Origin of the sequence: Paraburkholderia sp. GAS33 (genome assembly GCF_050436645.1) — a bacterium.
GTDB lineage: Bacteria > Pseudomonadota > Gammaproteobacteria > Burkholderiales > Burkholderiaceae > Paraburkholderia > Paraburkholderia phenazinium_B.
In genome coordinates this window covers 854101-911601 of sequence record NZ_JBNDMP010000001.1, presented here as the reverse complement: position 1 = coordinate 911601, position 57501 = coordinate 854101, and the positions used below count along the sequence as shown (strand labels likewise).

The following is a 57501-nucleotide window of genomic DNA, read 5'->3' as shown; positions in this document are numbered from 1 at the left end:
TTGTTCTGGAAGGAGGCAATATGGAGTTCGATACTGACTGGGTGACGCTTGGCAAACACCGTGTCCGACTGCATGCGACCCGCGGCTTTCCGGCCGAACGGCTGCGCATCGTGGCCGAGGTCGCGCGGTTGGCCGTTGAAAGCAACATGAGCGCGCGGGCGCGCCTCGTGGAAGTGGTGTTTCGCGATCAGGACGGCGTGTATGACATCTCCATTGGCACGACCATCGCCGAAGACCGTACGTGCGCGGCGTCGATCGAAGCGGCCCTTGCCACGATCTTCGGTCTCACCCCCGAACAGGTCGTGTTGACGGTAAAGGCCGTCTCTCAGGATGAGGTGGACTTGAGCTTCGGCACTTATGAGCGGTTGCTGGCGCAAAAGATCGGCGCCACCGCCCCGATCCAGTAGCACACGGCTAGCACCGCTAGCGATCCATCTAACCGGCGGGGCTACCCCGGTGAACATTCTTCGGGAGGCGAGGAACCGCCGACCACGTCTCCCGGCCACACGCGGGCATTAAGCACTGGCGGTTGCACGATGGCGAGTCAAGGCGGTGGCAATTTCGGATCGAGTTTGCATCGTCTGAGTGGTAGCGGCTGAGCGGATACCAGTCGTGTCACAAGGCGTGACTTTTCATCGACCTGTACATCGAGGCAGGCGCAGCCGTACCCGTGCTCTCCAGCGTTGGTCACGACCCATCCTTTCGTCGTCATGTCCGGCATGTTGTCGATCCCAGGGGCCTGATAGCCACCTTGTTCCGAAATTGTCCATTCGCCACTTCGGTCCACTAACGAAAAGTTGGCGGGAGTTGGATTTTCGAGCCAGCCACAGCGCTTCTCCACGGCACCTTGCGCGTCGGCGACGGAGGTTGCCAACGCCATTCCTAATCCGAGCAACACCACAAACGGATTTGTCATCAGGGTTTTCTCCTCACTCATTGGCAACTGTCGACAATCTGAACGTCACCGTCGAACGTCGGTTCATGGCCGCGCTCTGCACGACCCGGTCGGCTCAGTGCGACGCGTAGGACGATGTTCAGAAATTCCGGCATTGATGCTCGACAAAACAGACAGTCAGCAATTATGACTCAAGCCGTCATGGAAATTACATCGAACAGCCTGAAAGCGCGTAGCTGTGTTCCAGCGTGATGTAGAGTCAATCCCCAAACTCCGTCTCTGTCGGTGTACTCGAAAGTAACCTTGGCTTGTGTGTCATCGAGGACAAAACAGCGACCACTCTCAAAGACAGCGTTCGACTTCTGCTGCCCGGTCGCTTGCACCGATAACTGCTCGCCGCAAAGCGTCACTTCAAAATGCATCAGCGGGTGTCGATAGCGTCCAACATACTGCGAGAGTTCCGTTGAATCTGCCGAGATGTCCTTGCCATTTTCCGGCTGCCTTTCGTCTACCTTGCGGTAGACCGCGTCGTCTATCCTTCGTCCTGCGAACGATACGCCATGCTCGCGAAGAGTCACTACAGAAGCCTTTCCTTCTGCCTCGCGGCTGAACGCAATCTCAATGTCACGAGTTCGCGAAAAAAATGCATCGGATTCCGAACAAGCCAGTGTTAGCCGCTGAAGACCAGTCAGGTTTGCACAGAGCATCCCGCTTTTATCCAGGGAGATTTCCATAAAGCACCGCTGGCCAAGTCGAAAAACACCCACATATTCGTCAAGTTTCGACGCATCCAGCGTGATGTCGTGAGGCGTCTGATACAGACCGAGACTTGCGTGCGCAAGACGTTCGGTGATCTTCAAAACTCCCGAGGCCTGCAGATTGGCGAGAGCGATGACGGTAAGGTCGTCGTCGGGATGCAGGTCCAATGCGCTCAAGAACCCATTTATGGCGCCCCCATGCCTGACGAAGCGGCGCCCATCGGCGGACCCAACAAACCAGCCATAGCCGTACCCCTGTCCATGATCTCGCAGCATGTGCTGTAGAGCAGCCGGTCCGATCACATCGCCTCTCATGAGGGCCTGCGACCAGCGATACAAGTCGTCCGCAGTAGAATAAAGGCCGCCGGCAGCATAGGGTAAAGACATGGCAATGAACCGCGCATGTCTCCACTTGCCGCCGATGCAGGTATAGCCGTCCGCTCGCCGCTCGACAATCTTCCAAGTATGGTCATAGCCGCTATCGGCCATGCCAAGGGGCTGGAAGAACTCGTTTTCCAGGAAGTCGGAGTAACGTTGGCCGCTGATGGCTTCCACCACGCTGCCAAGTAATATGTACCCGGTATTGCTGTAGCGAAACCGGTCGCCGGGCGGAAACTCCAGTGCCTGGCCGCTGGTCAGCTCCATGATCGCCTTCGGGGTTCGCTCCTCGAGCGAAATTCGAGTTAAAAACTCCGGCAGGTCGGTATAGGAAGGGACACCCGATGTATGAGTCAGCAATTGATGAATCGTGACGTTATGCCAACTATCTGGCGCGTCGGGTAGGTGTTGACCTAACCGGTCATGAACGCCCAGCTTGCCGCGCTCCGTGAGGCGGAGAATCGCAGCCGCCGTGAACTGTTTCGTAATTGAGCCGATGCGAAATCTTGTTTCTGGTGTGTTCGGGATAGCCCACTGCCGATTGGCGAAACCGAAACCCTGACGAAAGATTATTTCTCCCGCTTTGGCGACCAGAACTACACCGGAAAAAAGATCGTCGTGAACGAACGCCGATACGATTTCCTGTGCTGCTACAGCGCAGTTTTCCGCGCGAGGCGTGGCGCACATGATTCGGGTCCTTCAAGGGAATTGGGCGAAGTCCTGGGCCACAGTCTACAACTGGTGGTGACGTCTCACTTCGATAGCGAGGCCTCGTAGATCGTCAACGATCTGGCGGGATGCGGCGAACGTCTCAATTCGGCCCGGAAACAGGAGTCTGAAGGCAAGAGCCCCGCTGCCTTGATCCAAACGTCCACGCTTTCGCGGGTCTGCTCGGTGATCTCGAACTGCACCGGCCGCTCAGCCGCCGAAAACGCCTGCCTCGTCTAGCATCTCGACTAGCCCTTCCGGATAGATAGTCTCGCCGGCGGTAGACAATTCCTCCCGGCTCCACCATCGGTGATCCGCCATCACCTCCCTCTCTTCCGCGGTCCAGCCGTCACGTGAAATGGCTTCCGTGTCTGTGTTAACGACGAAATATTGTTCGACCGCGAGCACGCGCTCGCCATCTGGCAACTGCAAGGCCACTTCGCGCCGCCCGACCGGCACGGATACGTGCGCCTCTCGAATGCCTGTTTCTTCACGGAGCTCTCGCATCGCAGCGTCCGCGAACGTCTCGCCATGCTCGACGCCACCGCCCGGCGTTGCCCAGTAGACCTTGCCTGCTAGCACACCCGTTTTGTGAACGAACCGGAACAGCAGCACTCGCCGCTTTGGAGTGGTAATCAGTAGTCTGGCGGAAGGACGTTCGCGCATGAGATTCAATCGGAAGTAAATGTCAGTGAAAGAAAAATATGCAGCGGGAATGCGACCCGCTTCGGTCCGCAATCTTTCTCAGAGCCGGACGCTCCGACCACATCAACCAAGGGCCGGAGAGCGATACGTTACAAAGTGCTCGTCCTTCGTCACGACAGAGAAGCCGAGCTTTTGATAGAAGCTCATCGCTGCTTCATTGCAGAGAAAGCATGACAAGGTCAATGGCTGGTCCGACTCGGCCACGCGCGACATCAGCGTTTGCATCACCTCCCGACCGATCCCCCGGTTTCGGAATTCCGGCCGCAGAAGCAACAGCGATAAATGGACTGCCTCGACCTCATTCCTAAGTGCAAAATATCCGGCCGTCGCCGATCCTATGGTGATCAAAGTGCATTCAGAATCGGGGTAAGATTTTTCGAAGCGCTCCCGTTGAAAATTCTCATCCCAGCCGAATGTCTGATCGATGAATCCGTGCAGCGAGAGTTTGTAGATCTCGAAGAGAGCTTGTCGATCAACCGTTCCTTCAAGCCTCGGAATCAACCGGATTGCATTGGCTTCGTAAGGCTTCCCTCCCCTCGGCGCTACTGCATAGGACATGAAATGCCGTTCCTTGGTCGAGTGCTCGACCTTGAATCCGTTTCTTTCGTAAAGTTGCCTGGCCCGGTTGACGCGAAGAACTCGCAACCGGATGGATTTTCCAACAGCGTTAGCACGCTCAATAAGACGTCCAAGCAGCAACGTGCCGATACCACGCCCTTGATAACCGGGAAGAATATAGAGCTTTTCCAGCATCAAAGCCTCTGGTTCATCGACCACTGCGATGCAACCGATCTCGTCTCCATCGCATTGAATAATCTGGTGGGTCTCCGGCCGGAAATTATCAAGCGGTTCCGGTATCCAACTACCCCACGTACGTTCGGCATACTCCCTCATGCACGATTCCTGAACGGTACACAAGAAGCTCCAGTCGGACGCAGTGGCCGGGCGTAGCGTGATATTCGGCATCTGGCTTTGTGGTTCGATGGATTGTCTGGACTGCAATTGTCGACTAACTGGAGCAAGCGGTCCACCGGCCGAAATTGGCCACACCGCGTCCCACAACCAGGCGCGACGATCGTCTCGGACGGGTGTTCAATGCAAAAGCATAACCTGTCCTGCAAGAAACAATCAGCTTTCCGCACGCCTACCGAGGACTGTCACCGGTCTGTCTTCCGCCATTAAGCAATCGCGCATGGTTCTTTTATCGGGAGTTATGCGCCTCAGATAAAAACTTAAAGTTCACGCAAATAGGGCCGATAAATAGCTTGCCAGTGTTTGAATTTGCTGTGATGGTGACCTCCATCCGAAGACACTGGCCAATAGCGTCCGCGCTCTTAATCCTCAAATAAAAGGCCATGAATATCAAAACGCGTTCAACTTCTGCACTTGCGGGTTTTATCGTTGCAACAACACTGCTCACGGGCTGTACTTCGCTTCCGAAAACAGATCTCGCCAGTAGCAATCGTGAAAAGCTCCATTCGATCGCCATGCTGGATGTCACCGAACCGCGCGGCGAGAGCGTGGTCAACTTCGGTGGTGCGGCCGGAGCATTTGGATTGATTGGTGGACTGGTGCAAGGTGGAGTCAACGCCAATCATACGAGTACGTACACGCAGCATGTGGCGAGCGAAAAGATCGCCTTCGCCCCCGTCGTCAACGATGGCCTGACTACGCGACTGTCCAGTAATGGCTATGAAATCGTTGCGTTGCACGACCAGCACGCCAAGCTCTCGAGCGACGGTAAGTCCGACGATTTCTCCGATGTCAAGACCAACGCCGACGCCATCCTGAGCGTGTGGATCACTTCGTTTGGTTACGTGTCCCCGCCGGAATCGAGCGATTTCATTCCGTGGGTCGTCGTCCGCGCTCGCCTGCTCGACTCGAAGTCCAAGCAAGACATGTACTTCAAGACATTCGCCTGCGGCTGGGACATCAAGGCCAACTCTGTTCATGTCGAAGCGGACGCCAAATATCACTATGGTAGTTTCGGCACCTTGATCGAACAGTTCGATCAGTCGGTCGCAGGCCTTAAGGACTGTGAGCAGGCAGTTGTCGCCGCAATTGGGCAGGATCTGACGAAGCAGCAGTAAGGGTGGTGGTGAGTGCAGCCGTCCCCGGCACCATTCAATGGACGCTCGAGGAAATGATCGCGGAAACGACACGGTTGCCGCACGTTTCATCATGCGCGGTACTCACCAAGCCACCTCCTTTTGCGCGCCTGCGAGCGGAAAGAATATCCAGGTTCAGGCCGTGAACTTCTATCGCGTTTCCAGCGGGAAAATTGTCGAAGAACGCGGGCAACCTGAACGGCCGTTCATGACCGACTACTGCGCGACACCGTGCAGACGGCGCCCCGAACTGACGACGTCGTTTAGCGACAGGCACGCCGCGCTCAGAGGAAGTTCCTGATCAGTATCGTCACCCACTGCCAGGCACCGCCGCAGCCGGCGGCCCGGCAGCGCGCATCGGGATCCGCCAGAAGGCGGCCATTGGCGTCGCTCACCGAACTTGAGTTGCGCAGGAAGTACGCCACGCTGTCTTGCAAGGGATCGAGCCCGTCCTCCGGGATATCTATCCACAGGCCGTTTTCGGTATTCAGGTGGGCCGACAACGAATCGAAATTGAAACTGCCGAGATAATATCGATGGCCGTCGATGAGGACCAGCTTGGCGTGCATCATGCGGTTCTCGTCGTCGGAATATTCGCGCACCTCGATCCCGGCATTCACCAGGTCGGGCAGATCGTCGGCGTAGGCGCGCGCGACGGCGGGGAATTCCTGCGTCAGGCTCGCCAGCGAGGCGCTTACCAGGACCACATGGACACCTTCGCGCCGCTTGCGCTCAAGCGCCTCGCGCAGTTCCGGCACCAGGATCAGGTAGGGGTTGATGATCAGGATTTCGTGCTGCGCCGTATCGAACGCTTCTAGCATGTCCTGCAACGTGCCTGGCGAGCGCTTGTCGGGCCAGTCGTGGACATAGCGCAGGCGATCGCAGGCGATCGGCGTCCAGGCGGGATCGAAATGCGCACCGGGCGCGGGCGGAGCGGCGGGGTCATTCGCCGTATCGGAGACAGGTGGTGTATCGCTCGCGGCCAGGTCCGTCGCCGGGGCTGCAGCGTCGAGCGGAGCCAGCAGCCATTCGCGCCAATAATGGATGCGCGCCGGGTCCAGCGTCGCATAACCCTGAGAGACGCGATAAGGACTTGCGACCTTTAGGAATTTTTCCGGCTCGGGGCGAACCACTTCCGGGCTGTTCCAAAACAAGGCGAAATGCTGGGACATGGCGTGCAGGGAGGAAGCATCCTGGCCGGCGTCGCCCGACACCATCAGATCGCGCTCGCTGAGCCAGTTGCGGAAGCTCGCATCCCAGATCGAGGTACTGCCGATCACGGCCGTGTCGCCAACCAGGAACAGCTTGTCGTGCATGCGATGCGAAATCTCGACGAGATCTGATCGTGGATGGAAGATTCGGAGTTCGATGCCGGGAGCCACCTCGTGCAGGGCGACGATGAACTCGTCCTCGAGCGGGAAGTGCGGCTCGGGGCCGATGCCGTCGATCAGCAGCTTGACCGGCACGCCTCTGCGCGCAGCCTCGACCAGATGACGCAACAGCAGGCCGCCGGTCTGATCGATTTCGAAGATGTAGGCGAGGATGCGGATCTGCTCGGTAGGCGTGGCATGGTCGACCAGCGCAATCCGCGACTGCATCAACTGACCGTCGTCAAGACTGGCGACCAGGTCGACACATTGCGCGTGGGCGTGCCGGGAAAAGGCAAACACGCATGCCAGAATGAGCGCCAGGCTTCTCGTTGTGGTCATGATGTGGCGAACTGGTTCGATGTGTCTCGGGCTCTGCGTAAATCTCCGATTGTCGCCGATTTATGAACACTGTTTCAACGACCGTTCATGGCCGGTGAGGTCCTGCAGGCATGCGCGACAACTGCTTCGAGGGGCAACAGGCGCTCCGGACCTGATGGTTGGTATCCGAGGCAGGAGTCGTCCACATCGCGTGTTTAAGCGAAAGTGTATAGGACCTCAAATCTCTCACAAACGAGAGGCATCGATTTATCAACCTTACGGCCAATTCGCTTGCACTCGTCGGTGAAGAATCGCCAGTGTTCTTTTTGCCAATGCGACAGCGAGCGGTCACCTTCGCCTTCGCTGGCTGCGAAATCGGCGGTCACAGCGTCAAACGGTACGATTTCCACCGCCGTGGCTCGTCGAACAAACGACGGCCGACCATACCAATCAAGCACGATCTCCATGTCCCCGACGTCAGGGCGGGTCCCACCGTCGAAATCCCAAGACCAAACCAAGCTGCAAGTAGCGCGCTTTACGCCAGTCAGGATGAGAGTGATTAGCGATTCTGAAAGCGCCTCTGAATCTCCGAAGCCGCCGATTCGGACGATACCTTTCGGCAGATTTACGCCTCTCTCGGCCAACTCAGCGATCAAGTCATCCACATTCTTGTCCATGCGGCGGAGTCCTATGTTTTGTGCACGCCTTATCGGGTTATCTCCGCGCCGAATGGCAACGAGCAACAGGTCGTGGTCGAGCGTCTCAAAGTGGGCGATCCCCCTCGACTATCTTGGGCAACGCAACATCGTCAGTGGACGCAGTCCGCGAATGCCACAACCTGCCCTCGCGTCGTCAGACATTTCTTTTCTCGCGCGAACGAGTTGAAGATCGACTCGTGTGCAGCATACGAACTCGAACCGTTACGCGACCGGTACGTCTGCGCCCACTGCAATAGTTCCGCGAAGGACTGAGCAGTCGCGCCACGCCGCATACCTCGTTGGCGAATGTTAGCGACGCATTCAGACTCGTCAAGGTTTATCCAAACCAACGCCGTCGCGCCCGAAAGAATTTCGGAGACGATCCATCCGTAAATACCTTCGATCACCCAACGTTCTGCGCGAGCCGCTGCCCGCGCCATGGCGATCACGTCTGCTTGCTTCCGGGCCACGTTGTAACCGCCAGGCTCCCAGTTGAACAGGTCAAGATCGATCCAGGCGCAACACAGCGAGGTGGCAAGCTGCTCTGAGAGCCAGCTTTTCCCCGAGCCTGAGTTTCCGATCACCAGGGTTTTTGCCAGATTCATTCGAGATGAGTCATCATTCGTGTGTTTGAGCGAGCATTGTCGCGAATTCGCGCCAGCTCGTCGACCACCCGAAAGTGGCCCGAACCTTGTCTTATGCGATAGGCATAAACGACTGCGTTTGTGAACGACGCGTGCCGATTATCTCGTGGGAAAATCTCAGTCTCCGAACCAAAAAAAGTCGTGCCAAAACTATGAACACCCAAGTCAACGTACCGGACCAAGAAGCATGGAATGCGTGGCAACCGGCCGAACTGGCTCAACGGTTGAGTGGCATAAGTTTGCCTTGGTGTGTCGCTGGTGGATGGGCTCTCGATCTTTGGCACGGCACGCGGACACGTGAACATGGCGATCTGGAATTCACAATCTTGCGAGAAAATTTCAACGAGTTCCGTCAGGCGCTCAGTGGTTTGGAGTTCTACACTGCTCACGCTGGCGTGCTCAAAGAGATGCCCGTAGATCCGAATCCTCCAAGTGGCGTTATGCAGTTCTGGGGATTTGATCGCGTTGCCGGATGTTGGCGAATCGACATGATGATCGAACCCGGGACCGCCGAATCCTGGGCTTACAAGCGAGACCCATCGTACAAAAGACCGCGCGTTGAGATGGTGATGCGAACGGCTGACGGCATTCCATATCTGAACCCGTCGGCGGTATTGCTTTTCAAGGCTCGGGATCGCCGCCCGAAAGATCAACACGACTTCGAGAGGGCGTTACCGAAGCTGCCGGCCGTCGAACGCGAGTGGCTCAAAGACTGCCTCAACGTTCTTCATCCTGGAAACGAATGGGCGCTGCAGTTGTAACGACGACTCATGAGCCTTTCGCGTGAATTGCCAGCAATTTGGGGGCGTGCGTCGACCGTCTCTTGTTGGCCGACCATCGCCTCATGCGATCCGCATGTGCAGCACGAGCCCTACGGTCGGCACCGCACGACCGCAAAGGGAACAAGCTGGCGAGACCCGCTACAAACTCTCCAGAAGCTTGTCGATTTTCGATCATCAGATTCGTCGTCAGGGTATTCCCACCCAAAGGATCTCCCATGAAATACCTCGGCTTGGCTTACTTCACCCCCGAAAAACTCGCCGCGATGGCGCCAGACGACGTCAAGAAACTGGTTGGCCAATGCCCCGCATTGGACGACAAGATGCGGGCGACCGGCAAGGTACTGATTTCCGCGTCGCTTGGCGATCTGGACACTTGGAGGACGCTCCGCCCGCGCAGTGGCAAGACGCACGTCATCGATGGGCCCTACACGGAGTCGAAGGAAGTCGTGGGCGGCCTGTTCGTCATCGAGGCGGATACCCACGACGAAGCGTTGCGCATCGCCTCCATGCACCCGGCGGCCACGCTGGGCGAAGAAGGCGGATGGGCCGTCGAGCTTATCCCCCTGGATTTCTACCTGACCAGATGATGGCTTGGACGCGTGTCTCAAACATGCATTGGCGCTCCTTCGTCCACAAACACATGCACGGCTTCGTGCGTCACCGTGGCTGTGCTACTTCTGCGCGAGCGGGGGCGCCTGTGATCGCCCCTGAAGAGACCGTCGATTTTCTCAATAGCGGACGGTCGCGGACAACCGCCCGGATCGTTGATCAAGCACCAGAACCTACGCTGTGGGATAGATGGATCGTTCAGCCTTGATCAAGGAAAACAGACGAACGTCGTGAAATGCGTCTTTCCAGTACCCCACTGTCGCATGATGCCTTCCTCTATAAATCCCAAGCTCCAATAGGAAGTCTGCTTGACTGATCCGAAGGCCCCCCTCCGCCATCACTGACCATTTTTTCTAAGTTCGGATGACTAAATATGCCACGGTATAGCCTCTGCGAAAAAATCGGAGACTTGTCGCACACGCGCGGGTACAAACCGGCGTCTTGGCCAGATGAGGCTTATGTCTCTGGCGTCGCCTATAAATTCGTCGAGAACGGTGATGACGTCCGGATGGCGGAGATCGTCGGCAAGAGAGATCTTGGCAAACAGGCCGATTCCCACACCGGCTAAAACACCAGCCCGGAACGTTTCGATACTGTTGGACGTGAAATTTCCGTGCACGGACAGGCTAAATCGACCTTCTGGTCCTACAAAAGGCCAATGCCTTGACTCCGTCAAGCCGCGATATAAAAAAGGCAATTGTGATCAACGAGCTCGACAGGAGTTTTTGGCATTCCGCGTTGCTCGAAGTAGCGACAGGATCCGACGCAGACGAGAGGAGTGCTGGCCACGCGCCTGACGATCGCGTCAGGATCGTTCACGAGCCCCACTCGGAGCGCCAGATCAATCCCATCTCACCATATCTCGCACGAAGTCCGAGAGAATGAGATCCACCTGAAGGCCAGGATTGAGTGATAGCAGGTCGGGAATAAGCGGCAAAACATGAAGACGGCCAAACGTACCTGATGCAGCAATCCTGAAGGCGTTTAATTCGTGGAATCGATCCACTTCCATTCCCCTTGAGAATTAATATTATGGAAAATTGAGCAATTATCATTGGTTCCGACATCACTCACAATGCAGCTCTATCCACAGCTGAAGGAATGGTGTCATGAATATTGATCTCACTGGCCGCAAGGCCGTCGTTACTGGGTCTACAGCAGGTATCGGCCGAGCCATCGCAGAAGGGCTGGGGCGCGCAGGCGCCGCGGTCGTGATCAACGGCCGCACAGAGAAGCGCGTCTCCACGGCGCTTCGGGAGCTTCGCGAACTCTTGCCCAAGGCGGAGTTTACCGGCGTCATCGCAGATCTTGCGACGCCGAAAGGCGCGGCGGACTTGTTCGCGCAGGCGCCGGATGCGGACATTCTCGTCAATAATGTGGGTACTGGGCGTCCGAAGTCCTTCTTTGAAATTGAGGACAGCGAGTGGATCGATCTCTTCGAGCTCAACGTCATGAGCGGTATTCGCGCCTCCCGCCACTATGTGCCAAACATGACGAAGCGCGGCTGGGGGCGAGTCGTCTTCATCAGTAGCGAGTCCGCGCTTGCCATCCCCAAGGACATGATCGACTACGCCACGACCAAGACCGCTCAACTCGCCATTGCGAGGGGCTTGGCTGAGGTGGTCGGCGGAACGGGCGTGACCGTTAATTCGGTTCTCCCTGGTCCGACGAATTCGGAGATCATGGGTGGTTGGGCGCAGGCGAACGCAGATGCGCAAGGCATTACGCGTGAGGAAGCCGAGCAGCAGTTCCTGAAAACGAATCGCCCGACCACGCTCCTCAATCGCTTCGCGACAACCGAAGAAGTCGCAAACCTAGTCGTCTATGTCTGCTCGGAGCAGGCGTCGGCGACAACAGGCACTTCCTTGCGTGTCGACGGCGGCGTCGTTCGGACAATTGCATAGGGCGCCCGCTTTTTCACTCGCTCAGCGCGGCCTCGGGAGGGGCCAACCATCGGTTGCTTCCCGGAGTAGACAACAGACCAAGTTGAATGGGCCAGCTTTCGTACGAGTATTTCCAACCAAAAATAGCCGCCCAGAGTTGCCTTAATCACGCCGACCGGTTGTCCATGGTGACACGCCGACGATCCTCGCCTTTGGGTCGATGGTCCGCTCCTGGCCTGGTCCCGCCTGGAATCGCCTAAGCCGAATGTAACGCCGCCGATCTGAAGTCGACGGTCGTTCGCCCCGGGCATGACAGCCGAAAAGCGCTTGCTCTACGCTGACGCCAGGCAGCAGACGGACGTTCGCCCGCGGACGTTGGCTCGACCGCCCGGCTGAATGACAGCTCGACGGCCCTATACGGCCATTACTTCCACGCTTGCCTGGGTTGTGATGATGAATCGCATCGTCGTACTCCTGAGTTGAAAGGTGCTTCAGGACCGCGACGAGCGAAGGGCTGTCGAATCGACATGTTGCGGCCTGCCTGTCATCGATCCCATCCGGCGCCGGTCGACCCGGCGGTAACATTCCCCGCAATCTTCAGTCCGCGGGTTCCTGGATAATTTCCGGGTATTCCGACCATGGCCTACCAACTGATTCCTGTACCCGTCCCCGCCTCGCGTTATGGGCGGTGGACGCCGCCAAGCGCAAGCGGCTCTTCCCTTGTGCAACCAGAAAAAAACAGTCCTGTAACCCCGGTCGGCTATCATGCCTATCCTCTCCGAAGTAGCTCCTTATGATTTCCGTCCGTAATGTCACGCTGCGCCGCGGCGTCAATGTCGTACTCGACAACGCATCCGTCACCTTCACCCCCGGCGAAAAGATTGGCCTTGTCGGCCGCAATGGCGCCGGCAAGTCGTCCTTCTTCGGCCTTCTCAACGGCACGCTGCACGAAGACGGCGGCGAGTTCTCGATTCCCGCTGCATGGAAGATGGGCCAGGTCGCGCAGGAGATGCCTGAGACCGAGCAGAGTGCGACCGACTTCGTAATCGAGGGTGACACCGTCATGCTGGCCGCACAGGCTGAAGTCGCCGCCGCCGAGGCCAGCGACGATGGCATGCGCATGGCGCACGCCTACATGGCCCTGCACGACGCAGGTGCACACGATGCCCCCGCACGTGCCCAGGCGCTGATCCTGGGCCTTGGCTTCAGTGCTGCGCAGCTCAGCCAGCCGGTCAACAGTTTCTCCGGCGGCTGGCGCATGCGACTGCAGCTGGCGCGCGCGCTCATGTGCCCGTCCGACCTGCTGTTGCTCGACGAGCCGACCAATCACCTCGACCTCGACGCGCTGGTCTGGCTGGAAGCGTGGCTCAAGCGCTATCAGGGAACCATGGTAGTGATCAGCCACGATCGCGAATTCCTCGACGCGGTGACGCAGGTGACGGTGCACGTCGACAACGCCAAGCTGGTGCGTTACGGCGGCAACTACAGCAAGTTCGAAGAGATGCGCGCTGAGCAACTGCTGTTGCAGCAGGCCGCGATGGCCAGACAGGCGGACAAGATCGCCCACCTGCAGAAATTCATCGACCGTTTCAAGGCCAAGGCCTCGAAGGCGAAGCAGGCGCAGAGCCGGGTCAAGGCGCTCGAACGCATGGAGAAGATCGCGCCAGTGCTTGCCGACGCAGAGTTCACCTTCGAGTTCAAGGAGCCGTTCAACGTCCCTAACCCGCTGTTGTCGATGCTGGACGCGAGCTTCGGTTACCCGGCGTCGGCCGGCGCACCGCCGGGCACGCCGCCGACGGTCATCGTGCGGGGCATCAACCGATCTGTGCTGGCCGGGCAGCGCATCGGCATTCTCGGCGCCAATGGCCAGGGCAAGTCCACTCTGGTGAAGACGGTGGCGCACGAGCTGGCGCCGATTGCCGGCGAAATCAGCGAAGGCAAAGGCCTGAACATCGGCTACTTCGCCCAGCAGGAACTCGACGTGCTGCGCCCTCTCGACACGCCGATGGAACACATGATCCGCCTTGCCAAGGATACGCCGGCGCACATGCGTGCCCCCGGCCAGAGTGGCACCGAACAATCGCTTCGCACCTTCCTCGGCACCTTCAGCTTCAGTGGCGACATGGTCCATCAGGCGGTCGGCACGATGAGCGGCGGCGAGAAAGCGCGGCTCGTGTTGTGCATGATCGTGTGGCAACGCCCCAACCTGCTGCTGCTCGACGAGCCTACCAACCACCTGGACCTGGCCACACGCGAAGCGCTGGGCATGGCACTCAACGAATTCGAAGGCACAGTGTTGCTGGTTAGTCACGACCGTTCCCTGCTGCGCGCGGTATGTGACGAGTTCTGGCTCGTCACCAAGGGTGGCGTCGAGCCCTTCGACGGCGATCTGGACGATTACCAGCAGTTCTTGCGCGACGAAGCCCGTCGCATGCGCGAGCAGGCTGCCGGGGAGCAGAAAGTCGTCGCCTGAGTAAGCCCCTGGCAGCTCCAGTCTGGAAGCTGCCATAGCGCTCGCATCGAGTCGAAGGGCCGCTTAAGGCGGCTTCGGCCGATGAACGAGCGTTCGTGTTTGACAATCGGATGACCGTTTACGGGGCAACGCCGACGCCTGGACGGATGAATTCTTCAGTGTTCTGTTCCCGTATTACCCGGCTTCAGTTTGCGATATCAAGTAGAGACGTTCCCGTGCGCAACGCCGGTAGTCTGCCCACCATTATCGACACCAATCAGGCAACGATTTCGTATCGTTGCAATCGGGCAAGTGGGCAAATGTGGCAGTTGGCTAGAATGGACAACCCCGACCTTGACGACCCACGCCATGGAATCATCCGAGATCTATCAATCCGGCTTCTACACCCTGAGTCAGGCACATGGATTTCGCTTGCCTGGTTACCTCATCCTGAGTTCCAACACGCCCGTTTCCCGGTTCTCTGACCTTCCGTTGCAGGCGGACGCTGACCTTGGCGCTTGCATACGTTTGGCGGATACTTTATTGCACACGCTGTTGGCACCCGAGCGGGTATACGTGTTGCGATTCGGCGAGTCGATTGAGGCTATCCACTTCCACATCATTCCGCGGACCAACGAGATCGCATTGCAGTTCTCTGCCCCGGACCAGGTGCAGCCCGGTTTAAACGGGGCGGATATTGCAAGTTGGATATGGCATAACCATGACGCCCTGGGCTACTCGGATATGGACATCGACTCGTTCATACAGCGGGCAAGACAGTTCGTGAAGGAAACCCGGTCTTTGAACTAGCGACACCTGGCCGATGCAGCGCTCGCCAGTTTGCAGGCCAATCGAAAATAGACAAACTCGCCCATATGCTGACATAGTGAGGGCGGAATCCAACCAGTTTTTCAACTTTTCCATTCCGCCACCCCATACGAATGCCAGCCGCAACGCCGATCCCCTCGCCTCGTGTCTCCCCCGTCGATCTGAACGAACTGATCACGCTGCTCGAGATCCGGGTGCTGGGATTGTCCGAGTGTCTCGTCAGCCAGGGCTTCGTGCTCGAACTGGACGGCAACGACGCGCCCGGCATCCACTACATCCTGTCCGGCGAAGGACTGCTGCATATCGACGGCGCAGAGACGGTGCCGCTTGCACCGCATACGCTGCTGATCGTGCCGCCCCGTCACCCGCTGAAGCTTGAGGTTCCCGCCGCCAAGGCCGGCATCGCGCCGATCGTCGTGCCTGGGCGCGAGCACAAGCAGGTCGTCGATTCGATCAACCGGTTTCGCGCCGGCACCTCCGAGCCGATGACCGTGATGATCTGCGGCTATTTCAATGCAGCATTTGGCGCATCCATCAATCTCTTCAAAACGCTGTCCACACCGATCGTCGAGCAATTCGACGCGTCCGACCGGCTCGACGTCTACCTGCGCACCGCCTTCGATGAACTCGTCGCCCAGGAGATCGGTGCAGGCGCCATGTCGGGGGCGTTGCTGAAACAGGTGATCGTCGCGCTCGTGCGCCGCTCGCTGAAAACGAACGCGCTCTGGCTCGAACGCTTCGCGCTGCTCGGCGATCCACAGATCGCGCGGGTCTTCGCGGACATGGTCGCCCGCCCCGCCGCGCCGCACAGCGTGGCGAGCCTCGCAGACGCGGCATTCCTGAGCCGGTCCGCCTTCATGGCCCGCTTTTCAGCGGCCCTCGGCCACTCGCCAATGCAGGTCCTGCGTGACATCCGCATGCGACAAGCCGCCGCCCAGTTGCGCACCGGTGATCTGTCGCTGGATCAGGTCGCGCGCAATGTCGGCTATGCGAGCCGCGGCACCTTCGTCCGCGCATTTCGCGAAGTATTCGGCACCGGCCCGGCCGGGTATCGGTCAGACGCCGAACACGCCTGAACTGCCGGACGATTTGCACTATCTGGCGGACCCCATGCAGCGCCCTCCCGTCCATACTGACTCATGTCAAAACCATGGACTGGAGGTTCAAAATGGCTCCCGAATACATGATCGTCGACTCGCCAGTCGGCAAGCTCAAACTCGTTGCGCGGGATACGAAGCTGGTCGCGATCCTGTGGGAAAACGAGCGCAAGAACCGCGTGAAGCTCGGCGAGATGCAAGCGGCGGACGACAATCCGGTGCTGCTGGACGCCGCCCGGCAACTTCGCGAGTACTTCGCTGGCGAGCGCACTCGATTCGATCTCGACATCGCGATGGAAGGCACGCCGTTCCAGAAGCGCGTGTGGGACGCGCTGCTCGACATTCCGTTTGGCGAGCGGCGCACCTACCGAGATATCGCGACGCGAATCGGCAACCGTCAGGCCGTGCGGGCTGTGGGCGCGGCGATCGGGCGCAATCCGCTTTCGATCATTACGCCGTGCCATCGTGTGATCGGCTCGTCGGGGAGTCTGACAGGCTTCGCTGGTGGCCTTCCAACCAAAGCCCTACTGCTTGACACGGAAGATCGGGCAGCACGAAAAACCGTCTGAAGACAGCCCGCAAGTCACCCGCCCCCTGACCGGCGTCACGTGTCAGCGCGCAAGCGCTGATGCCTGGCGCCGGTTTTTTTTGCGGCGATGTCATCACGCTCCGCATCGATCCGCACAAGCGGACTTTCGCGGCGGTTTGCCGGACTTTTTGCACGGCATGTGCCTCTAGACTTTCCATCAATGCAAACGCCAACACAGACGCGTTGGACGCAGACCCGCTTCCTCTATCGATCATCAGGAGAACCATCATGACCCGCATTGCGCTTCCCACCGACGAACAGATTCCCGCCGCGTCGCGCCCCGTTGTCGACGCCATAACGAAGCAACTGAAGATGACACCCAATCTCTTCCGCATCATGGCGCTGAGCCCGAACGCGCTGAACGGATGGGCCGGACTGCAAGGCGCGCTCGCGAAGACGCTCGACACGAAGCTGCGCGACGGTATCGCGCTCGCGGTTTCGCAGGCGAACGGTTGCCAATACTGTCTGTCGGCGCACTCCCACGTGGCGAGTACCCTGGCGAACATCGACGACGACGAAATCCGGCTCAATCGCGCCGGCCAATCCGGCGCACCGAAGACCGCGGCAGCCGTGACGTTCGCGAAGAAGCTGATGGAAACGCACGGCAAAGTCAGCGAAGATGATCTGCAGGCGGTACGCGCGGCGGGCTTCACCGATGCCAATATCGTCGAAATCATCGCACTCAGCGCACAGTTCCTGTTGACGAACTTCGTCAACAACGCGTTCGACACCGAAATCGATTTTCCGGTCGTCGAAACGGAAATTGGCTAAAGCCGAGAGCGTTCGGGAGCCCGCACGGGTTCCCTTCCTTGTCAGGAGTCCGTTATGCCACGCACCGTCACCGAAAAGCGCGCCGCGTTCCGCACGCTGCACGAATCCGGCTGCTTCATGCTGCCGAATCCCTGGGATGTAGGGAGTGCCCGCTACCTCGCAAGCCTGGGTTTCCAGGCCATCGCGACCACCAGCTCCGGCTTCGCGTGGTCAACCGGTCGCGCGGACAATCACGTAACACGCGAGATCATCCTCGCGCATCTGCGCGAGATGGTCGCAGCAACAGACCTGCCCGTGAATGCCGACTTCGAAAACGGCTTCGGTGCAGATCCAGCCGACGTCGCTGAAAGTGTCAAGCTGGCGGTTGAAACAGGGGTCGCGGGTCTGTCGATCGAAGACTCCACTGGCGATGCCGCAAGCCCGCTGTTTCCGGTCGATATCGCAGTTGCGCGGCTCAAAGCGGCACGCCAGGCAATCGACGAGAGCGGCGGCGACACGTTGCTGATCGGCCGCGCGGAAAATTTCTTCGTCGGTGCGCCGGATATGGACGGCACGTTGACACGGCTCAAGGCCTACGCGGCAGCCGGCGCTGATTGTCTGTACGCGCCCGGCATCCAGACGCGCGAACAGATCGAAGCTGTCGTTGCCGCGGTGGCGCCCAAGCCCGTGAATGTGCTGATCGGCTCGCAATCCGCATTTACGCTGCAGGAGCTGGGCGCACTCGGCGTGCGACGTGTCAGTGTCGGCGGCGCGCTGGCGCGAGCTGCGTGGGGCGGCTTCATGCGCGCCGCGCAGTCGCTCGCGAACGGACGCTTCGACGGATTCACCGATGCCGCGTCAGGCGCACAGCTCAACGCGCAGTTTCGCGACGGTGCTTGAGATTCGTTCAACATCAATCCATTTTTCAAGGAGAACATCATGGCCCGCGAAATCATCCGCGTGGAACCGCTGTCCAGTTGGCTCGAACGCTGGAAGGCACCGACATCGGCCGTCACGCGGCACGGCGACACGATCTACGTGTCCGGTTTCCCGCCGTTCGATCCGCAAACCGGCGAAGTGTTGGATGCTCCGATCGAACAGCAGACCCGGCGCGTGCTGGAGCAACTGAAGCTGTGTGTAGAGACGGCGGGATCGTCGCTCGATCAGGTGCTGAAGTGCAACGTCTACTGCACTTCCGTGGCGATGTTTCCGGTCGTCAACGAAATCTATGCGCAGTTCTTCGGCGCGCAGCCGCCGGCACGGATTTTCGTTAACGTGCCGGCGTGGCCCGGACATTTCGACATCGAAATTGATTGCGTTGCGGCGCTGTGAATATGGCGGCGTGCTAGCGGGCACGGAAAAGCGTGCGCCTCAACTCGGCATCGTTTGGTCCACGTTCGATCACTCGCGGATCGACCCGGCAGGCACCGTCTTGAAGTCGACTTTGTTGTCGACGGGCACGGGCGTGGCATCAGGATCGACCGCTGCGACGATCCGTGCGCGCAGTCCCTTCGCGGGGTCATTGCCATATAGCGGCGCGACGCGCGCAATCGACGTCAGGCCCTGCTGCCTCGAGAACACGGGATCGTCGTTCTGCGTCGTGCGGAGAGTGCGGTGATCGCGGTACGGTGCAAGACCCATTAGTTGTACCATCAACTTCTCGGGAAAGAAGATTTGCCCAACGTGCGACACGTGGCTGGCCGCGTGTGTCGAGCCCGTGCCGCGAACCTTGAAATGAATGTGGTTCGTGCGCCCTTCGTACACACCGGGCACGATTGTCTGGAAGGTCACGAGGCCATCGCGACTGGTGCGCTGGATGCCGCGCAGGAAGGTCAGATGGTAGCTCGGCTCCATTTTCGGCGGCGGCCCCGGCGGATGGCCCCGTCCTCTGGGCGGCTGGTCCGGCGGTTGGCCGCCCGGCGGCGGTCCGTCGGGCCTCTGCCCACCGGGACCGCCGGGCCCTCCCGGGCCGCCCTGCCATGTGCCCGGCGGCGGTTCCGGCGGCGGGGCGTTCTTCGTGAAACCCGAATAGACGCCCAACGCGTCGCATTGCCAAACGTCGATGATCGCGTCCACCAGCGGCACGCAGCGGCGCGCGTCCATCACCTCGATATCAAGAATCAGCGGGACACCGGGCCGACCTTCCGTGATGTCGCTACGCAGGAGCTCGTCGTCGAGATAGTACGGACCGACCTCCTGTTCGGGACTCAGCTTGCATAGCGCGGGATCGGTTTGCGCGCCCCATGCTGCCTTCTGCAACGGCAACGCGGTGCCAACGACGAGCGTCGCCGACAGGAACCGGCGACGCGTAAATGGTGCTTCGAAAGCCATGAAGGACTCTGGAAATAGACGGTCGTCCAATGTATGGCAAAACTATGGATTCACGTTTACTCGCCCATTTCACCGCCTTAACGCATGCCGGTCGATGGCTCCTCGGCCTTCCGCCATTCACACTCTGTCGTGAAGGTCTATAGCACTCTTGCATCCAACCCGCTGTCACCGCCAAATTTCGCCGCGTACACCTGACTCGCCCAATCCACGAAAGCACGGACCCTCGGAGCGAGCTGCCGGTGCTGGGGATAGAGAATATTGATGGGTAGGCCCGGACTCTCCCACTCCGTCAGGACCTCGACGAGGCGGCCATCGGCAAGCTCGTCCTCCACGTGGAAGCGGGGCAACTGAATCAGACCCGCCCCGCGCAACGCGCAGACAACATAATTCTCAGCGTCGCACACCGAGATCCAATTACGCAGCTTGAATTCGGTGATCTTCCGCTCGATGCGCAGTTCGATCGCATAGGAGGACTCACTCGTCTGGGAAAAGAAGCCAACAGCTTCGTGCGAGGCCAGGTCGGCCGGCGTCGAGGGCACGCCCAATCGCGCCAGATAGGCGGGGCTCGCGCAAATGATCTGCGGTACGACGGCCACAGGCCGCGCGATCAACGACGAGTCGCGCAGGCGCCCCCCACGGACCACGCAATCGACACCTTCGCGCACGAGGTCGACGAGGCGATCGCCGCTACTCACCACCAGTTCGATACCCGGATAGCGCGCACGAAACTCATCGATGCGCGGCAACACGATGCGTGTGGCGTGCGTGCCATGCAGGTCCAGCCTCAACACGCCACGCGGGTTGCTGGTCTGATGCGAGAACGACGACTCCGCATCGTCGACCTCGCTCAGGATGCGCACGCAGCGCTCGTAAAAAGCTTGGCCGTCGAGTGTCGGCCGCACGTGCCGCGTCGTTCGTTCGAGTAACCGCGTCCCGAGCCGCGCCTCGAGTGCCTTGATGGCATACGTCGCGGTCGCGCGCGGGATGTCCACCATGCTCGCGCCTTTAGTGAAACTGCCCTGCTCGACAATCCGGACGAACAACTGCAGCGTGTCAAAGCGATCCATATCCGCCGATCTCGATTAGTTATTCCCATTGAATAGTCATGGCAATTTACCACCATTTATCCAGGCACTCTGTGCGGGAATAATCGCTCTCAAGGCAGTCGACCACCTGAGAGTCACTCTGCAAAGGAGCAAAAATGGAAACTGGTTCTTCACGCGTGGCCATCGTGACCGGCGGGTCACGCGGTATCGGGCACGCGATCGCCTTGCGCCTTGCACAGGATGGCCTGGCCGTCGTCGTCAATTACGCCGGCAATGAAGCCGCCGCACAGGACGCGGTGGAGACCATCCGCGCTGCCGGCGGCACGGCCATTGCGTCGCGCGGGGACGTCGGCACCCCGCAGGACGTCGAGCGAATCTTTGCCGACGCCCGACACGCGTTCGGGCGCATCGACGTGGTGGTCAACAGTGCCGGTGTGATGTCGCTCGGCACGATCGCGGATGGCAACCTGGCCGCCTTCGACGCCATGATCGCCGTGAATCTGCGCGGCACGTTCCTGATGATGTCCCAGGCCGCGCAAGTGCTTCCCGATGGCGGCCGCTTCGTCGCGCTGTCGTCGAGTGTCATTGCGAAGAATTTTCCCGGCTACGGCCCGTATATCGCCAGCAAGGCCGCCGTCGAGGGCCTCGTGCGCGTCTTCGCCAACGAGTTGCGCGGACGCGGCATCACCGTGAACGCTGTCGCGCCCGGCCCGGTTGCCACCGAGCTCTTCCTTGCCGGCAAGTCGGAAGCGTTGATCGCTCAGATCGCCAATCAGGCGCCGCTCGAACGCCTCGGACAGCCCGAAGACATCGCATACGCCGTGTCGTATCTCGTCGGCTCCGAGGGCGGCTGGATCAACGGTCAGGTCCTGCGCGCCAATGGCGGATTCGCCTGAGCCCCGCGCGAAGGCCGTCCAATCACCTTTTCCTGAGGTAGGCGTCGCATGTCGTCAGTTATCCTCATCACCGGCGCGTCAGGCGGATTCGGCGCAGCGACGAGCCGCTGCTCTAGAGCCGGGCGCCCCTGCGTCGCGCCCGGTAACACCAGTTTTGCGAATCGCCTTCGCAATGCCCAGGTGCCGAAAACCGGCACCTCGTTTTTAGTCCTCAATAAAGGAGTCTTTCATGCCATTTGCCAATTACAAGTTTCCCGAGGGCACACTCGATGCCGCGAAAAAAGAAGAAATCATCCACCGCACGACGGCCATGTTCGTCGAGTACTTCGGTGAGGGCGTCCGTCCTTACTCGATGGTTCTCGTCGACGAGGTCGCCGACGGCGGTTGGGGACGCGCCGACGAAACCCTGACGATGGAGAAGATGGGTATTCCGCGCAACTGATGTCCATACGGGCGCGAGGATTTCCGCCTTGCGCCCGTCCAATCGCAAGTCCGATACACCAGCATCTGCTATTCATGTACACCTGCTCATCCCCCTGATGGGTGTCGAGCATTCAGGCAAGCGAACAGTGAAGCAGATTCGGAGTTGCCCCCGTCTGTGTTGAGTGTGCGTATAGAACGCGCGGCGCAGATCAACTCTAGTCGACCTTGACCCATACCAACACGGAAATGCTTCCCTTGCCAGTTACTGGATTCCTGGCGGGCAGCGTTTTGATGTACAAGTACTTGCCGTCGATGCTGAACTGACGCACCTGGGTCGTCCCTGTCCAGAACTGATTCCATGATGCATCAACATGATGACTAATCCTGTCGCCCTCTATGCTGTAGGTCCCCGCGTATGAGCTAAACCCGTCGTAGAGATCGACGCGCTCGGCGTCGGTCGGAACCAAATCGGCTGGCGCCTTTCGCCCTTCCTCGACCAGAATTGCGTACATCCGGCCGTCGGGACCATAGCTGAGATAACCGCTTGGGTGAGCGCCGAACAAATCGGTCTTCTCGCCTGTGTCCAGGTCTTCAGTCGTGAACGATTGTAGCTTCCACGTTCCTAGCTGCGGACCGGTGCAGTTCTGTCGCTCTCGTGTCATAGCGCCCACCCTTCCAACACAAATACGCCGCGTGGCCTGAAACTGAGTCGAGCGCCTAGATGACGCTCATTCCCGCATTCCGGCTCCGGCTTTGCGTTCTCCGATTCTGTCGACACTACTCGCAATCGCTAAGCAGATCAATCGATCTCATATGAATGGAATCGCCCGCTTATAAGCCATTTCCGAGGCCGTTGCAAAGTTCCGTCTCTGGCCGGCTACTGCCTGACCGCGATCGGCAGCCCGCGGACCGGACCGATCAGTTGGACGTCCTTGAAGCAGACGGCCATGGGACTGTTCCAAACAAACTATCCTTGCCGTCGACAACGCGAGAGAGATCACTTGTAGTTCGTTGCGGTCTCGTCCGCAGAACCGCCGTCACAGTCAGCGCATGAAGTTTATCGGGCCCGTAAGTGGCGTCCATCTACGGAAGAGATGGATTGCATCTCAATATGTCGTCTTCTCAGGAGGTCGGTGCGCTCCTACCATTCGTGTTCGGCCAGCGGGCCGATCTGCAAGCTCTCGCGCTTCTAGCGGGGAGCTTGGGTCGTCGTCCCGTTGCTGGACTTCGGCTCCGCCAATCGCGGCGCCCCGCTTTTCAATTACGAAAGGATAAAAGATCATGAAAAACCTGGAAGGCAAGATTGCAGTCGTCACGGGCGGAAGCAGTGGGATTGGGTTGGCCACAGCCAAGCGCTTCGTGGATGAAGGTGCGCATGTCGTAATCACTGGGCGCCGTGAGAAAGAGCTGAAAGAGGCCGCCACGCTCATTAAGAAAAACGTTACGACGGTCGTGGGCGATGTGTCGCGCCTGGAAGATCTGGATCGCCTCTTTGCTGTCGTGAAAGAGAAACATGGTCACATCGACATTCTCTTCGCGAACGCGGGCGCAGGGACAATCGCACCGCTCGCGGTAGCTAGCGAGGCCCATTTTGACCAGACCTTCGACGTGAACGTGAAGGGAATGTTCTTTACGGTGCAGAAGGCCCTTCCCCTCTTCAAAGACGGCGGTTCGATTATCCTGAACTCTTCGGTCTCGAACGTACTCGGGCTTCCAGGATTTACTGCTTACGCCGCGAGTAAGGCGGCTGTGCGCAACTTCGCGCGCGGCTGGGCTTTGGAATTGAAAGACCGCAAGATCCGCGTGAATTGTATGAGCCCCGGAGCAATCGACACCCCGGCTTTGGCGACTACGACGGGCCTTACCGCTGAACAGGCCGAGCAAGCAGTCGCACAGTTCACCACGCAGATCCCAATGGGCCGCAGGGGCATGCCCGAGGAAATCGCTGCAGCAGTCACGTTCCTCGCCTCTGACGAAAGTTCTTACATCACCGGTATCGATCTTCCCGTCGATGGGGGCATGGCGCAGGGCTGACCCGACGCGGTCCTGTGGCTGGACTGCGCCGGGAAGAACATCCCGGAGTACATTGACGCGCAGGCGCCGGCCTTAGCGGGATTCTACGCGGTCTATGGCGAATGAGCCGTGGACCGATGCCTTGCACGTCATACGCTCGTCGAATTCTCTACCGTGAAGGAGATCCCATGTACGACCAATCCAAGCTGGCGGAGTTGATCCGTTTCTCACGCGTCGATGCGGGCGCCACCGTCATCGACGTTTACCCGGGCGACGGCGACTGGACCCGTCTCTTTTCAGACGTCGTGGGACCCGAAGGACGGGTCTACAGCTTCGTGCCGGCCGAAGTTGCCCACTTCAAGAACGATCCGGTCGGCCTCATGCGGACGCTTGCGAAAGAGCCGGACCGAGAGAACGTCGAGGTCGTTTCGACGGACCTCGTGGCGATGCCGCAGGCCACTCGACCGGCTGATGTCCTGTGGCTGCACCTGTTCTACCACGACCTCCACACTGCACTTATGCAAGCCAAAGGCGCGACGGCGGCGGAGTTCAACCGAGCCGTCTACGAGCGACTGAAGTCCGGTGGGTACTATGTCATCGTCGATCACGCCACCGCCGCCGGGGCGGGCACGAGCAACGCCCAGTCGCTGCATCGGATCGACCCTGCGTCCGTGCGCGAGGAGGTAGAAGCGGCAGGCTTCGTACTGGACGCGGAAAGCACCGTTCTCGCCAACAAGGACGATCCGCACTCGAGCAAGGTGTTCGACCCCGCGATCAAGGGTGAGACCGATCGCTTCGCCTATCGGTTTGCGAAGCCCTAACGAGTCCCCGCAAGACGGGCTTTGTGGTCTACCTTCTGGCTCGCGAGGTCAAATGACTTTCGGTTAAGGCCGCTGCCTGGCGCTAGAGTTTTGCGGGTTCAGGCGACTCTTTTGCGCTCGACCAGTCTTTCAGATGCTCAACGAGCCAGCGGCCGGCGGGACCAGGAGGCGCCGCGGCTGGGTAGACGGCAGAAATGGTCAGCATGGCTCCAGCGCGCGGGACACCATCGACGTCAAGGGCGACCAGGTCACCGGAGGCGATGTCTTTCTCCACCATGTGAAGAGGCATCCCTCCCCAGCCGACACAGTCCTTGAGCAACGCATATTTCGTGGACAGATCAGCCAGGCGCCAGGTCGTAGACGATAGGACCCCGTAGTCGCGGCCAGCGAGCAACTGCGAACGATCGGTCAAGACCAGTTGCACGTGCCTGGAGAGTTCCTTCCTGGGGATATGGCCCTCGAAGTTTGCAAGCGGGTGGCCACGCGCAGCAACCATCACCAACGGGACGGTGCCGAGGCGGTCGACAGCCAGCGACGGGAAGTCCATCGGGAGTGAGGCGAGGATTCCCAACGTGCAGCGCCCCTCCAGTACCGGCTGATACCCAGCACCCAAACCCTCCACGAAGATCCGTAACGGCGTCAACGGGAAGCGCCTGGCGAACGCTCTGGCTGCCTCGCTGATGACGGCAGTGGGAAAGAAGACATCGAACACCACGGAGAGCTCGGCCTCGACCCCCGAGGCCATGAGCTTTGCCCGAGCTTTGAGGGTGTCAACACCCGACACGATGGCCCGCGCATCCGCAAGAAGGAGCACGCCTTCAGGCGTTAGCTTTGGGAAACGCCCTGACCTGTCGAATAGTGTGATGCCGATCTGCTCCTCCAAAGCACTCACCCAGCCGCTGACTGCGGACTGCACGCGGTTCAGGCGTCGAGCCGCCGCGGAGAAGCTTCCTTCGTCCACCGCGGCGATGAATGTTCTGAGCTGGTCGAGGGATACGCCGTCGAGCATATAAGCCTTTATCTATCTCTGAGAGGGATGTCTCGCATCGCAATATACCGGCTTCTCAGAGTGGGTGGCGGTTGGACTTGCCCCCGCATGACCGGACATGCGGTCACGCTTAGGTTGGTGAATTTGCTCGCTGGCGAAACTCGCGTGGCGAGCGGTATTTCAGGGCGCTGTGCGGATGCGACTCGTTGTAGTGGTCAAACGCGATGGCCAGGTTCTGCAACGCGGTTCCCGCGTCCGGCTTGGGCATCCACGAGACGTAGTCTCTCTTCATCGTTTTGACGAAGCTCTCGGCCATGCCGTTGCTCTGCGGACTTCTGACCGGCGTCGTGATGGGTTTCAGGCCCACTTTTTTCGAGAACGTCAGCGTGTCCTCGGCAATGTAGCAGGAACCGTTGTCGCTGAGCCATTCGATTTCGTTGTCGGCTTTCAGCGCACCTTCGAAACGGTTTTCTACAGCCTGAAGCATCACATCACGCACCATGTCTCCGGTATAGCCTCCAGTGGTCGCAGCCCAGCTCATGGCCTCCCGGTCGCAGCAGTCGAGTGCAAAGATGACGCGCAGCGGCGAGCCGTCATCACAACGGAATTCGAAGCCGTCCGAGCACCAGCGCGCATTGCTCCGGTCCACCGCGACCCTGCCGTCGTGTCGGCGCGTTGACTGGGCATGCCGCGGGCGGCGTTCGAGCAGCAGACCGTGGGTATGCATGACCCGATAAACCCGTTTTGCATTAACGCGAGGCTGCCCCTGTGCGTCCCGGTTTCGCCGTAGCAGGGCCCAGGCGCGCCGGTAGCCGTAAGTTGGCAAATCAGCGACCAACTCCTGGAGCTCCGCGACGAGCGGCATGTCGTCACGGGCGGGCGTCTTGCGCCTGTCGACCCATTCAGCGTCGCGCTTTGATTTCACCGCGAGATTCGAGCGCGACACACCCAGGACTTCGCAGACCGTCTTCATCGGTCGTCCCCCGGCAGCAATGGTGAGCGCGCAATTAATTTTTTTGCCCGGCCGTACTCCACTGCTTCGCGGAGAATTTCCACTTCCATCGTCTTCTTGCCCAGCAGTCGCTGGAGTTCACGAATCTGCTTCATCGCTTCGGCCAGGTCGGACGCCGGCACCACCTGCTCGCCGGCACTGACTGCTGACAGGCTTCCGTCCAGATAGAGCTTGCGCCAGGCGAACACCTGGTTTGCATTCACCTGATGACGACGGGCAACTCCGGAAACGCTTGCTCCGGGCTCGAAGGTCTCGCGCACTATCGCGAGCTTCTCCTCGACAGAGCGCCGGCGGCGCTGTTCGGGCTGGGTCAGAACTTCAATCGGTTCCACGTTAGAGCTGGGCTTAAACATAGGCGTAAGACTACCTCAAAGTTTAAGCGTTACCTCGTGTCCGGTTTTCGCGGGGGCCGGCCCAGCGGTCCCCATCTTCTCCACAAACACATTCACGGCTTCGTGCGTCATCGTGGCTGCGCTACTTCTGGGCCGAGCGGCGACGGCTGTAATCGACCCTCAGGAAACCTTAGCATTGTACGAAAGGAGACATTCGCAACATGCGTCAAATGAGACGATACGGACGAGAACTCATCTATGCGCCACAGATTTCGCCTGATGAGGTCACCTTCATTCCCAAGGTGAGACAACATGTTGAACAACCGATACAAACTGGTCGGAATGCTAGTCCTACTGTATCTTGCCTCCCTGCCCTTTGATGGTTTTTGCTATCAGGGCAAAAATTGCTGGCCCGGGTGGTCAATCCTCTTATTTGGCGCCCTAGGGTTGATTGATGGTGCGCAGATAAGTTGGTTTGCGAATCTGTTGATTATCCCAGCGTGGCCGTTGTTGCTTTTGCATAGCAAGGCAAGCGATGGACTCGCCCTCATGTTTTGCGCTGGCGCCCTCGTCCTGGGCAATTCCTTCCTTTCTCAGGGAGTTAACACGTCCGAAGCAGGGGGACCGTTGCAGCCAGTTTCCTCTCTTGGAATTGGTTATTGGCTTTGGATGGGTAGCATCGCGTTGTCAACCGTAATGGCCGTTCACGGTGTTTTTAGGGGTTCCCGATCATGGTATTCAGAAGTGTGAATTGGCGGTTCGCCAGCACATGACCCTGAGCGGCCGTTTAATCGAGCTCGGCAACAAGACCGCTTTCGAAATACAGCGGTCGTTCATTTTTGTTCGGAATCGGTAGGTATGTGGGAGACGTGGTGAGGGTTCGTAGCCGATAAAACCAAAACGGCCGAAGTTAGCCGCGGCTTGCTCCGGTAGAAGTCGTTTTTGCGAGCGCGTGCCGCTGATCGGGCAGGAATAACGAAAGCACTCCGCCGACTGCCAGCAACACCACGTTGCAGCCGAGCGCGACGGCAAATGCGTGACCGAACGCAGCTGCTCCGCGGCCAGCACCCAGTTGGGCATAAAACACGCCGCCCATGACCGCGACACCAAGCGCCGAGGCGATCTGAAATGTCGAGATGACAATTCCAGAAGCAAGGCCTGCATGCGTCGGCGCGACTCCGCCGATCACCGCCTTGATGACCGACGGCATGACGGTGCCAAACCCCAGCCCGGCAATCGCGAGACCGATATCAAGGCCGCCCGCCAGTGTTCCCGCCACCGCAAGGAGCGCGACACTGAAGCCGATCACCTGCAGGGCGAAACCGACCGTCAGTGCGAACTTGCCGAGCCGCGCCATGACCTGAGCGGAGGCCAGGGACGCGAGGAAATAGGCAACGGCGTACGGCAACGTCGCCAACCCTGCTTGCAGCGGCGAGAGATGCAGCCCTCCTTGCAGGTACACGGAGAAGGTCAGGTAGAACGACGAGAGCGTATACAACGCAAATGCCATAGCGACGCCGACCGCGAAGCCCGCTTCGCGGAAGAGCGCGAATTCGACAAGGGGCGAACCGCCCTTCGCAGCCAGGCGCGTTTCGAAGCGTACGAAAAGCGCGAAAGCAAACGGCGCTGCGACGAGCATCGCGATGATCCACATCGGCCAGCCGGTTTCCCGTCCTTCTACGAGCGGGTAGACCAGCAGACCCAGGGCAACCGAGAGCAGCACTACGCCGCCAATGTCGAGACGTTGCGCGTGCTCCGCCCGCGAGTCACGCAGAAATGCCAGACCGCCTACAAACGCCACGAGACCGATAGGCACGTTGATCAGGAAGATCGCCTGCCAGGTGAATCCCAACGGGTGCAACGATACGAGCGCGCCGCCCAGCACCTGGCCGCAGATGTTCCCGAGGCCGAACGTGGCGCCATAGAGTGCGAGCGCGCGCCCCTGTTCCGCGGGGGGAAACAATACGCGGATGGAGGCGAGCACCTGAGGCGCCATGACGGTCGCGGTCAGGCCCTGCAGGATGCGCGCCGCGACGAGTGCGGCAGCGGACGGCGCGAGTCCGCACAATGCCGACGCGAGTGTGAAGCCGGCAACGCCAGTCACGAACATGCGCTTGCGGCCAAACAGATCTCCGAGCCGCCCGCCGGTGATGAGGAAAACTGCGTAGGTTGCCGCATACGCCGAGATGATGAATTCGATCTCGCCAGACGTGGCGCCGAGACTCTGCCTGATTGAAGGAAGTGCCAGGTTGACAACGTTGAAGTCAAGGATCGGCAGGAACGCCCCCGTTAACAGAACAGGCAGCGCGAGCCAGCGCCGTGGGGCAACTGTGTTCATGTCGTGCGACGAATGCGCGCGCGCTTTGTCGAGTGTGCTCATGGGTGTCACCGTTCATCGAATGGCGATCGGGCGCGAGGATTGACCCGGTCCGCGGTCGGTGAAGAGCACTATGCGACACCACTGGACATAACTCAACGAGATGAGTGAATATATCAGTGATAACGTTTAGAGATGGCAAACATGACAACACTCGATGTCGACGCGGTGCGTGCCTTCACCCTCGTCGCGGACTTCCAGAGCTTCACGCGCGCAGCAGAGGCGATGGACACGACACAGGCTGCGATCAGCATGAAGCTGAAGCGGCTGGAGGACCGGCTCGGGCACAAGCTCATCGAACGTACGCCGCGGCTGGTGCGGCTGTCCGCGCGCGGAGCCTCGTTTCTGGATGCTGCGCGCGAGTTCGTCGCGGCCCATGAGCGCGCACTCGCGGAACTATCCGGTACCACGCGGCGCCTTGCGCTCGGTATTAGCGACCATATTGCGGGTCCTGACCTGCCGGTCCTGCTCACGCGGCTACACGCCTACGATCCCGCCTTGCTGATCGAAGTACAGATCGAATCGTCCCGCGAACTGCTCGACGCGTTCGAACTCGGCAAGCTCGACGCTGCGATCCTGCGTCGCGAGGACGACCGCCGCAACGGGGAAATGCTCGCGCTGGAGCCGCTGGGCTGGTTTGCATCGCCCGGCTTCGTGCATCGGGAAGGGGGGCCGCTGCGGCTCGCGTCGCTCTCGGCATCATGTGGAATACGTAACGTAGCGACGCGCAGGTTGGACGCAGCGGGGATTGCCTGGGCCGATGTGTTCATCGGTGGGGGTACAACAGCGGTTACTGCTGCCGTATCGGCCGGCCTGGCCGTTGGAGCGTTCGCGCATCGGGTCGCGCCGCTCGGTCTCATCGAAATCGGCGCGCTGCTGGGCCTGCCTGCGCTTCCTCCGTCGGAAATTGTGCTGCATTCCAGTCTCTCGGATACGAAGTCGCGCGAGGCCTTGCGTACGCTTGCAGCCGCATTTCGGGAGCATCGACCGGCGATCCGATAAACGGCTCGCCCGAGAGTCGAATGATGTGCTTTGTGAAGCTATGGGGCGGCGGGGGCGCCGCATGGGTTGTCAAAATAAGCGTGCTGCTTCCAGGCAAGAAGAGACATCAGAATGACGAAGCCGTTGGTCAGCGCAATGACCGTTGCTGGCCGAACCTGGGCCGACAGCGACCGCACCATATCGACCCGGAGCGGAATTTCAAGCTGTGAGACTCGAGCACCGAAAGCAGACGTTCAGCCGTCGATGTGGCGCGCATCAGCGAAGACAAGCCCGCACGAAGATGATCATGCGGTAAGGCGGCTAAACGGCTGGTTGCCGGAAGGCTGCAGGAGGTGACAACGCGACCTCGCCGGCCCGAACCTACTGGGAATAGAAGCCCGAGCCCACCAAGCCTGGAACGCCGTCAATTTTGACTGCCTTCACGTAGGTCCACTTATGCGATGGCTCAGTCTGCCCCGGTCTCAGGAATATGTAGTCGACCCAGCCCGATCCCGTTGTTTCGGCCGTCCGGATCATGGCGTCATGAAACGGCTTGCCGTTGGCATCTTTCTGGCCGTGGACGTTAGTCCCTTCCCGTGCAGGGAAGGCCGGATTCAAAAGGACATTTGCGTTCAGATCGTAAGCAAAAAGATAAGTGTCGCCATGGAACCACTCACTGTCTTTGATCCTGAACTCGGAAAACGCGGCTTTGCCTTTGCTGTCTATCAACGCGGCGGCCTTCTCGACAAGCGCTTTGGTTTGTGCTGCTGTGTCGGACGTCGGAGGAGATGACTGAGAAAATGCAGATGACACGGGACAGAAGAATCCAGCCAGTAAAAAGATGCCGATGAAGAGGGCTTTGCCGTTCATTGCACGATCTCCAACCATTTACTTCAGTGCTGGACCGAAGGACAGCATGTGGAAGGGAAGCACCTACTCGCATGCAAAAGACTGGTCCATGAAGCGTAGCTCGCCCAAAATAGTTTTGCCGCATGGTATAGGCGACTCGACAACGGACGGTCGCGAATGTCAGTAACTGGCCGATCCGGGCCGACGGCGAGCGCACCAAATCGACCCACTTCGGCCCGTCGTCTCATCGCGACCGCGACTGCCGCTTCCAATGTACAACAGACATCCCCACGGTCGTCTCCCTGCGCGGGAAGGCGGAGCATTCCCGACGGCCGCGTCAGTTGAGCCCTCGCGATCGTCTGTCATGCGTTCCACAGGCGAACCTCGCCCTATTAGGCAATCACCATTGTTCAGTAATTACTGGGCCGCTTCGCGAACCCACTTTGAGCAGAAGGAAGAGCGAAGAAAGCGCTGCCCTTCGAACTGTTCTGGTACAACGCAGTAGCGCAGATCCTCTTCAAGCATACATTCAGCAAAGGTCTTCTTTAGCTCGTCCCAATGCTCCGCTGCCTCATTGGTGTTCCATTTCTTTGCCATCATATTCCGGATCTCGTCCGCGTTCTTATCCTCCCTCACCGGAGTTGTTAATCCCACATGCTCAAGATATGCCGCATCGGCCAAGGCGAACTCCAGATGGATCAGCCCACTCGGGGTTACTTTCACCGGAACAGAGTAATCAGAAGTATTGACAGTTGGGTCGTAGGGCTCAACAAGACGATAGTCCATCAGAAATTGGAAATGACGTAGTGTAATCGCTGGTGGCATGCCCATCGGTTCCAAATACGCGGCGACATCTCCGATCTCCATGTATGCATCTGCGGGGGAGTCAGCCTGAGCCTGCTTATCCTTTAGCGCCTGTATTATGCTGAGTTTTGCAAACGGCGTCCCGATGGCATCCGGAAACATAGTGAATACATCCAAAATGAATTCGCTATCCTCCTGCCTGAACTGATTGTAATCACCTAAAAACAGCGCCTTCCTAACCCTAAATTCTGGAATTGTAAGTCGCCGCCCGGAAACGTATGTTTTTACCAGATCATCAATAGGGATTTGTGGCGATGTCAAAATTTGCTTTGAAAGTTGCAATCCTCGTCGAATATCATAGTTGCATAACCAACTAACGGTCCTGGAAACATATTCAGTATTAATAAAAACTTCCTCGACGCACGCTGCAAACGCGCTCATGTCTTTAACCGAAAGTCTTATGCCCTTGGATAGAAAATATTGATCCCTTTGTTTTGACGGAGAAAGAAGCTTTTCTTTTAAGAACGAGACTCTCCTTTGAAGTACGTCCTTCGTCGACGGAACGGGGAGGTAAAACGATTTGGTTTCATATGACTGCATTGGCCCATGCTTGGAAAGCTGCCATATCGTCCTATCCGTAACGGGGCAAATTATAAACGAATAGATCGCCCTGTAGATCGATTGCGCATACTGAAAGACCGCCTCTTGAAATTCTTGGTTAAAGTGGTCCGTATTATCGAATACCAAGCAGGGCATTTGTTGCCTTGCAAAGACCGTATGAGCCAGAAATGCTTGAAGATACTCGCCCGGAGAATTTCTTCTTAGATCGTGGACATATTCCCCGAATTTAATTTTAAATGCGATTTTATCGGATTCGTGCAAATGCCGAAACTCTCCTTGGGCCCATCGAGTATATTGCTTGTGAAATACTCCCTGCAGTTGCTCATAGCTAAGATTGGCACCGGGGAAAAGTGCCTGTTCGATCTTGATAATTAACTGCTCGGTGAGCCAGCGTTGGATCGATTCGATTTGACCATCGCTGTCCCGTAAATCCACTGTCAGCAGAGTGCATTTATTCCGGAGCGATCTATCTAGTGTAAGCCCGAAGAACCTGTCAACAAATGTAGACTTGCCGGAACCTTTATTGCCGACAATGAGAACAAACTCTTTTCGCTCTAGTTCAACTGCACCTCTTATTTCGTCCTGAAGGTTTTCCGCACTATCATTGCTAACGAGTTCGATGTTGTGCAATATGTTCTGAGCTATTTTCTGCAAATTTGATTCTGCCTCTCTGCTCTCCGTGCTTTCAACGAAACAGTACGCAAGCATCTCAGGATCGTCCTCGCCGTTCATTGAGCTAAAAAAACCACTCAACACTTCGCTTAATTCGCGAGCGAGGGGGTTCTTTTCAAGGCGGCGCAGAAATTTCGCCTCCCTCAAAGGCCGAAGCGGTTCATGATGGGCTAACGCCAGGCCTTCTGCTGCATTTATTCGCAGCTTGAAAAGGTCTCGGGCCACGCCTTCTCGCGAAAAAAGATCGTAAAACTCGGCGAAATCTTGAGCAATAGCCTCAAGACTCGGAAACACTATCGCAGAGTAGTCCGAGGCTGGTCGCCCGTCTCCGCGAAAAGGCCAATGTCCGATCCATTCGAAGCCGTTAGTCAAAGCGCAAAATGGAGCCCCTGTCTCGGAACAATAGGCCGCAACCTGGTCAATGCCGGAACGAGCGCTTTTTAAGGCGGGACCCTTGATTTTATATGCCTGCCTGCCCGGAAGACGAGTATCGATCAACAAAACGCTCTGTCTTTTCGCTTCCACTGCCAGCCGATTCCGGGTGCCCTCGATCATCAGATAGTCGACGTAACCATCGTCTACGTGCTTTTCAGTCCGTACGTGATTAGGTGGCCATCCAAGAACGTCAGTGAGCATAACGTTTATGATCCGAAATCGAGCGTCTTGCTCGGTCTCGATTTCGGTGCGTTGCTCTTCCCACTCAGACCGGAGGCGATCGAATGTTAGCTTGGCTGCGTCGATGTTCGTCATTGTATGTGCCCCGTAACAACCGATTCGGAAACGCGTTCTATTTGCGCAACTGTGGAAGTCTGGCAAATAAGCATACCGCCGAAAGCAACGCTAATCCAAGCGGGGTCTGCAGTAGTTGGACGGACGGCTCGCCGCTTCGTGATGCTGTGCTGTGAGTTGAAGCTGCTCTCGCAAGCGCTGGTCGCCATTGACGGCAGCAAGTTCAAGACAGTCAATACGCGCGATCGCAACTTCGCCGAGGGTATCCGAGCGGAACGATCATTCCGTACCCGTCACTCGAGGACAAGTCATCGGCCATTGCCGACATTGCGGCGGTCTGGGTTGTGCGTCAGCACGATCTAAATGTTGGCATGTACGCTACAACGGCCGTTCTTCCTTTGATCAAGCCGAAAAAGAAGTTCGATTGTCCATTCCGGGACCCAGTGCCAACGTCGAAAAAGGCCGGTTTCTGTGGCTCGACCAACTCGTGCGCTGGTAAAATCGGGGCAGCCTAGGAGCTGCCATTTGCTCGTTACCGCATCAGCGACTGCAGCATCTGTCCGTGGATTTGCCCGTGACACATCCCCACCCGAGCTCCGATGGATGACGATTGAAGCATAGATCTGCACCACAGCAGCCCTTTATTACACAGTTTCGGATGCCTAGTCAGCAACAGTCGGAACTATTATTGGCGAGCGACTGTCCGCTGAATTTTTGTTTAGCCCTAATTGCAAGGAATGGCATAAATGCTTTCTGACGAAATCGAGCGTGCTCAACGCCTCGTCCGAACTGACGCGTACCAGATGTCGGTCGGCGAGATCGTCACTATGTATGAAAACGGGGAGATCATCGTTGACCCCGAGTTTCAACGACTTTTCCGTTGGAATATCGGCCAAAAGTCAAAGTTGATTGAATCCTTGCTGCTCGGCATACCTCTACCGTCTATTTTCGTTTTTGAAAGGTCGGACGGTAACTGGGAGCTCGTCGACGGTCTGCAGCGCATTTCGACCATTCTCGAATTCATGGGGCGTCTTCGTGACCCAGACGAGAACACGGTAATGGCTCCGTCAGTCTTAGAGGCAACGAAGTACCTGCCTTCCCTTCACAACGCCGTCTGGGAAAAATCGGACCTTGTCGCAGACCTCACGGTTGATGACCAAAATCCCCTAGATAGGACACAGCAGTTGGCGATCCGCCGCGGACGTCTCGGGGTCGAAATTCTTAAGCGCCCCAGCGACGAGCAAACCAAGTACGACCTTTTTCAGCGCCTCAATGCCGGCGGCTCCCAAGCCAATGCTCAGGAGCTGCGCAATTGCATCATGCTGATGATCAATGGAGACTACTTCCGCGCCGTCAAGGCTGCTGCAGAACAACAGTCTTTCAGAAACGTGATCTCGGTCACCGACGACCAGGCGGAAAGACAGCGACACCTTGAGATGGCAACGCGATTTCTAGTCCATACCAGAGTGCCGTACGACGGTGTGCTCGATGTCGAAGAATATATCGACGAGGGTATCGTTAGCCTAGCGAGGGCCGGGGACCAAGCCGACGCGACAAATCTGATCAACCGCACATTCGAGTTGCTCGATGAGGTTGCTGGAGCCAATGCACTCCGACGTTTCCACAATAACGCACATGTTGGAAAGGTTGGTTTGGTCGGCTTGGAGGGGGTTGCGGTTGGTGTAGCGAAAAACCTCAATGCTATTCTCGCGCTCGGGCCCATTCCGGCTCAAGATTTTGTAAGAGAAAAGATGAGGACTTTTTGGTCGCAACCCCAAGGGGCAAACTTCACCTCGCCCGGACTACGCGGCACTGTCCGCATCCAGCGCACCGTACCGTTTGGCGAGTTGTGGTTTCGCCCATGAGCAAACCCTATACTGATACCGACCTCTCCGCGCAGATAGTCGAAGATCGAAACTGGTGTATCAAGGAAATCTCCGATCTCAAGTCAGCAATCAAGCGTGGCGACGCAAGCCTACAGAAAGTTCTACTGCGAGCATTGATCGCGATCTGCTACGCCCATTGGGAGGGTTACGTCAGATTTTCGGGGAGAAAATATTTAGAGCACGTCGCGCTACGACGTTTCCGATATCAGCAACTCGACAGGCAATTTTTCCGAAATTATTTTCTGCCTCGGCTAGCTGCCCTATCAACATCAAAAACGAGTATCGCGGAGCGATGCGAGCTAGTCGATGAGATCTTAGACAACTCGAATCGTCGCTTCAGTCAAGTCAACGACGAACTAATTAACACGAAGGCAAACCTGAACTTCGAAGTTTTCACGGACATTTGCCTTGTTTGCGGTGTGCCGGCGAAATCATTCGCCGATAAAGCAACTTTTATTGATATTGTCTTACTCAAGCGTCGAAACGCCATTGCGCACGGAGAGGACACAATGGTGGCGCTTGATGAGCTGGACACCATAGCGCAGAAAACGATTGGGCTGATGCGCATGTTCGGCGATGCATTGGAAAATCTTGCCGTTCTCCAGACTTACAAAGCGAATTAAGATACCGTGGTTGCTTTCTTGGCAATGTAGTCTCGATCCGCGGGAGCGAGTGACGCTCGATCTATCTCTGACCTTCAGCGGATGCGCATCGCGAATTGATCCACGGCGCAACTCTCGCCGCGGTGTTAGGGTTGTCGGCCGCAATCGAAGGCGATGTCTGATGGATGACCGGTCTCGGTAGTTCAGCGGTCCTTGCGGCGTTCATGCGACGGCAGGCTCGATAGGCCGAAAGTGGCCGATCCGGGCCGACGGCGAGCGCCCCAAATCGACCCGAAGCTGCCTTTCAGGTCGCAGTGACCGTTGAGTCTGCTTCGAGACCTACAGCGGCCATCGACCAATACATACGCGATACTATTTCGAGTACGACTGACCGTCTTTATTTAGTCAGGCGACAAGATATAGGACCGCAAACACCTGTGCTCGGATACCAGCATATGCTCGCCGGGTTGTTGCATGCCTTCACGTCGTGGCGAAAGCAGGAAGACAAACGCAGCTAGACATGGGGGCGCCGCGGCATCGCGGTCGACCTCAAAAGAAGCATGGCGCACAGACCAAGGTGACCACATCCACGTTTTCGATCGGCAGAGAATAGGTGAGATTTTGTGCGGTGGCGAACGTTTCACCCCGAGCGTCACCCCGCGTCGTATCTATGATCTTCTTATCCTGTACCAATCCTTCTACGGATCGAACATGAGCGGCTATCTACAGGAGTTGTTGGCGCAAGGGCGGATCGATCGGGATGAGTACGAGGTCTTGGCGATGACCGGCGCTATGTCGCCGGAAGAGCTGTACGCCGTGACCGCGCATTTCGCCGATACGATGGCTGATGCGCTCCCAAGCGGAAATCTCGCGAAGATTTCATCGGTCGCCGGCCAATCCATTTCCCCTGCCTTTCGAAATTCGGTCGTCTCCCACCTTGGCGCGCCGGTGGAGTTCGCGCACGGCGCAAATCCCCCACCCAACACTCCGTTTCCGATTGGACAACAAGTCACTAATCCGCCCCCTGCTTCGCCCCGGTCGTTTTCGTCGGCTAGTGGGATGCCGTTGCAGAGAATCGACCATCACTCAGCGTGGCGACAAGCGGGGTGGGCCGTCCGAAATCAGGGCGCACGTGGCACTTGTGTTGCGCATGCTCTCGCAGCTTGCAACGAACTTGCCGCGTTTGCGAGCGGAACCGGCCAGATTCCGACGAGCTATGATGGTTCCGAACAATTTCTGTATTGGGGAGCTAAACAATGCGATGGCAGCTCAACCGACGGGACTAGACATGCGTTCGCTCTGCAGGCGTTGCAGACGTACGGGATCTGCGACGAGACAGCGTGGCCGTATGTTACGCAACCAGGCACTTCTGTGCATCAAGGACCACCGCCTCCTTTAGCTATCAACAAAGCGGCAGGCAACGTCCATGCTGGCGGAACCGTCACCTCTCCGTCGAATAGTCAGGCCTTGTACCAGCAATTGCTCAACAAGCCCGTCGCGATCGGTGTTCCAGTCTTCAGAGATCTTTCAAATCCAAAACAGGACAACTGGAACGTTCCGCTGATGCTTGAGTACGGGCGCGTGATGGATCCTCCATTGAAGAGTATCGTCGTAGGCGGGCACGCGGTGTGCGTTGTTGGGTTTGAGCCCGACCCGAACGAACGGTCGGGAAACGGTTGGTTCATAATACGAAATTCTTGGGGGGTAAACCCTTGGGGTCGTCAGCTACCGAAGGGCGGATACTGGGGACCGGAAGCCGGATACGGCCAGATCGGTTGGTCGTATATTGATTTATATCTATGGGAAATGTGCTGGCTATAATGCCCATTCTTTGACCGTTCGGAGGAAAAGGGATGAAACTGCTTCCAGACACTGGCCTGCAGGTTCGCCCGGGAAGTTTTTCGGTTCGAATTGAAGGGGACGTGCTTGTCATTCCCGCAGAGCTTGCTAGGGTCGCGCGGGAGGAACACCTTTGTTCAGCGGAAGAGCTCGTCGGATACTTGCAGGCCTTTCCGTCGTCTATCGCAAGTCCGCTCGGTTGGAGGCACGATGCTGTTGTCGCTGCCACGCAACAGCTCAGAAAACTACTGACTGCGGCAGGAATACCCGAAGCCGCGGTTCCCCAACCACGCATATACGGCCTGTAGCATAGGCCGACAACTCGAAAGCTCGGCGGATTTGGGTGAGGATCCTGTCGTCCGGGGTCCGATGAATAGCGACGATCAACGCCTCCTCATGACCCGCAGGCGACCGCTTGCCAGCCGCCGCGTCATCAAACCTCGGTCTGCGCTGCCCATCTTGCGTGCATCGTTGACCCCAATACCGATAGCGAACCGTCCTTTCCGGCTCCGTATATTCAAGCAGCAACCGTACCGCCCGAAGGTTCTTCGCGGCTACCGCAGGACGTCCGTCACGGAAGCCACGTGGCCTTCGAAAGGAGATCCAGGGTGGGCCCCGCCGGGCGGTCCCTTTGACCCTGAGCCGCCGTTCGAACTCAAGCTACCGCAACGGCCGGTCCCGGGGCAGAGCCGTCGTCTGAATGTCCGAATCACAAGGCGGATAAAGGTCTCTTTCTGGCCTGCTAGTGCCCGACGACCGAGCGCGTCGATCACCCCGGGCGCGGTTCTCATGCGAAAGGCATGAGCCGGTAGAGTCGAGATGTGGCGCGGTGGCAGTAGGTTCGGTTTGTCTGTTGCCGCCCCTTTCGTCTGGCGGTGCCCGAGTAACCTCGCCCTAACTCCGTTTCCACACCCCGCTCATTGAACCGGACATGCAGATCTCCCGCATCCGGCTCTCGGACAGGACACCACGCCTTCACACACGGCAGGTTCACAACCATGGACCAGTCAGACGCACGAGACCGAAGTGCCCGTAGAGATGCGGGGATGGATAAGTCCCGCCTCTGCGACGTCGAACCTTGTACTTGTTGCGTAACCACCGACGCAACCGCGTAGCGGTGTAGCTGTCGAGCGCCCGATACGCGCGTCTGTCCGAGCCTACCTTGAAGTAGTTCGCCCAGCCGCGCAGCGTGCGGTTCAACCGGCCCACCAGCTCCGTGGTCTCTTGCCACACCGTCTTGAGGGCGGTCATCGCATGAATCTTTTCGACCATGCGCCGGATACTCTTCTTCGACGGACGCATGCCCATACGGGCCTGGCCTGTCGTCGCTGAGTACAGCCGCCCAAACGTATAACCCAGGAAGTCGAATTCGCCTTCCGGCACCTTGCAGATTCGTGTCTTCTCTTCGTTGACCGTCAGCTTCAGTTTGTCCATGATCTCGCGCATTCGTAACAAGGCTTCCTCAGCCTTCCCTTTCTTGCACAGGATCACCAGATCGTCCGCGTAGGTCACAATGCGACTGCCAAGACTGCGCTGAAGTCCGAGCTTCTTCCATGCCAGCACAAACCGGCGCATATAAATATTCGCCAGCAGTGGTGAGATGGGTGAGCCTTGCGGAATGCCACGTCTGCTGTCTTTGGCCTCCGTCGTACGTTTCTTCCGGCCTCGGGTATCGGTTTCTTCAACGGAGCATTCCAGCCACATCTTGATCAGATGCAGCACGCGCCGATCAACGATGCGTCGCGCCAGCGACAGCATCAGTTCGGCGTGTGGAATACTTCCGAAGTAGTCCGCAAGGTCGGCATCAACGACGTCCGTTTGCCCTCGATGCAGCCGTTCCTCCACCTCGATCACCGCTTGCTGGGCGTTTCGCCCCGGGCGGTAAGCGTACTGCTCCGATGGAAGGTCCGCTTCGAAGATCGGTTCGAGCACCAGCATCGCTGCTGTCATGCACACCCGATCACGCAAGGTCGAGATGCCCAGTGGCCTCAGCTTGCCATTGGCCTTCGGGATAAACACTCTTCTGATAGGGTCCGGCCGGTAACTCTCCTGCCTGAGCGCAAGCGCCAGTTCGCCGAGCCACTTCTGCACTCCATACGCTTCGACCTCCGCGAAGTCTTGCCGATCGACACCCGGTGCGCCCCTGTTCGAGCGACACTGGGCGTACGCATGCGCCAGCACATCCTCACGGTAGATCTTGTCGTACAGCGCGTAGAAGAGATACCCGGCTTCTGCCTTCGCTTTCGCGTGTAACGCCATCTGCAGCTTCTGAACACGAATCGGAGTTGATAGGTTGCCCAATCTCCACGTCCTCACTACGTATTGCGTCTGTCCTGAACTGAGGCCCCTTCCCTCCGCCAGCATTACCCGGCTTCACCAGTACTACGGGCCTCTCCGTCATCCCAAGGCGCCCGGCCTGTCCCTCGCGGGCGTCCGGTTGGTCATCCCTGACCACGCCGAGGGACTTCCCGTGTTGCGTACGCTTTCCTTGTGTACATGCTGTCGCCACTACCCCGGCGCAGCGACTGGGCGTCCAGCCTGCTCATTCGCCCAGTCGTATCAGCCTTCCCCGATAGGGTTGTCGGGTCGGCCTGCGCATCGACCTTTTCGAGGTTTGCCCGGCGTTCACTCGCGTTACGGCCTGCACACTCGCGCTGTCACCAATTTGTGACACGCATCACCGAAGGCTTCAGCCACTTCGTTGCCTCCATAGCTGCTCCGGTTGCTTCCGGCTGGAGCATTTGCCGGGCGGGGCTTGCACCCGCTGGAAAGCGCCACCTTTTCACGGCGCACACCCTTAACGGCCTTTCGATCCAATCGCCGCTAGACGACGGCTTGCGAGGTCCAACGGCCATTTGCGGCTCAGCAGCCAATGGCAAATACGTGATGTCCAGTCCAGTCTTCCTTCACCACACGATGACGATGCCGTCCCCGCAGATGCGGTAGCGGGGACGGAAATCGCCATCAAAATCTCGCTCGGCACGAGCCTCCAATTCGTCGTCGTGGTGGTTTTCGCTGGGTATACCTGACGCAACGTCACCGACCAGTCCGTTTCATCGTGACCGATGATCCCGGGTGAACGTGACCGATATTCGGAACAACACGGCCTGAAGCTTCGTCAGAACTAGGATCGGGAGGCGCTGCGTCTGGGGCTGCATATTGGCCGGTACGCTCACGCGAAGCAGTACAAACGCATGAGGAAAGCGCTGCGTACGCTATCTGGATCGTGTCAGCCATCCTCCTCCTGGCAACACGGTAATGTGGCGAGGCATGAGAAGGCTGACGGACATTCAACACGGTTACGAACTCGCAATGAAAAGAAGTGGCTAATTACAAGCGTGGTCGGACAGCTACGTCTTGACACTCCGGTCCACTTTAGTCTCGCAGACATTGTGAGTGTTGATGGAACCGGTGACTTGGAGCAAGATGCCGACGTTTGGAGCCATCGGATTCGAGGAATTATGAGCGATCGTTTCATGGCATTTCAGCAGGCAGCTGAATTGCGAGAGCAACTGAAGCATTTGACGTAGGCATCTGCGGTTCAGGGCCTGTTGTATGTATTGTCCCGGTAGGTTTCGTTAGCGCGATCTCTGAATCTTTTGCAGGGGCTCGCAGAGCGCGTCTTACCCGCCATGTATCTATGTCAAGTACAGGGTCCTCGCGATAACTTGACGGTGGCTAACTTGAGCTGCGACGTCTAGAGGCCGTTCGAAGCTACGTACAAAAGCGTCGACTGCTGCGTCGAGTGAAACGGCCACCTTGAAAACGGCGAGGTTCGATACCGCAGCGATCACCAACTGGATGTTGAAGTCGGGGTTCTGGAGCTGTACGACGGTGTATCCCGTACCTACACCGCCCTTTCTGTTTAGCTGGAATAGTCCGACACTGTCTTCTATGTCACTTAGAGCATGCTCTGCAGGATTGAGGCTTGATTCCGCGACTGCGTTTGCCAAGGCAGCAACTTGTTGAAACATTCCGAACCCAGCTGATGCGAAAGCGTTTAGTATTTTTTGAGCCATCACTTTCTGGGCCGCTGAAAATGCGCTTAAATTAACCCTTCCCGAACCAGCTAGAAACTTCTGTTGGGCTATTGGCGGAGCTATGGCATCAGCAGGAATCGCGTCAAGAATTTCGAGTTCACCGCCTTGCCAGGCCGGATGAGTGAGAATCGCGGAGATTGGAGTTATGACGGTCATTCCACTGCCTTCTGAGCCGGCGACAACCATCCCGACCACGTGATTGCTGTCGTCGACCACGATTGCACCGCTGTCGCCAGGCTCCGTCGCTTCTGGTCGACAGATAATCTGGCTTTTATACGTTAGGAATGCGCTCCATCCTGGGCCACGCGCGAGCACTGGAACATCGCTCGCGGTATCGCTAACTGTCATTTCTCGCGGTTTGCCAGTGAGTGAGTACATCCGCAAACGCTGGGAGCTCGTTACGGCTACTGGTGTCGGGCTTGGAATTCCGATGCTGATGATTTGAGGAGAAACGAGGGAAGGATCAACCCAAATTAGTGCGGCGTCGGCCGTCACATCGCCCCTAAGCGTTGTCCATGTGAGCAAGAGCCCTAATACATTCCCTGCGAGTTCCGGGGACTCAATACGATCTCCTTGTTTGGCCGTCTGTGCTAGCACTACATGTCCAGCAGTGAGTAGCAATACTTGGTTGGGCGTGTCTTTAAATCGAACGAGACAGCCTATGGTTCCGGGCTCCGCGCCCGCCACACAAACGCCTGCACCACAAGGGACAGCGGTCATAATCAGATTCTCCGATTGTCAGATACACTGCGCGCTGCTTTCATGGCGACCGGATCAGTTTGTCAGATCGCTCCTATCTGGAGTAGGCGGTCGAACGAAGACACTGGACGGTGGGCCACCAACCGCTGTGCGAGGGGCCGCTTTGTATCCGAGATAGCTCGCGTGACTGATTGCGAGCAGATTGACAAAGAATTGTGAGAAAGGCGGCAGCGCCGAGACCTCGGTTGATGATCCCTCGAATCTCGCGGATGGAACGCCCACGAAGAACATATTCGCGAGCATGGCGAAGTACACGCCAACCAGCACTATGGTTATGAGAAGCTGTTGGACCTTGCTGAGATCAACGGTCCCGGCCGTGGCGACATCGTCGCCTTGCACCATGTCGGCCAATTTTGGGTCGGCACTAAGTGGGCGGTTCATTACGCTTCCGGTTGCGCAGACAGGCTCTCCCATTCGCTCGCTCGTCGTACTCAACTGACTTGGACTAGTGGGGGTCGTCGTCTTTAAGGCCAGAATCGTCGGCGCCGCTGCTCCACTGAAAAAACTGATTCCCATCACCTGAAATAACTCGTTGGGGATTCCGATATTAAGCGCCGTGCTCCACGAGCCTTTGTCCAAAAGGGCCCACCCCCGACAAGCAGCCGCAGCCATCAGCGCACTAATTACCAGCAGGGACCACAGGGTCATCTGGAGGCGTGAAAGGCTATAGGTATTTCGGCCACTGGCGAGGACACCGATTGGCGACCCTTCGACTTGAATGCCTATGCCCATGACCAGACAGACGATTCCAGCGAGCGCGCCAAGGAAGCTAAGCACGCGAACTCGTTCGATCGCCGAGGAGTCGATCTGTAGAGGGGAGGAGTACAACCAAGGCAGACCAACTAGGAAAATTAACCAGAGTATCAGGCTAAGAAAATAAAGAGGCTTAGCGGTCGCGTTCATGTTTATCTCTTTCAGGATTACCGTATTCAGCATGAGTGGTTCGAGACTTCCAGCCCGAAGTTCCCATCCGTTCGTCCTTTCAGCAGGTTTCGGGTGGCAGTTTGCGGCAGGCTGGTGCCAAAGGCCCGCCTGCCGCCGGGGTACCGCTTGCGACAGGAGCTGGAGCGGCTGGTACCCCTCGCGTGACGACTGGCTTTTTTGGTAGCGTTCGAGCCGCTACCGATGGTTTCGCCGGCGCATCTTTAGCTGCATGAACGTTGACCTGAAGTTTGGGTGAGGATTTGCCGGTGCTGTCTACCACCTTTAGCGTATAGGTGTGCTCTTTTGCTCCTGTCTGAGCGGACAATTTAACGTGATCGGTGTCGATATTTACATCAACGTCACCCGGAACGTCTCCGACCCAGATCACCCGATATAAGGAATTGCCGGACAACGTAAGCGAAACGGCGCTTCCAGCATTGAGATCCAATGGGCCAGCTGGTTCGATAGTCAGCGGAGCGTCTACCGAGAATTGCGCCTGGCACCTTGTAATGGATTCTGCGGGAGCTGTATCGAATGTTGTAGGTATTCCCAAAAGCACGTCACCAAGTTTTTTCTCGTGCTTCTTCAGTTGCTGCACGATCGGAGGGTCTGCTGCCTGTGTATCCGGAATTGCTGTGGCAGCAACTACTATGCGAGCGGAGTCGCCCTGATTTTTCAGTTCCAGGCTCGCTGCGGATAGGGTGCTGAAGACTGATCCGGCCTGAACAATGGCGTCGATGTTCGGAGATTTGGCTCTTACCTGCTGATTGACGGCATTGATGGTTGAATTGACGGCTGACACCATCGGTTCCCCGATCTCTGATGCAGCCAGGTATGAGTCAATACTGCGTGTAACTGCCTTTGCAGTTGCGATTAAAGCATTTGCCTGCGTGACGTCGGCTTGATAGCCTGACTGGCTTACTGCGACCGAGACGTCTGCCGCCAGTGCGACGGTTGCATTAACTAGGCTTGCACGCCGCTGTATGAGGTCTGCTGCGGTCGGAGCCATTGTACGGTGTGCCGTAGAGCCGGCGTCTTCTATGCAGTCAAGGTTCGCAAGCCCGGCTCCGTAGATGTCACCAAGGGGACCGGGCGAAACCAACTGATTCGCAGCGTAGCTAAGGGCCCCAAATGTGATGAAACCGAGGATGAGATCGGTACCGCTCCGAAATATCGCGCTGATACCTCCACCACCAACGCCTAGCCCGGCGCCTACTTTGGTGACTCGGTCGAATGTATCGATCTTTGAACTTGTTTGCTCTAGATTCATACGAGCGGTATTCAAATAGTCGACTGCTTGCTCATACGTGACTCCAGTGTTTCGCTGCGCCCCGGTGAAGGGCACAGGCCTATCCACTGTAGTCGCGCAGCCGCCGAGCACCAGAGCTGCGACAAGAACTAACGCCACGACGGCGAATACGTCGCCTCCTCTGAGTCTAGGCCAGTACCGACTCCGGGCGCTGAATTCCTCGGCTCCGCGAAACATGGAAGTTTCCTCTTTTTAGTTTTAAAAGGGTGTTGAAAGAGGTCGATTTTATTGAAAGCATTTGGCAAGGAAGTCTTTTAAATAACCATTGATATTCGCAGTACGTTAATTATCATAATTAGGAATACTTATTTAATCAGATGCATGCGATCGCATCCGTCGCGATTTAAGCGAAATGGAAAGGCGTAGATTGCATTACTTCAAGAGGCGACTCAGTACTTATCTTTGCTATGTAGGTAAAAATTAGGCGAAAAAAAACCGCATAGCAATTTTTTAAACGTAGGTGATTCTACTGACAAACGCTGCCAGCCTCAGTCGGTCATCGTGGGCGGAAGTGATTTCAGGAGACTGAACTTGAGATCTCATTACGCAAATTGCGATTTCCTCGTTCTCGCGCAGGTGTGGTTTTTTGTAGCCTTTTGGTAGCCCCAGAAACTCTGATAGGCGCCTGGACTTGAATGACGGCATTGATCGGTTCTGAGTGATTAAGCGAATGCTCGTTGTAGCTCGGAAGATGCCCTTGATTTCAGGTGCGCTGTAAGGGCAACAGAGGGTTGCGAAGACTCGTTCGCTTTCGGTGGGACCGGCCATTCGCGACCATCGACCTGCGAATGGCAGGAAACGCCCCATACCCACCTGGCCAGCATCGACGCTCGAATGACGGCTCAGGCCGATCACGCGACGCAGGCACACGGCGATCGAATGACCGTTTGCGCAGTGGAGCGGCCGTCTGAATGTCTTAGCGATGCGTCAAACGAAGGTCCCTTCCTGGCCGATCCCGGAAATCCGATGCTCACCGATGGTTGCGCGTTGCCGCGCTGGCCCACGACTTCCGTAGCCCCTGATCGGTCAGCAGCCATATCGAGCAACGGTCATTCGTCAAATGCTAGCATTTGTGACAGCTCATCCGTTTGTCGTTATCAAGAAGTTCTCCATGAGAAAAATTGGACTTGCTGCAGTCCTTTCATTCGTCTTTTTGCTAACCGTGCCGGTCGCATGCTTTGCCGAGGTCGCTGCGAAGCCGGCGACACACGTCATTTCGTCGATCGATCTATCAAAAACCGTTCGGAACGCGTTCGCCGTGGCGGTTCATCGCATCGCAGGGGCCGAATGTGCCGGACCTTATCGGCGCGCGCGACTCGGCGCCGGGCGTGATTTTGCTTTGCATTACGCCGGACAATGGCAAGACGTGTCTGCCTGACACCGACAGCGTGCTGCGCCGGACAAAGGACGCGGACTTTCTTTCGGAACCTCATTTTCTTCTCGACGCTCGGATAGTCCACGCGTCAGCGAACCGTGCGCTGCTCCTGCTCGAACTCGGGAGTTTCCAGACGGGCGACGGAGATCAGTTGGAAGGCACCCAAGTCTATGCGTACGATCAAGTCCACGACAGCTTCGCACTGGTCTACGCACGTCACACAGGACGTAACAACAACCAGGAGGTTCGCTTCGTCCTAGATGGCCCGATGCAAGGAGACATCATTTCAGTCGACCCGACACGGGACCCTCGGTTCGGCTATTGGGTATCCGTCAACGGTTTGGTTGGGGGTGACAGTTATAAAGAAGTATTACGCTATCGCAGCGCGACTGCCTATGGCGATGGGAATCCGCTGGCCGTGATCGATGCGGAAATGCCCAACATCTAGGCGCGGATGGGTTTGTGGAAGCCAGGTATGCCGCTTCCGCTGCCGCAGCATAACTGTCCAGCACCTCACCTCGTAAAGTCGGTCCTATGGTGCCGTTGATCAGCGATGCATTTCTCACGGGGCGGTCTGATAAATTTGTCAACGATCTAGACCCCTGCGTCGACCGTCGGCTCCCGGCCATCCAGAGAGTCCATATGCGCAAGACGGCATCAAACTACCTGGCCCGCAATCCGAACGTGAGCATCGGTGATGTGGAACCCATGCTTCTCGATGTCGTCCAGACACTCTCCCGGGCCAACACCCAGGTTCCGTTTGTCCCGGTTCAGTTCCACGGACTTAAATGAAGCCCAAGGCGCGACCCTTGCCGGCAGATTCGCCCCCGTGGCGTCTGCCGTAACGCCGAGCACACGACCGGGTCCACGAAAATATAGACAGGCATTTCGTGCACTCCTGCGGTGGATGATCCCCTAGGCGCATCGTCAAAAATTCGAGACACGGAGTCGACTGTCCCTCCCTCGCCGCGCCCCACCGGCATCACGCGCGTTCAACTTCGCTCACATGCATCCGCTCGAATCAGGGAATAACCGACGCATCCTCACGGTCTTGCAGGTAAGACAGACTCACAACGGGTGATTAAATGAACGTCGTCGACATGGCCCATGCATCGGGATTTACCGTCATCCTCGACGGCAGAATCGGCCGCGAGGAATACCAGAGCGTATGCGGTTCGGTATCCGCATTACAGCGATTCGCCGAAGCGGTACGTCAGGACGCAGCGAGCCACTGCGAATCTGCGCCGCTGCAGTCGCCGGCGGCCGATCTGTCTGGACGGTTACGCCGCAGCTTTATCGGAGGTGCGCGAAAATCTGGCGGCCGGGAGGCGCTTGCTCGTCGCGCGTCGCACAACGTTCGCCGGATGCTGCCATGACGGTGCAGATGCCAACCGTCCTGCGTCGGTTGCAACTCGGGTCTGGCGTGGTGTTGCTGATCTATCTCTTTCTCCATCTGATCAATCACGCGCTCGGGATCTGGTCACTCGAACTTGCTGGACGCGGCCTTGTTTTAGCGCTACGGCTCTGGCGCAGCACACCTGGAACGATTGCGTTGTATGGTGCGGCTACGCTCCATTTTGCGCTGGCCGTGCGCACGATATACGGGCGCCGTCACTGGACGCTGCCGATCGCTGAGTGGGTCCGCCTGTGGGCCGGACTCAGCCTGCCGCTGCTGCTTATCCGCCATGCAGTGACGACCCGGCTCGCGTCCTCGCTCTATGGCTTCGAGCCTGACTATGAGCGCGTCGTGATCCTCCTGCTAACGAGTGGTACGCAGGGTTTGCAGCTTGCACTGCTCGCGCCTGGATGGATACACGGATGTCTCGGACTATGGTTCCGATTGCGTCACCTTCCGTGGGCGCGCCGCATGAAGCCCGCACTGTTGGCTTTGGTCGCCCTATTGCCGTTGCTGTCCGCGGCAGGCTTTATCCGGATGATGCGGGCTGTCGAGGCGAAGAGCGTCGTACTCGCGGCCCCCGATCCGATACTGATTGCGCATCGGCTCACCCTGGATGTCTGGCGTCACGATCTCGTGACCTTCTATTTGTCTCTGATCGTCAGCGCGTTTGTCGCCGGCCAATTGCGCAACGGCCTTGAACGCCGAAGGTTGCGGAAGATATCGCTGAATTCGTGACACAACTGCGACTCGGTCCCGCTGGTAGCTGCCGCCCAAGGGGATAGTAGAGCTCGCGTGGCAAACGCACCCGCCAATCTAACTTCTCGCCAACGACAGCTCGACGCGCTTGCGCTGCAAGAACCGGCGCACGGCCGGATCGCGTTCGAGTCCGATCGCGAGATCGTATGCATCGAGCGCTTCAGCCTTCGCGCCGGCACGCGTAAGCAGATCGGCACGCGCGGCCCAGTACGGCTGGTAGGCGGACAGCCGCGGATCGTCCGCATACGGCTCGAGCGCGTCCAGCGCCGCCTGCGGGCCGTCCCGTTCCGCCAGCGCGATCGCGCGGTTCACCGCGACCACCGGCGAGCCTGCAATCGCGAGCAGCGCATCATAGAGTTGCACGATCTCATCCCAGTTCGGGAGATTCGTGCGGCAGCGGTACACGTGCGCCGACTGCAATGCGGCCTCCAGCTGAAAGCGTCCGATTGCGTTGAGAGCACTCGCGCGCCGTAGCAGTGCGTTTGCTGCGTCGATCATCGGCTCGTTCCATGTCGCCGGATCCTGAGCCGACAGCGGCACATACTCGCCGGCTGCATCGCGTCGTGCGTCACAACGCGCCTGCGCATACAGCATCAGCGCGAGCAGCCCCATCGTCTCTGGCTCCTCGGGCAGCAGTTCGACGAGCAGTTGCGCAAGAAACAGCGCCTCGCCGGTGAGATCGCGCCTCCCTATATCGCCGCCGGCCGGGTCGGTCCACCCTTCCGCATACACCGCATAGACCGCCTCCAGCACCGCAGCAAGCCGCTCGGGCAACTCCTCGCGCTCGGGCACGCTGAACGGAATGCCCGCTTCGCGGATCTTGTTCTTCGCCCGCACGAGGCGCTTGCTCATCGCGGCGGGCGACATCAGGAACGCGGACGCGATGGTTTTCGCTTCGAGCCCCAGCACCACCTGCAGCATCAGCGGCGTGTGAATCGCGGCCTCGAGCGCAGGGTGCGTGCACGCGAACAGCAGCGCCAGTCGCCGGTCGGGCAACGCGCCTGAGTCACGCTCGTCGATCTCGTCGGCGAGGATGGTGAGCTGGTTTGTCACTTCGTCGCCGACGCGGCGATGACGCGCGCCGTCGATCGCCCGGCGGCGCGCGACCGTCATCAGCCACGCTTCGGGATTCGCAGGGCAGCCGCGTTCCGGCCACTCGGCCAGCGCGGCCGCAAACGCGTCGGCCAGCGCGTCCTCGGCTGCGGCGACGTCGCGCGTGCGCATCGCCAGCAGCGCGACAAGCTTGCCGTAACTGCGGCGGGCGACCGCCTCGGCAATCGAACGCGCGGCGCCGCCAGCGTCACGGCCGCAGCCGGACGGACTCATGTAGCCGATCGCGCGTCGTAGGGTGCAGTCCAGACCGGGCGCACTTCCATGACGCCGTACGCCGCGGCTGGGCAGCGTGACGCCCACGTGATCGCCGCATCCAGGTTGGGCACGTCGATCAGGTAGTAGCCGCCGAGTTGCTCCTTCGAATCGGAATACGGACCGTCGAGCACCTGCGGCTTGCCGTCGACGAGCCGCACCGTGGTCGCCACGTTCGTGTGTTGCAGCCGGTTGGCGCCCACCAGCGCCCCCGCCTTTTTCAACGATTCGGTGTACGCCTGATACGCGGCGACGCCTTGCTGCCGCTCGCTGTCGGTCATCTGGTTCCAACCGCTTTCTTCTGCGTAAATCATCAACAGGTATTGCATATGAGCCTCCGTCATGGGGTTGAGGCGGCTGAATTACATCGGGCCGCCACTACAATGACGCGCGGGCCGCATGCTGACGGACACGTGGCATCGAAAAAATCGCTGACGGGCGTCTGTTCGATCAGCGATGACAAACCACTTCGACATTGTGCCCGTCCGGAGCAATGACAAAAGCCGCATAGTAGTTGGCGTGGTAGCGCGGGCGCAGGCCGGGCGCACCATTGTCTTTGCCGCCCGCCTCCAGAGCCGCGCGATAAAAGGCGTCGACTTGCTGGCGATTTTCGGCCGTAAACGCAAGGTGAAGATGCGCCGGCTTCTCCGTGGTCTGGTACAGGCACAATGAAGCTTTACCCGGCGGGCTAAGCTCGACACCGTACGTCGGCTCTCCCTCTGAGATAACCGCTACGCCGAGCGGTTCGAGCGCCTTGAGGAAGAACGATTTGCTCGCTGCATAGTCGCTGACCCCGAATTTGACGTGATCGAACATGAGTTCTCCTGGCGTGTGTGGGCCCGCGCGAGGCCTGACGTGATTGAGAGATCACCGTGATGTTGCCACACAGCTACAGGTTCACGAAACCCTGCTCTGATACGTCACCGTCGCACGAGGTACGTGCCGACGCAACGCCCCTACCGTGCCCGCCCCTCAATGCCGCATCAACGACCACAACAATAGCGCCATCAACACCACCACGATCACCTGCCAGAACAGCACCGGATCGCTCTCGAGCAAAGGCTTGCGTCGAACCGGCGCCAGGGCATCCCGACCGCTCGAAAAACGCTCGAGATCGGCGCAGACTTCGAGCACGTCCTGATACCTTCGGGCCGGATCGGGCTGTAGCGCTTTCTCGAGCACCAGGTCGAGCCACTGCGGCGCGTCGACCCGGTACTGATAGAGCGGCACACGGCCATTGAACCCATACGGCAGCTTGCCGCCGCTGAATAGCCGGTATAGCGTCACGCCATACGCGAACACTTCGGAGCGTGCATCGCCCTGCGCGCCCTTCATCAACTCGGGCGCCATATAGGCAGGCGAGCCCGGAGCGGTGTCGGGGCCCGGCAGTTGCATGCCCGGCATATAACCGAAGCCAAGATCGAGCAGGCGCGTGCTATCGCCCCGCATCACCAGCACGTTCTCGGGCTTGATATCGCGATGGAAAATATTGCGGCGGTTCAGCGCGTCGATTGAATGGCCCAGCTTCTGCGCGATCCCAAGCGCACGCGTCAGCGCCATGGGCTGAGGCGCCGCCAGCATTTTTTCGAGCGTGATGCCTGCGCCAAGCGGCATCACTACATAGAGCCGGGTTTGCCGGTCGGCGTCCACCGGCATCGGCGCGAGCACACCGTCGTCGTCAATCTTGCCCGCCAGCCAGCGCTCGCGCACGATAGACTGGCGCACGTTCTCGTCCTCCCCAACGCGCGGCTTGGGAAACTTCAGCGCCAGCGGCGTGTTCGGATCGGCCAGATCGTAGCCGGCGAAAATCCTCGAGTAGAAGCCATCGTTCAACACGCTCGTGAGCAGATATCCATCGACCACCTCGCCGGCATCCGGCACAGCCGGAATCGGCAAAGCGCCAAGCACGCGCTCAAGGTAACCGACATCGAGCGTGGGCAGGCCACCCACATCGAGCACCGCGCTCGTCACGTCGTCATGCGAGCCTCGCGTCACCGCCAAAGCGCCAAGCCGGCGTGCAGTGTCGAGTGCACCGCCGCGCGCCGCCAGCACCGTCTGCAACTCGCGCATCGGCACGCGGCGATAGAGCCCGTCGGAGCACATCAGCAGGCGGTCGCCTTCGCGCAGCTCCAGAGTTTCGACGCGCGTGACCAGCGCCGGCAGCATGCCGACCGCATGCATCACATAGGAACCGAAGGCGACCGGCACCACGTCATCGTCGCCAAGCTGGGTCAGTTGACCATCGCGCAGCAGATAAAGCCGCACGTCGCCGGCCGCCACCAGATACGCGGTAGCGCGACGCACGATCAGCGCGGCAAAGGAAGCGGACATCTGCTTCAGTTCGGGATCGACGCGGCCGATCTGATGCAGCCAGCCGTGGATTGCCTCGAGCGCGCGCGCAGCGGCTACGCCAGGCTGCAATGTGTCGGGGAGCCCGTAGTAGGCGTCGATAAAGGTCCGCACCGAGAGTTCGGCCGCCACCCGGCCACCCTTGCTGCCGCTCACGCCGTCGGCCAGGGCGATCACACTGCCACGCGCCGCGCGCGCCGCCAGATCGCCGAGCATCACGCCGACGTAGTCCTCGTTGATGTGATCCTGCCCGCGTCCGCGGGCAGGGCAAGAAACACAGCCGATTTCGAGGGCGGCGCACTCGCCGCGCTCCGGCCGCAACTGAATGTCGATTTCCTGGCCGTCCATGCCGCGACGGCTGGCAGGCCTTCCCTCCGGATCGTCTGTCAACCGGCCCGTGCTCGGCGCGGGCAAACTATCCGTGGAGAAGGGTGCATTCATTTACTTTTTGCCATGGGTCATCACGTCGCTTACTTCCAGATCGTGCTCGATCTTCGCGAGCACTTGCGGCGAGCGCTTCTTGAGCATCATCAACCAGACTGCGCCAACCAGCATATACGCAACGAACAGATAAGGAAGGATGTTATACGGATAATCGGGCACCGGATACACGCTGCCAATCACCGCGCCGATCATCGCCAGTGCGCCGAGCACGCCCCACAGCACGTTGATCGACTTGAGCTCCCCCTGTTTCTTCAGATAAACCGGTGCCGAGATTGCGACGAGGAAATACACGACCAGGAAACCGAAGGTCGCAAACGTGCTCGTATAGCCGAACGTGTTGAGCGGACCCGTGCCGAGCATCGCGATGCATACCACCAGGGTCACGATCGAAGAAAATGCAACCGCCAGGTACGGAGTCTGGTGCGTGCGGTGCACCATGCCCATCGAGCGGTGCACGAACTGATAACGGCCCATCGAATACAGCAGGCGGCTGGACGAGTTGATGCACGCAAGCACGCATGAGAACGCGCTGATCGAGGCAATCAGATAGAACACCGGGCCGAGCGGCGAAGCGCCGACGCTCGTGAGCAAGGTGCTGAGCACGGCCGAATCGCCGCCGAGCTTGGCGACGTCGTCGTGATAGGCGATCGTCATCGAATAGGCCACGAACATGAAGAACAGGCCCGACAGGATCACGCACCAGATCACCGCACGCGGAATGACGCGCAGTGGGTTCCTGGTTTCCTGGCCGAGCGAAGCGGCGCTCTCGAAACCCACGTACGAAAAGATGCCGAGCACCATACCCTGTGCCATACCCTTACCGCTTACACCCTGCAGCCCGAGTTGCGCATGGTCGACGATATGGTCCGGGTGCAGTGCAAGCACATAGATCAGCACACCGCCCACAATCACTACCGAAGCGCCTTCGATCGCCAGCGACAGGCGCGATGAAAGCTTCACGTCACGCGCCGAGAAGAACCAGGCCAGCCCGATAAAGATCGTGTAGATCGCCCACGACGGGACAGCGATGTTCCAGGCAGAAAAAGCGTTCTGCACGAACACCACGCCTGCCGCGCCCACCCCCATCGCAGTACCCACGTAAGCCGCGATCAACCCCCAGCCGGCAATGCCACCCGCCATCGGCCCAAGCGCACGCGAAATATAGATAAAGAACGAACCAGCCGACGCGATCCGGCTCGAAAGCGCGATGATGCTCATGCTCACCAGCAGCAGCCCGATCGTCGACAGACCGTAAATCAGCCACGTTCCCGCGCCGGCCAGCGCCGCGATTGCGGTCACATTGATCGACGGCGTGAAAGTTGGAGAAAGATTTGCGATGGATTGGCCGATGACCTCGGGAAAACCCAACGTGCCCGCGCGGAGACCTCCGGAAGGTGCTGGTGCTGCTTGCGTAGTGCTTTGCGGAGTGCTCATGTAGTGCTCCTGATGGATGGGTAAATCAAAGCTGAATGCGCTACAACTTTTGCACAGTCAAAAATCTCGAAACAACTCAATTCATTTGTTCCAGCCGGGAATCCATGACGTCCCCGCGAGCGGAATGCGCGCCATTGCCGCAGCTTCGACGGTCAGCGCGACGAGATCTTCAGGTTCCAGGTGATGCACGTTCTGCTTGCCGCATGCACGCGCGATCGTCGTCAGTTCCATGTTCAGCGTCTTCAGATAGTTACGCACCCGGCGCGAGCCTTCCTCCGGCTGCACACGCTGTTCGAGCACCGCATCCTGCGTGGTCACGCCAACCGGACACTTGCCCGTGTGGCAGTGATGGCAGAACCCCGGCGACGTGTTCAACGCCGCATAGTCCGCCGCTGCCGAATGCAGCGCGCCGTTCTGAAAGTACGTGTCGCTGTTGCAGCCGAGCGCCATCAGCATGCCCTGCCCGATCGCCACTGCGTCCGCGCCGAGCGCAAGCGCCTTTGCCACGTCGGCGCCGGTGCGGATGCCGCCCGAGACGATCAGTTGCACCTGGCCTTTCATATTCAGATCTTCGAGCGCATCCACCGCCTGGCGAACCGCCGCCAGCGTCGGAATGCCGACGTTCTCGATGAAACAGGTCTGCGTCGCTGCCGTGCCGCCCTGCATCCCGTCGATCACGACCACGTCCGCACCCGCATGCACCGCGAGCTTGACGTCGTTGAACGTGCGGGTTGCGCCGACCTTCACGTAGATCGGCTTTTCCCAATCGGTGATTTCGCGCAGTTCCTGAATCTTGATCGTCAGATCGTCCGGGCCCGTCCAGTCCGGATGACGGCTCGCCGAACGTTGATCGACACCGGCCGGCAACGTACGCATCGAAGCGACGCGCGGGTTCACCTTCTGCCCGAGCAGCATGCCGCCACCGCCCGGTTTCGCGCCCTGACCGATGACGATTTCGATCGCGTCGGCACGGCGCACGTCGTCCGGGTTGAAGCCATAACGCGACGGCAGGCACTGATAGACAAGCGTCTTCGACGAGCGGCGTTCTTCCTGGGTCATGCCGCCGTCGCCGGTGGTGGTCGAGGTGCCCATCGCCGTCGCGGCCTGGCCGAGCGCTTCTTTCACGTTCGCGGAAAGCGCGCCAAAGCTCATGCCGGCAATCGTGATCGGAATATCGAGGATCACCGGCTTTTTGGCGAAGCGCGTACCGAGCACGGTCTGCGTCGCACACTTCTCGCGATACCCTTCGAGCGGATAGCGCGACAGGGAGGCACCGAGAAACAGCAGATCGTCGAAATGCGGCACGTGGCGTTTCGCGCCCAGACCGCGAATTTCATAGAGGCCGCGCTGCGCCGCGGAGTGGATATAGTCGATCGTCTTGCGGTCGTAGCCTTGCGACTCTTCCTGCTGCAAGCGGGCAAAGTGAACAGGTTTGGCTTCCATGGGGACCTTCGTCGAGAACGTGTGTTCAATATTCCTGGTTCGCGTCGGCGTTCCAGTGATAAAGCGTGCGAGCGGAAGCGATCCGTTTGAACGAGGCCGGGTCGTGGTCCATGCCGGCGGCGGCGAGCAATGCGCGTACGGCGTCGAGATCGGCTTGCGTCATCGGTTCGTATTGCGCGTCCGCGCCGAGCGACTTCACTTCGCCGCGCACATACAGCACCGCTTCGTAAAGCGAGTCGCCGAGCGCGTCGCCCGCATCGCCACAGATCACCATGCGTCCGGCCTGAGCCATGAATGCAGAAAAGCTGCCGACCGATCCGCCCACCACGATGTCACCGCCCTTGAGCGAAATGCCGCAGCGCAGGCCCGCATCGCCGTCGATCACCAGCAGCCCGCCATGCGCCGAAGCACCTGCACCGTTCGACGCGAAACCCTTCACATGCACCTTACCGCTCATCATGTTTTCGGCGACGCCGGTGCCTGCGCTGCCGTCGATCTCGATCGTCGCGTGTTTGTTCATGCCGCCCGCGTAATAACCGGCGTGACCGGCGATGGTCACGCGCACCGGCGCATCCACCCCGACCGCGAGGTTATGCGCGCCGTTCGGCGCGACGACGGTCACCGCCTGGCCTTCCAGTTCGCTCGCCGGTTTGTGCAGGAACTGGTTCAACTCACGAACCGTCGTGCGCTCCAGATCGAAAGTCAGGCTTTCCATACGTACATCTCCTCGGGTGCAGGTTCGAAGACCCTCGCGTTTTTGATATCCGGCAGATGCGCGAGCGAACGGAACTCGGAGGCGATCGCGACGTAGTCGTCGTTTTCCGCGACCACCGCCGGCTTGCACGCAAACGGATCGCGAATCAGCGCGAGTTCGGTCGAGGTGCCCATCAGGAATGTGTAGAAGCCGTCGAGTTCTTCGAAGCCCTTCTGCAGCGCGGCCGGCAACGTGTCGCCTTCGCGCAGCCGCCACTCGAGAAAGCGGCAGGCGGCTTCGGTGTCGTTGTCGGTATCGAAGTGAATGCCTTGCGGTTCGAGCTTGCGGCGCACGCCATGCGCGTTCGACAGCGAGCCGTTGTGAACCAGACAGAAGTCGTCGCCAGCCGTGAACGG

Annotated in this window: 52 protein-coding genes (1 of these 52 only partly in view); 24 read left to right on the top strand and 28 right to left on the bottom strand. The window is 58.7% G+C overall.

The genetic code is table 11. From position 1 onward, the window contains the following. Positions 1-20: 20 nt before the first annotated feature. Positions 21-407: a hypothetical protein gene (locus P3T24_RS04245; RefSeq protein ID WP_429432710.1), complete on the top strand. Its 387-nt coding sequence runs from the start codon at positions 21-23 to the stop codon at positions 405-407. Between the two features lie 137 nt (positions 408-544). On the opposite strand, the gene P3T24_RS04240 is transcribed toward P3T24_RS04245, so the two are convergent. From P3T24_RS04240 to P3T24_RS04225, 4 genes are all read right to left on the bottom strand, one after another. Then, entirely contained in the window at positions 545-937 is a 393-nt protein-coding gene (locus P3T24_RS04240; RefSeq protein ID WP_429432708.1) for a DUF4087 domain-containing protein, read from the bottom strand. A gap of 149 nt (positions 938-1086) precedes the next feature. Further along, the gene (locus tag P3T24_RS04235) at positions 1087-2718 is read right to left on the bottom strand and encodes a serine hydrolase (protein ID WP_429432706.1); all 1632 of its coding nucleotides are present in this window, start codon (positions 2716-2718) and stop codon (positions 1087-1089) included. 231 nt (positions 2719-2949) lie between these two features. Continuing rightward, positions 2950-3405 carry an NUDIX hydrolase gene (locus tag P3T24_RS04230; RefSeq protein ID WP_429432704.1) on the bottom strand — a complete coding sequence of 152 codons (456 nt, stop codon included), beginning with the start codon at positions 3403-3405 and terminating at the stop codon, positions 2950-2952. 102 nt (positions 3406-3507) lie between these two features. Further along, positions 3508-4338 carry a GNAT family N-acetyltransferase gene (locus P3T24_RS04225; protein WP_429432703.1) on the bottom strand — a complete coding sequence of 277 codons (831 nt, stop codon included), beginning with the start codon at positions 4336-4338 and terminating at the stop codon, positions 3508-3510. A gap of 461 nt (positions 4339-4799) precedes the next feature. On the opposite strand from P3T24_RS04225, the gene P3T24_RS04220 reads away from it, so the two are divergent. Further along, a complete protein-coding gene (locus tag P3T24_RS04220) occupies positions 4800-5534 on the top strand; it encodes a hypothetical protein (RefSeq protein ID WP_429432701.1) in 735 nt (244 codons plus the stop codon). 37 nt (positions 5535-5571) lie between these two features. After that, complete coding sequence (locus P3T24_RS04215) at positions 5572-5853, top strand: ester cyclase (RefSeq protein ID WP_429432699.1); 282 nt, start codon at positions 5572-5574, stop codon at positions 5851-5853. On the opposite strand, the gene P3T24_RS04210 is transcribed toward P3T24_RS04215, so the two are convergent. The 3 genes from P3T24_RS04210 to P3T24_RS04200 form a co-directional block, all read right to left on the bottom strand. Beyond that, on the bottom strand, positions 5837-7261 hold the full coding sequence (locus P3T24_RS04210; protein WP_429432697.1) for a phospholipase D-like domain-containing protein: 1425 nt from the start codon (positions 7259-7261) through the stop codon (positions 5837-5839). The two genes, P3T24_RS04215 and P3T24_RS04210, sit on opposite strands and share 17 nt — an antisense overlap. A gap of 194 nt (positions 7262-7455) precedes the next feature. Continuing rightward, positions 7456-7917 carry an ASCH domain-containing protein gene (locus P3T24_RS04205; protein WP_429432695.1) on the bottom strand — a complete coding sequence of 154 codons (462 nt, stop codon included), beginning with the start codon at positions 7915-7917 and terminating at the stop codon, positions 7456-7458. 131 nt (positions 7918-8048) lie between these two features. Then, a complete protein-coding gene (locus P3T24_RS04200; protein WP_429432693.1) occupies positions 8049-8543 on the bottom strand; it encodes an adenylate kinase in 495 nt (164 codons plus the stop codon). Between the two features lie 191 nt (positions 8544-8734). On the opposite strand from P3T24_RS04200, the gene P3T24_RS04195 reads away from it, so the two are divergent. Both P3T24_RS04195 and P3T24_RS04190 read left to right on the top strand, forming a co-directional pair. Further along, entirely contained in the window at positions 8735-9343 is a 609-nt protein-coding gene (locus P3T24_RS04195) for a nucleotidyltransferase domain-containing protein (protein WP_429432691.1), read from the top strand. Positions 9344-9579: 236 nt separating this feature from the next. Beyond that, the gene (locus P3T24_RS04190) at positions 9580-9951 is read left to right on the top strand and encodes a YciI family protein (protein ID WP_429432689.1); all 372 of its coding nucleotides are present in this window, start codon (positions 9580-9582) and stop codon (positions 9949-9951) included. A gap of 389 nt (positions 9952-10340) precedes the next feature. Here the strand turns inward: P3T24_RS04190 and P3T24_RS04185 are convergent, their stop codons facing one another. Beyond that, positions 10341-10670: a LysR substrate-binding domain-containing protein gene (locus P3T24_RS04185; RefSeq protein ID WP_429432687.1), complete on the bottom strand. Its 330-nt coding sequence runs from the start codon at positions 10668-10670 to the stop codon at positions 10341-10343. Positions 10671-11082: 412 nt separating this feature from the next. Between P3T24_RS04185 and P3T24_RS04180 the strand changes: the two genes are divergently transcribed. From P3T24_RS04180 to P3T24_RS04145, 8 genes are all read left to right on the top strand, one after another. After that, on the top strand, positions 11083-11877 hold the full coding sequence (locus P3T24_RS04180; protein ID WP_031356643.1) for an SDR family NAD(P)-dependent oxidoreductase: 795 nt from the start codon (positions 11083-11085) through the stop codon (positions 11875-11877). A 772-nt stretch (positions 11878-12649) separates the two neighbouring features. After that, positions 12650-14329, top strand: a complete 1680-nt coding sequence (locus tag P3T24_RS04175; RefSeq protein WP_429432685.1) for an ABC-F family ATP-binding cassette domain-containing protein — start codon at positions 12650-12652, stop codon at positions 14327-14329. A gap of 348 nt (positions 14330-14677) precedes the next feature. Beyond that, entirely contained in the window at positions 14678-15118 is a 441-nt protein-coding gene (locus P3T24_RS04170) for a hypothetical protein (protein WP_429432683.1), read from the top strand. A 131-nt stretch (positions 15119-15249) separates the two neighbouring features. Beyond that, a complete protein-coding gene (locus P3T24_RS04165) occupies positions 15250-16212 on the top strand; it encodes an AraC family transcriptional regulator (protein WP_429432681.1) in 963 nt (320 codons plus the stop codon). 92 nt (positions 16213-16304) lie between these two features. After that, positions 16305-16802, top strand: coding sequence for a methylated-DNA--[protein]-cysteine S-methyltransferase (locus P3T24_RS04160; protein WP_429432679.1), 498 nt, complete (start codon positions 16305-16307; stop codon positions 16800-16802). A 248-nt stretch (positions 16803-17050) separates the two neighbouring features. Beyond that, positions 17051-17593: a carboxymuconolactone decarboxylase family protein gene (locus tag P3T24_RS04155; protein WP_429432677.1), complete on the top strand. Its 543-nt coding sequence runs from the start codon at positions 17051-17053 to the stop codon at positions 17591-17593. A 54-nt stretch (positions 17594-17647) separates the two neighbouring features. Continuing rightward, positions 17648-18472 carry an isocitrate lyase/PEP mutase family protein gene (locus P3T24_RS04150; RefSeq protein ID WP_429432675.1) on the top strand — a complete coding sequence of 275 codons (825 nt, stop codon included), beginning with the start codon at positions 17648-17650 and terminating at the stop codon, positions 18470-18472. Between the two features lie 39 nt (positions 18473-18511). Further along, a complete protein-coding gene (locus P3T24_RS04145) occupies positions 18512-18904 on the top strand; it encodes a RidA family protein (protein ID WP_429432673.1) in 393 nt (130 codons plus the stop codon). 69 nt (positions 18905-18973) lie between these two features. On the opposite strand, the gene P3T24_RS04140 is transcribed toward P3T24_RS04145, so the two are convergent. Further along, a complete protein-coding gene (locus P3T24_RS04140; protein WP_429432671.1) occupies positions 18974-19903 on the bottom strand; it encodes an intradiol ring-cleavage dioxygenase in 930 nt (309 codons plus the stop codon). Between the two features lie 137 nt (positions 19904-20040). Further along, positions 20041-20970 carry a LysR family transcriptional regulator gene (locus P3T24_RS04135; protein WP_429432669.1) on the bottom strand — a complete coding sequence of 310 codons (930 nt, stop codon included), beginning with the start codon at positions 20968-20970 and terminating at the stop codon, positions 20041-20043. Positions 20971-21104: 134 nt separating this feature from the next. On the opposite strand from P3T24_RS04135, the gene P3T24_RS04130 reads away from it, so the two are divergent. Both P3T24_RS04130 and P3T24_RS04125 read left to right on the top strand, forming a co-directional pair. Beyond that, the gene (locus P3T24_RS04130; protein WP_429432667.1) at positions 21105-21845 is read left to right on the top strand and encodes an SDR family oxidoreductase; all 741 of its coding nucleotides are present in this window, start codon (positions 21105-21107) and stop codon (positions 21843-21845) included. 229 nt (positions 21846-22074) lie between these two features. Then, positions 22075-22287 carry a tautomerase family protein gene (locus tag P3T24_RS04125; RefSeq protein ID WP_133894772.1) on the top strand — a complete coding sequence of 71 codons (213 nt, stop codon included), beginning with the start codon at positions 22075-22077 and terminating at the stop codon, positions 22285-22287. 196 nt (positions 22288-22483) lie between these two features. Here P3T24_RS04125 and P3T24_RS04120 read toward each other — a convergent pair whose 3' ends face one another. Further along, positions 22484-22930, bottom strand: coding sequence for a lipocalin-like domain-containing protein (locus tag P3T24_RS04120; protein WP_429432665.1), 447 nt, complete (start codon positions 22928-22930; stop codon positions 22484-22486). Positions 22931-23549: 619 nt separating this feature from the next. On the opposite strand from P3T24_RS04120, the gene P3T24_RS04115 reads away from it, so the two are divergent. Beyond that, positions 23550-24302, top strand: a complete 753-nt coding sequence (locus P3T24_RS04115; protein WP_074268590.1) for an SDR family NAD(P)-dependent oxidoreductase — start codon at positions 23550-23552, stop codon at positions 24300-24302. A 167-nt stretch (positions 24303-24469) separates the two neighbouring features. Continuing rightward, positions 24470-25102, top strand: a complete 633-nt coding sequence (locus P3T24_RS04110; protein ID WP_429432663.1) for a class I SAM-dependent methyltransferase — start codon at positions 24470-24472, stop codon at positions 25100-25102. Between the two features lie 82 nt (positions 25103-25184). Here the strand turns inward: P3T24_RS04110 and P3T24_RS04105 are convergent, their stop codons facing one another. The 3 genes from P3T24_RS04105 to P3T24_RS04095 all read right to left on the bottom strand — a co-directional run bounded on the left by P3T24_RS04105 (position 25185) and on the right by P3T24_RS04095 (position 29814). Continuing rightward, positions 25185-26111, bottom strand: coding sequence for a LysR family transcriptional regulator (locus tag P3T24_RS04105; RefSeq protein ID WP_429432661.1), 927 nt, complete (start codon positions 26109-26111; stop codon positions 25185-25187). Between the two features lie 109 nt (positions 26112-26220). After that, positions 26221-27425 (bottom strand): IS3 family transposase gene (locus P3T24_RS04100; protein WP_429433243.1). Its coding sequence is split into 2 segments (ribosomal slippage): positions 26221-27098 and positions 27098-27425, totalling 1206 coding nucleotides; the frame shifts between segments, so codons are not numbered across the junction. Between the two features lie 919 nt (positions 27426-28344). Next, on the bottom strand, positions 28345-29814 hold the full coding sequence (locus P3T24_RS04095; protein WP_429432659.1) for an MFS transporter: 1470 nt from the start codon (positions 29812-29814) through the stop codon (positions 28345-28347). A gap of 141 nt (positions 29815-29955) precedes the next feature. On the opposite strand from P3T24_RS04095, the gene P3T24_RS04090 reads away from it, so the two are divergent. Next, the gene (locus tag P3T24_RS04090) at positions 29956-30813 is read left to right on the top strand and encodes a LysR family transcriptional regulator (protein ID WP_429432657.1); all 858 of its coding nucleotides are present in this window, start codon (positions 29956-29958) and stop codon (positions 30811-30813) included. 360 nt (positions 30814-31173) lie between these two features. On the opposite strand, the gene P3T24_RS04085 is transcribed toward P3T24_RS04090, so the two are convergent. Beyond that, a complete protein-coding gene (locus tag P3T24_RS04085; protein WP_429432655.1) occupies positions 31174-31662 on the bottom strand; it encodes a cache domain-containing protein in 489 nt (162 codons plus the stop codon). Positions 31663-32058: 396 nt separating this feature from the next. Then, complete coding sequence (locus tag P3T24_RS04080) at positions 32059-34488, bottom strand: hypothetical protein (RefSeq protein ID WP_429432652.1); 2430 nt, start codon at positions 34486-34488, stop codon at positions 32059-32061. A gap of 725 nt (positions 34489-35213) precedes the next feature. On the opposite strand from P3T24_RS04080, the gene P3T24_RS04075 reads away from it, so the two are divergent. The 3 genes from P3T24_RS04075 to P3T24_RS04065 all read left to right on the top strand — a co-directional run bounded on the left by P3T24_RS04075 (position 35214) and on the right by P3T24_RS04065 (position 38776). Beyond that, positions 35214-36332 carry a DUF262 domain-containing protein gene (locus tag P3T24_RS04075; RefSeq protein ID WP_429432649.1) on the top strand — a complete coding sequence of 373 codons (1119 nt, stop codon included), beginning with the start codon at positions 35214-35216 and terminating at the stop codon, positions 36330-36332. Beyond that, complete coding sequence (locus P3T24_RS04070) at positions 36329-36976, top strand: MAE_28990/MAE_18760 family HEPN-like nuclease (RefSeq protein WP_429432646.1); 648 nt, start codon at positions 36329-36331, stop codon at positions 36974-36976. Before P3T24_RS04075 ends, P3T24_RS04070 begins: the two co-directional genes overlap by 4 nt. Before the next feature lie 690 nt (positions 36977-37666). Next, entirely contained in the window at positions 37667-38776 is a 1110-nt protein-coding gene (locus P3T24_RS04065) for a C1 family peptidase (protein WP_429432644.1), read from the top strand. 1008 nt (positions 38777-39784) lie between these two features. Here P3T24_RS04065 and ltrA read toward each other — a convergent pair. The 4 genes from ltrA to P3T24_RS04045 all read right to left on the bottom strand — a co-directional run bounded on the left by ltrA (position 39785) and on the right by P3T24_RS04045 (position 45802). Beyond that, on the bottom strand, positions 39785-41158 hold the full coding sequence (ltrA, locus tag P3T24_RS04060; RefSeq protein ID WP_429408612.1) for a group II intron reverse transcriptase/maturase: 1374 nt from the start codon (positions 41156-41158) through the stop codon (positions 39785-39787). 1274 nt (positions 41159-42432) lie between these two features. Next, complete coding sequence (locus P3T24_RS04055; protein WP_429432641.1) at positions 42433-43554, bottom strand: trypsin-like serine protease; 1122 nt, start codon at positions 43552-43554, stop codon at positions 42433-42435. A gap of 54 nt (positions 43555-43608) precedes the next feature. Next, positions 43609-44529 (bottom strand): hypothetical protein, encoded by a 921-nt coding sequence (locus tag P3T24_RS04050; protein ID WP_429432638.1) that lies wholly within the window; start codon positions 44527-44529, stop codon positions 43609-43611. A gap of 46 nt (positions 44530-44575) precedes the next feature. Further along, on the bottom strand, positions 44576-45802 hold the full coding sequence (locus tag P3T24_RS04045; protein WP_429432635.1) for a hypothetical protein: 1227 nt from the start codon (positions 45800-45802) through the stop codon (positions 44576-44578). A 1313-nt stretch (positions 45803-47115) separates the two neighbouring features. Between P3T24_RS04045 and P3T24_RS04040 the strand changes: the two genes are divergently transcribed. The 3 genes from P3T24_RS04040 (at position 47116) to P3T24_RS04030 (ending at position 49335) form a co-directional block, all read left to right on the top strand. Then, positions 47116-47649 carry a hypothetical protein gene (locus tag P3T24_RS04040; protein ID WP_429432633.1) on the top strand — a complete coding sequence of 178 codons (534 nt, stop codon included), beginning with the start codon at positions 47116-47118 and terminating at the stop codon, positions 47647-47649. Between the two features lie 637 nt (positions 47650-48286). Continuing rightward, positions 48287-48577 (top strand): hypothetical protein, encoded by a 291-nt coding sequence (locus tag P3T24_RS04035; RefSeq protein WP_429432630.1) that lies wholly within the window; start codon positions 48287-48289, stop codon positions 48575-48577. Beyond that, complete coding sequence (locus P3T24_RS04030; protein ID WP_429432627.1) at positions 48574-49335, top strand: hypothetical protein; 762 nt, start codon at positions 48574-48576, stop codon at positions 49333-49335. The genes P3T24_RS04035 and P3T24_RS04030 overlap by 4 nt, the downstream gene beginning before the upstream one ends. A gap of 78 nt (positions 49336-49413) precedes the next feature. Here P3T24_RS04030 and P3T24_RS04025 read toward each other — a convergent pair whose 3' ends face one another. The 8 genes from P3T24_RS04025 to P3T24_RS03990 form a co-directional block, all read right to left on the bottom strand. Then, complete coding sequence (locus P3T24_RS04025) at positions 49414-50682, bottom strand: RNA polymerase sigma factor (RefSeq protein ID WP_429432624.1); 1269 nt, start codon at positions 50680-50682, stop codon at positions 49414-49416. Continuing rightward, positions 50679-51050 carry a YciI family protein gene (locus P3T24_RS04020; protein ID WP_429432621.1) on the bottom strand — a complete coding sequence of 124 codons (372 nt, stop codon included), beginning with the start codon at positions 51048-51050 and terminating at the stop codon, positions 50679-50681. Before P3T24_RS04020 ends, P3T24_RS04025 begins: the two co-directional genes overlap by 4 nt. Before the next feature lie 121 nt (positions 51051-51171). Continuing rightward, positions 51172-51537, bottom strand: coding sequence for a VOC family protein (locus P3T24_RS04015; RefSeq protein WP_074268608.1), 366 nt, complete (start codon positions 51535-51537; stop codon positions 51172-51174). A gap of 156 nt (positions 51538-51693) precedes the next feature. Further along, positions 51694-53511 (bottom strand): bifunctional protein-serine/threonine kinase/phosphatase, encoded by a 1818-nt coding sequence (locus P3T24_RS04010; RefSeq protein ID WP_429432618.1) that lies wholly within the window; start codon positions 53509-53511, stop codon positions 51694-51696. Continuing rightward, positions 53512-54948 carry an APC family permease gene (locus tag P3T24_RS04005; protein ID WP_074268609.1) on the bottom strand — a complete coding sequence of 479 codons (1437 nt, stop codon included), beginning with the start codon at positions 54946-54948 and terminating at the stop codon, positions 53512-53514. It abuts the gene before it with no gap. 81 nt (positions 54949-55029) lie between these two features. Then, positions 55030-56391 (bottom strand): FMN-binding glutamate synthase family protein, encoded by a 1362-nt coding sequence (locus P3T24_RS04000; protein WP_074268610.1) that lies wholly within the window; start codon positions 56389-56391, stop codon positions 55030-55032. 25 nt (positions 56392-56416) lie between these two features. Next, positions 56417-57106 carry a protein glxC gene (locus P3T24_RS03995; protein WP_074268611.1) on the bottom strand — a complete coding sequence of 230 codons (690 nt, stop codon included), beginning with the start codon at positions 57104-57106 and terminating at the stop codon, positions 56417-56419. Continuing rightward, positions 57094-57501: the 3' end of a class II glutamine amidotransferase gene (locus P3T24_RS03990; protein ID WP_429432614.1), read on the bottom strand. The gene runs 501 nt beyond the window's last position; only the last 408 of its 909 coding nucleotides appear in the window; the start codon falls outside the window, past its right edge — the gene reads right to left on this strand; the stop codon is at positions 57094-57096. The genes P3T24_RS03995 and P3T24_RS03990 overlap by 13 nt, the downstream gene beginning before the upstream one ends.

Bases quoted from the DNA above. Each gene is read 5' to 3' on its own strand.
- P3T24_RS04065 (WP_429432644.1), top strand. From the start codon at position 37,667: ATGAGCGGCTATCTACAGGAGTTGTTGGCGCAAGGGCGGATCGATCGG.
- P3T24_RS04190 (WP_429432689.1), top strand. From the start codon at position 9,580: ATGAAATACCTCGGCTTGGCTTACTTCACCCCCGAAAAACTCGCCGCG.
- P3T24_RS04170 (WP_429432683.1), top strand. From the start codon at position 14,678: ATGGAATCATCCGAGATCTATCAATCCGGCTTCTACACCCTGAGTCAG.
- P3T24_RS04140 (WP_429432671.1), bottom strand. From the start codon at position 19,903: ATGGCTTTCGAAGCACCATTTACGCGTCGCCGGTTCCTGTCGGCGACG.
- P3T24_RS04070 (WP_429432646.1), top strand. From the start codon at position 36,329: ATGAGCAAACCCTATACTGATACCGACCTCTCCGCGCAGATAGTCGAA.
- P3T24_RS04120 (WP_429432665.1), bottom strand. From the start codon at position 22,930: ATGACACGAGAGCGACAGAACTGCACCGGTCCGCAGCTAGGAACGTGG.
- P3T24_RS04245 (WP_429432710.1), top strand. From the start codon at position 21: ATGGAGTTCGATACTGACTGGGTGACGCTTGGCAAACACCGTGTCCGA.
- P3T24_RS04030 (WP_429432627.1), top strand. From the start codon at position 48,574: ATGACGGTGCAGATGCCAACCGTCCTGCGTCGGTTGCAACTCGGGTCT.
- P3T24_RS04200 (WP_429432693.1), bottom strand. From the start codon at position 8,543: ATGAATCTGGCAAAAACCCTGGTGATCGGAAACTCAGGCTCGGGGAAA.
- P3T24_RS04160 (WP_429432679.1), top strand. From the start codon at position 16,305: ATGGCTCCCGAATACATGATCGTCGACTCGCCAGTCGGCAAGCTCAAA.
- P3T24_RS04240 (WP_429432708.1), bottom strand. From the start codon at position 937: ATGAGTGAGGAGAAAACCCTGATGACAAATCCGTTTGTGGTGTTGCTC.
- P3T24_RS04125 (WP_133894772.1), top strand. From the start codon at position 22,075: ATGCCATTTGCCAATTACAAGTTTCCCGAGGGCACACTCGATGCCGCG.
- P3T24_RS04095 (WP_429432659.1), bottom strand. From the start codon at position 29,814: ATGAGCACACTCGACAAAGCGCGCGCGCATTCGTCGCACGACATGAAC.
- P3T24_RS04235 (WP_429432706.1), bottom strand. From the start codon at position 2,718: ATGTGCGCCACGCCTCGCGCGGAAAACTGCGCTGTAGCAGCACAGGAA.
- P3T24_RS04230 (WP_429432704.1), bottom strand. From the start codon at position 3,405: ATGCGCGAACGTCCTTCCGCCAGACTACTGATTACCACTCCAAAGCGG.
- P3T24_RS04210 (WP_429432697.1), bottom strand. From the start codon at position 7,261: ATGACCACAACGAGAAGCCTGGCGCTCATTCTGGCATGCGTGTTTGCC.
- P3T24_RS04055 (WP_429432641.1), bottom strand. From the start codon at position 43,554: ATGACCGCTGTCCCTTGTGGTGCAGGCGTTTGTGTGGCGGGCGCGGAG.
- P3T24_RS04175 (WP_429432685.1), top strand. From the start codon at position 12,650: ATGATTTCCGTCCGTAATGTCACGCTGCGCCGCGGCGTCAATGTCGTA.
- P3T24_RS04150 (WP_429432675.1), top strand. From the start codon at position 17,648: ATGCCACGCACCGTCACCGAAAAGCGCGCCGCGTTCCGCACGCTGCAC.
- ltrA (WP_429408612.1), bottom strand. From the start codon at position 41,158: ATGCTGGCGGAGGGAAGGGGCCTCAGTTCAGGACAGACGCAATACGTA.
- P3T24_RS04005 (WP_074268609.1), bottom strand. From the start codon at position 54,948: ATGAGCACTCCGCAAAGCACTACGCAAGCAGCACCAGCACCTTCCGGA.
- P3T24_RS04025 (WP_429432624.1), bottom strand. From the start codon at position 50,682: ATGAGTCCGTCCGGCTGCGGCCGTGACGCTGGCGGCGCCGCGCGTTCG.
- P3T24_RS04155 (WP_429432677.1), top strand. From the start codon at position 17,051: ATGACCCGCATTGCGCTTCCCACCGACGAACAGATTCCCGCCGCGTCG.
- P3T24_RS04050 (WP_429432638.1), bottom strand. From the start codon at position 44,529: ATGCTGAATACGGTAATCCTGAAAGAGATAAACATGAACGCGACCGCT.
- P3T24_RS04080 (WP_429432652.1), bottom strand. From the start codon at position 34,488: ATGACGAACATCGACGCAGCCAAGCTAACATTCGATCGCCTCCGGTCT.
- P3T24_RS04205 (WP_429432695.1), bottom strand. From the start codon at position 7,917: ATGGACAAGAATGTGGATGACTTGATCGCTGAGTTGGCCGAGAGAGGC.
- P3T24_RS04090 (WP_429432657.1), top strand. From the start codon at position 29,956: ATGACAACACTCGATGTCGACGCGGTGCGTGCCTTCACCCTCGTCGCG.
- P3T24_RS03995 (WP_074268611.1), bottom strand. From the start codon at position 57,106: ATGGAAAGCCTGACTTTCGATCTGGAGCGCACGACGGTTCGTGAGTTG.
- P3T24_RS04020 (WP_429432621.1), bottom strand. From the start codon at position 51,050: ATGCAATACCTGTTGATGATTTACGCAGAAGAAAGCGGTTGGAACCAG.
- P3T24_RS04225 (WP_429432703.1), bottom strand. From the start codon at position 4,338: ATGAGGGAGTATGCCGAACGTACGTGGGGTAGTTGGATACCGGAACCG.
- P3T24_RS04115 (WP_074268590.1), top strand. From the start codon at position 23,550: ATGAAAAACCTGGAAGGCAAGATTGCAGTCGTCACGGGCGGAAGCAGT.
- P3T24_RS04015 (WP_074268608.1), bottom strand. From the start codon at position 51,537: ATGTTCGATCACGTCAAATTCGGGGTCAGCGACTATGCAGCGAGCAAA.
- P3T24_RS04215 (WP_429432699.1), top strand. From the start codon at position 5,572: ATGGACGCTCGAGGAAATGATCGCGGAAACGACACGGTTGCCGCACGT.
- P3T24_RS04105 (WP_429432661.1), bottom strand. From the start codon at position 26,111: ATGCTCGACGGCGTATCCCTCGACCAGCTCAGAACATTCATCGCCGCG.
- P3T24_RS04145 (WP_429432673.1), top strand. From the start codon at position 18,512: ATGGCCCGCGAAATCATCCGCGTGGAACCGCTGTCCAGTTGGCTCGAA.
- P3T24_RS04195 (WP_429432691.1), top strand. From the start codon at position 8,735: ATGAACACCCAAGTCAACGTACCGGACCAAGAAGCATGGAATGCGTGG.
- P3T24_RS04075 (WP_429432649.1), top strand. From the start codon at position 35,214: ATGCTTTCTGACGAAATCGAGCGTGCTCAACGCCTCGTCCGAACTGAC.
- P3T24_RS04180 (WP_031356643.1), top strand. From the start codon at position 11,083: ATGAATATTGATCTCACTGGCCGCAAGGCCGTCGTTACTGGGTCTACA.
- P3T24_RS04110 (WP_429432663.1), top strand. From the start codon at position 24,470: ATGTACGACCAATCCAAGCTGGCGGAGTTGATCCGTTTCTCACGCGTC.
- P3T24_RS04000 (WP_074268610.1), bottom strand. From the start codon at position 56,391: ATGGAAGCCAAACCTGTTCACTTTGCCCGCTTGCAGCAGGAAGAGTCG.
- P3T24_RS04220 (WP_429432701.1), top strand. From the start codon at position 4,800: ATGAATATCAAAACGCGTTCAACTTCTGCACTTGCGGGTTTTATCGTT.
- P3T24_RS04135 (WP_429432669.1), bottom strand. From the start codon at position 20,970: ATGGATCGCTTTGACACGCTGCAGTTGTTCGTCCGGATTGTCGAGCAG.
- P3T24_RS04085 (WP_429432655.1), bottom strand. From the start codon at position 31,662: ATGAACGGCAAAGCCCTCTTCATCGGCATCTTTTTACTGGCTGGATTC.
- P3T24_RS04010 (WP_429432618.1), bottom strand. From the start codon at position 53,511: ATGAATGCACCCTTCTCCACGGATAGTTTGCCCGCGCCGAGCACGGGC.
- P3T24_RS04130 (WP_429432667.1), top strand. From the start codon at position 21,105: ATGGAAACTGGTTCTTCACGCGTGGCCATCGTGACCGGCGGGTCACGC.
- P3T24_RS04035 (WP_429432630.1), top strand. From the start codon at position 48,287: ATGAACGTCGTCGACATGGCCCATGCATCGGGATTTACCGTCATCCTC.
- P3T24_RS04165 (WP_429432681.1), top strand. From the start codon at position 15,250: ATGCCAGCCGCAACGCCGATCCCCTCGCCTCGTGTCTCCCCCGTCGAT.